General features: G+C 72.8%; 52 protein-coding genes and 1 tRNA gene (2 of these 53 only partly in view). 35 read left to right on the forward strand and 18 right to left on the reverse strand.

Features of this window, described 5'->3' with window-relative positions:
• Window positions 1-815, forward strand: partial view of an NAD(P)/FAD-dependent oxidoreductase gene (locus AB0A97_RS16935; RefSeq protein WP_030021613.1) — the 3' portion only. 589 nt of this gene lie to the left of the window's left edge; only the last 815 of its 1,404 coding nucleotides appear in the window; the start codon falls outside the window, past its left edge; it ends in the stop codon at window positions 813-815.
• A 225-nt stretch (window positions 816-1,040) separates the two neighbouring features.
• Window positions 1,041-2,351 carry a cyclopropane-fatty-acyl-phospholipid synthase family protein gene (locus AB0A97_RS16940; protein WP_361150217.1) on the forward strand — a complete coding sequence of 437 codons (1,311 nt, stop codon included), beginning with the start codon at window positions 1,041-1,043 and terminating at the stop codon, window positions 2,349-2,351.
• 130 nt (window positions 2,352-2,481) lie between these two features.
• Here the strand turns inward: AB0A97_RS16940 and AB0A97_RS16945 are convergent, their stop codons facing one another.
• A complete protein-coding gene (locus AB0A97_RS16945) occupies window positions 2,482-5,022 on the reverse strand; it encodes an FtsX-like permease family protein (RefSeq protein WP_361149929.1) in 2,541 nt (846 codons plus the stop codon).
• Between the two features lie 47 nt (window positions 5,023-5,069).
• Window positions 5,070-5,849 carry an ABC transporter ATP-binding protein gene (locus AB0A97_RS16950; RefSeq protein WP_361149932.1) on the reverse strand — a complete coding sequence of 260 codons (780 nt, stop codon included), beginning with the start codon at window positions 5,847-5,849 and terminating at the stop codon, window positions 5,070-5,072.
• A 427-nt stretch (window positions 5,850-6,276) separates the two neighbouring features.
• On the opposite strand from AB0A97_RS16950, the gene AB0A97_RS16955 reads away from it, so the two are divergent.
• Window positions 6,277-6,358, forward strand: a tRNA-Leu gene (locus AB0A97_RS16955).
• A gap of 90 nt (window positions 6,359-6,448) precedes the next feature.
• On the opposite strand, the gene AB0A97_RS16960 is transcribed toward AB0A97_RS16955, so the two are convergent.
• The gene (locus AB0A97_RS16960) at window positions 6,449-6,997 is read right to left on the reverse strand and encodes an STAS domain-containing protein (RefSeq protein WP_361149935.1); all 549 of its coding nucleotides are present in this window, start codon (window positions 6,995-6,997) and stop codon (window positions 6,449-6,451) included.
• A 344-nt stretch (window positions 6,998-7,341) separates the two neighbouring features.
• Between AB0A97_RS16960 and AB0A97_RS16965 the strand changes: the two genes are divergently transcribed.
• From AB0A97_RS16965 to AB0A97_RS16985, 5 genes are all read left to right on the forward strand, one after another.
• Window positions 7,342-7,632 (forward strand): hypothetical protein, encoded by a 291-nt coding sequence (locus AB0A97_RS16965; protein WP_030021621.1) that lies wholly within the window; start codon window positions 7,342-7,344, stop codon window positions 7,630-7,632.
• 348 nt (window positions 7,633-7,980) lie between these two features.
• On the forward strand, window positions 7,981-8,382 hold the full coding sequence (locus AB0A97_RS16970) for a rodlin (RefSeq protein WP_361149938.1): 402 nt from the start codon (window positions 7,981-7,983) through the stop codon (window positions 8,380-8,382).
• A gap of 284 nt (window positions 8,383-8,666) precedes the next feature.
• A complete protein-coding gene (locus AB0A97_RS16975; RefSeq protein WP_031009422.1) occupies window positions 8,667-8,900 on the forward strand; it encodes a chaplin in 234 nt (77 codons plus the stop codon).
• Window positions 8,901-9,135: 235 nt separating this feature from the next.
• Window positions 9,136-9,444 carry a hypothetical protein gene (locus tag AB0A97_RS16980; protein WP_361149941.1) on the forward strand — a complete coding sequence of 103 codons (309 nt, stop codon included), beginning with the start codon at window positions 9,136-9,138 and terminating at the stop codon, window positions 9,442-9,444.
• Window positions 9,445-9,580: 136 nt separating this feature from the next.
• Window positions 9,581-9,982: a rodlin gene (locus tag AB0A97_RS16985; protein WP_030021627.1), complete on the forward strand. Its 402-nt coding sequence runs from the start codon at window positions 9,581-9,583 to the stop codon at window positions 9,980-9,982.
• 121 nt (window positions 9,983-10,103) lie between these two features.
• On the opposite strand, the gene AB0A97_RS16990 is transcribed toward AB0A97_RS16985, so the two are convergent.
• On the reverse strand, window positions 10,104-10,265 hold the full coding sequence (locus AB0A97_RS16990; RefSeq protein ID WP_361149944.1) for a hypothetical protein: 162 nt from the start codon (window positions 10,263-10,265) through the stop codon (window positions 10,104-10,106).
• Window positions 10,266-10,490: 225 nt separating this feature from the next.
• Between AB0A97_RS16990 and AB0A97_RS16995 the strand changes: the two genes are divergently transcribed.
• Window positions 10,491-10,889 carry a rodlin gene (locus tag AB0A97_RS16995; RefSeq protein WP_361149946.1) on the forward strand — a complete coding sequence of 133 codons (399 nt, stop codon included), beginning with the start codon at window positions 10,491-10,493 and terminating at the stop codon, window positions 10,887-10,889.
• A 256-nt stretch (window positions 10,890-11,145) separates the two neighbouring features.
• Entirely contained in the window at window positions 11,146-12,003 is an 858-nt protein-coding gene (locus AB0A97_RS17000) for a Bax inhibitor-1/YccA family protein (RefSeq protein ID WP_361149949.1), read from the forward strand.
• Between the two features lie 105 nt (window positions 12,004-12,108).
• Here AB0A97_RS17000 and AB0A97_RS17005 read toward each other — a convergent pair whose 3' ends face one another.
• Entirely contained in the window at window positions 12,109-12,336 is a 228-nt protein-coding gene (locus tag AB0A97_RS17005; protein ID WP_361149951.1) for a DUF4287 domain-containing protein, read from the reverse strand.
• A 98-nt stretch (window positions 12,337-12,434) separates the two neighbouring features.
• On the opposite strand from AB0A97_RS17005, the gene AB0A97_RS17010 reads away from it, so the two are divergent.
• Window positions 12,435-12,749 carry a hypothetical protein gene (locus tag AB0A97_RS17010; protein ID WP_361149953.1) on the forward strand — a complete coding sequence of 105 codons (315 nt, stop codon included), beginning with the start codon at window positions 12,435-12,437 and terminating at the stop codon, window positions 12,747-12,749.
• Between the two features lie 49 nt (window positions 12,750-12,798).
• Here the strand turns inward: AB0A97_RS17010 and AB0A97_RS17015 are convergent, their stop codons facing one another.
• The 3 genes from AB0A97_RS17015 to AB0A97_RS17025 all read right to left on the reverse strand — a co-directional run bounded on the left by AB0A97_RS17015 (window position 12,799) and on the right by AB0A97_RS17025 (window position 16,764).
• A complete protein-coding gene (locus tag AB0A97_RS17015; RefSeq protein WP_361149955.1) occupies window positions 12,799-13,707 on the reverse strand; it encodes a hypothetical protein in 909 nt (302 codons plus the stop codon).
• Window positions 13,708-14,130: 423 nt separating this feature from the next.
• Complete coding sequence (locus tag AB0A97_RS17020) at window positions 14,131-15,351, reverse strand: acetyl-CoA C-acetyltransferase (RefSeq protein ID WP_361149958.1); 1,221 nt, start codon at window positions 15,349-15,351, stop codon at window positions 14,131-14,133.
• Between the two features lie 381 nt (window positions 15,352-15,732).
• Window positions 15,733-16,764 carry an SGNH/GDSL hydrolase family protein gene (locus AB0A97_RS17025; protein WP_361150219.1) on the reverse strand — a complete coding sequence of 344 codons (1,032 nt, stop codon included), beginning with the start codon at window positions 16,762-16,764 and terminating at the stop codon, window positions 15,733-15,735.
• Between the two features lie 308 nt (window positions 16,765-17,072).
• On the opposite strand from AB0A97_RS17025, the gene AB0A97_RS17030 reads away from it, so the two are divergent.
• Window positions 17,073-18,464: a cystathionine beta-synthase gene (locus AB0A97_RS17030; protein WP_361149960.1), complete on the forward strand. Its 1,392-nt coding sequence runs from the start codon at window positions 17,073-17,075 to the stop codon at window positions 18,462-18,464.
• Window positions 18,465-18,801: 337 nt separating this feature from the next.
• Here AB0A97_RS17030 and AB0A97_RS17035 read toward each other — a convergent pair whose 3' ends face one another.
• The 4 genes from AB0A97_RS17035 to AB0A97_RS17050 all read right to left on the reverse strand — a co-directional run bounded on the left by AB0A97_RS17035 (window position 18,802) and on the right by AB0A97_RS17050 (window position 22,242).
• Complete coding sequence (locus tag AB0A97_RS17035; protein ID WP_361149962.1) at window positions 18,802-19,218, reverse strand: hypothetical protein; 417 nt, start codon at window positions 19,216-19,218, stop codon at window positions 18,802-18,804.
• Window positions 19,219-19,228: 10 nt separating this feature from the next.
• Window positions 19,229-20,698, reverse strand: a complete 1,470-nt coding sequence (locus AB0A97_RS17040) for a cytosine permease (protein ID WP_361149965.1) — start codon at window positions 20,696-20,698, stop codon at window positions 19,229-19,231.
• A 66-nt stretch (window positions 20,699-20,764) separates the two neighbouring features.
• On the reverse strand, window positions 20,765-21,334 hold the full coding sequence (locus tag AB0A97_RS17045) for a cysteine dioxygenase family protein (RefSeq protein WP_361149968.1): 570 nt from the start codon (window positions 21,332-21,334) through the stop codon (window positions 20,765-20,767).
• An 11-nt stretch (window positions 21,335-21,345) separates the two neighbouring features.
• Complete coding sequence (locus AB0A97_RS17050; RefSeq protein ID WP_361149970.1) at window positions 21,346-22,242, reverse strand: amidohydrolase; 897 nt, start codon at window positions 22,240-22,242, stop codon at window positions 21,346-21,348.
• Between the two features lie 168 nt (window positions 22,243-22,410).
• On the opposite strand from AB0A97_RS17050, the gene AB0A97_RS17055 reads away from it, so the two are divergent.
• The 4 genes from AB0A97_RS17055 to AB0A97_RS17070 all read left to right on the forward strand — a co-directional run bounded on the left by AB0A97_RS17055 (window position 22,411) and on the right by AB0A97_RS17070 (window position 27,027).
• A complete protein-coding gene (locus AB0A97_RS17055; protein ID WP_361149973.1) occupies window positions 22,411-23,427 on the forward strand; it encodes a LacI family DNA-binding transcriptional regulator in 1,017 nt (338 codons plus the stop codon).
• Window positions 23,428-23,638: 211 nt separating this feature from the next.
• On the forward strand, window positions 23,639-25,171 hold the full coding sequence (locus AB0A97_RS17060) for an aromatic amino acid lyase (RefSeq protein WP_361149975.1): 1,533 nt from the start codon (window positions 23,639-23,641) through the stop codon (window positions 25,169-25,171).
• Between the two features lie 217 nt (window positions 25,172-25,388).
• The gene (locus tag AB0A97_RS17065) at window positions 25,389-26,312 is read left to right on the forward strand and encodes a MurR/RpiR family transcriptional regulator (protein ID WP_361149977.1); all 924 of its coding nucleotides are present in this window, start codon (window positions 25,389-25,391) and stop codon (window positions 26,310-26,312) included.
• Between the two features lie 115 nt (window positions 26,313-26,427).
• Window positions 26,428-27,027, forward strand: a complete 600-nt coding sequence (locus tag AB0A97_RS17070; protein WP_361149979.1) for a hypothetical protein — start codon at window positions 26,428-26,430, stop codon at window positions 27,025-27,027.
• Window positions 27,028-27,082: 55 nt separating this feature from the next.
• Here AB0A97_RS17070 and AB0A97_RS17075 read toward each other — a convergent pair whose 3' ends face one another.
• Together AB0A97_RS17075 and AB0A97_RS17080 are read right to left on the reverse strand one after the other, a co-directional pair.
• The gene (locus AB0A97_RS17075) at window positions 27,083-28,453 is read right to left on the reverse strand and encodes an APC family permease (protein WP_361149982.1); all 1,371 of its coding nucleotides are present in this window, start codon (window positions 28,451-28,453) and stop codon (window positions 27,083-27,085) included.
• Between the two features lie 29 nt (window positions 28,454-28,482).
• Window positions 28,483-29,841 carry a diaminopimelate decarboxylase gene (locus AB0A97_RS17080; protein WP_361149985.1) on the reverse strand — a complete coding sequence of 453 codons (1,359 nt, stop codon included), beginning with the start codon at window positions 29,839-29,841 and terminating at the stop codon, window positions 28,483-28,485.
• Window positions 29,842-29,993: 152 nt separating this feature from the next.
• On the opposite strand from AB0A97_RS17080, the gene AB0A97_RS17085 reads away from it, so the two are divergent.
• The 10 genes from AB0A97_RS17085 to AB0A97_RS17130 all read left to right on the forward strand — a co-directional run bounded on the left by AB0A97_RS17085 (window position 29,994) and on the right by AB0A97_RS17130 (window position 42,228).
• Window positions 29,994-31,253 (forward strand): FAD-dependent oxidoreductase, encoded by a 1,260-nt coding sequence (locus AB0A97_RS17085; RefSeq protein WP_361149987.1) that lies wholly within the window; start codon window positions 29,994-29,996, stop codon window positions 31,251-31,253.
• Entirely contained in the window at window positions 31,241-33,064 is a 1,824-nt protein-coding gene (locus tag AB0A97_RS17090; protein WP_361149990.1) for an FAD-dependent oxidoreductase, read from the forward strand. Before AB0A97_RS17085 ends, AB0A97_RS17090 begins: the two co-directional genes overlap by 13 nt.
• Window positions 33,061-34,035 carry a dihydrodipicolinate synthase family protein gene (locus AB0A97_RS17095; protein ID WP_361149992.1) on the forward strand — a complete coding sequence of 325 codons (975 nt, stop codon included), beginning with the start codon at window positions 33,061-33,063 and terminating at the stop codon, window positions 34,033-34,035. The genes AB0A97_RS17090 and AB0A97_RS17095 overlap by 4 nt, the downstream gene beginning before the upstream one ends.
• Window positions 34,035-35,081: a proline racemase family protein gene (locus AB0A97_RS17100; protein WP_361149995.1), complete on the forward strand. Its 1,047-nt coding sequence runs from the start codon at window positions 34,035-34,037 to the stop codon at window positions 35,079-35,081. The genes AB0A97_RS17095 and AB0A97_RS17100 overlap by 1 nt, the downstream gene beginning before the upstream one ends.
• Before the next feature lie 96 nt (window positions 35,082-35,177).
• Window positions 35,178-35,789: a hypothetical protein gene (locus AB0A97_RS17105; RefSeq protein WP_361149997.1), complete on the forward strand. Its 612-nt coding sequence runs from the start codon at window positions 35,178-35,180 to the stop codon at window positions 35,787-35,789.
• A gap of 121 nt (window positions 35,790-35,910) precedes the next feature.
• Window positions 35,911-37,569 carry a urocanate hydratase gene (gene hutU, locus AB0A97_RS17110; protein WP_361150000.1) on the forward strand — a complete coding sequence of 553 codons (1,659 nt, stop codon included), beginning with the start codon at window positions 35,911-35,913 and terminating at the stop codon, window positions 37,567-37,569.
• A gap of 164 nt (window positions 37,570-37,733) precedes the next feature.
• The gene (locus AB0A97_RS17115; RefSeq protein ID WP_361150221.1) at window positions 37,734-38,969 is read left to right on the forward strand and encodes an allantoate amidohydrolase; all 1,236 of its coding nucleotides are present in this window, start codon (window positions 37,734-37,736) and stop codon (window positions 38,967-38,969) included.
• A 74-nt stretch (window positions 38,970-39,043) separates the two neighbouring features.
• Complete coding sequence (locus tag AB0A97_RS17120; protein ID WP_361150223.1) at window positions 39,044-40,369, forward strand: formimidoylglutamate deiminase; 1,326 nt, start codon at window positions 39,044-39,046, stop codon at window positions 40,367-40,369.
• 29 nt (window positions 40,370-40,398) lie between these two features.
• Window positions 40,399-41,604, forward strand: coding sequence for an imidazolonepropionase (hutI, locus tag AB0A97_RS17125; protein WP_361150003.1), 1,206 nt, complete (start codon window positions 40,399-40,401; stop codon window positions 41,602-41,604).
• Window positions 41,605-41,781: 177 nt separating this feature from the next.
• Complete coding sequence (locus AB0A97_RS17130) at window positions 41,782-42,228, forward strand: hypothetical protein (RefSeq protein ID WP_361150004.1); 447 nt, start codon at window positions 41,782-41,784, stop codon at window positions 42,226-42,228.
• Window positions 42,229-42,376: 148 nt separating this feature from the next.
• Here the strand turns inward: AB0A97_RS17130 and AB0A97_RS17135 are convergent, their stop codons facing one another.
• A complete protein-coding gene (locus AB0A97_RS17135) occupies window positions 42,377-43,384 on the reverse strand; it encodes an RNA polymerase sigma factor SigF (RefSeq protein WP_361150226.1) in 1,008 nt (335 codons plus the stop codon).
• Between the two features lie 261 nt (window positions 43,385-43,645).
• Here AB0A97_RS17135 and AB0A97_RS17140 point away from each other — a divergent pair, with 261 nt between their 5' ends.
• From AB0A97_RS17140 to AB0A97_RS17165, 6 genes are all read left to right on the forward strand, one after another.
• Complete coding sequence (locus AB0A97_RS17140) at window positions 43,646-44,014, forward strand: STAS domain-containing protein (RefSeq protein ID WP_361150006.1); 369 nt, start codon at window positions 43,646-43,648, stop codon at window positions 44,012-44,014.
• A gap of 181 nt (window positions 44,015-44,195) precedes the next feature.
• Complete coding sequence (locus AB0A97_RS17145; protein WP_361150008.1) at window positions 44,196-44,693, forward strand: ATP-binding protein; 498 nt, start codon at window positions 44,196-44,198, stop codon at window positions 44,691-44,693.
• A gap of 382 nt (window positions 44,694-45,075) precedes the next feature.
• Window positions 45,076-45,873 carry an LPXTG cell wall anchor domain-containing protein gene (locus AB0A97_RS17150; protein WP_361150010.1) on the forward strand — a complete coding sequence of 266 codons (798 nt, stop codon included), beginning with the start codon at window positions 45,076-45,078 and terminating at the stop codon, window positions 45,871-45,873.
• A 75-nt stretch (window positions 45,874-45,948) separates the two neighbouring features.
• Window positions 45,949-46,983, forward strand: a complete 1,035-nt coding sequence (locus AB0A97_RS17155) for a hypothetical protein (protein ID WP_361150012.1) — start codon at window positions 45,949-45,951, stop codon at window positions 46,981-46,983.
• A 56-nt stretch (window positions 46,984-47,039) separates the two neighbouring features.
• On the forward strand, window positions 47,040-48,137 hold the full coding sequence (locus tag AB0A97_RS17160) for a hypothetical protein (protein WP_361150229.1): 1,098 nt from the start codon (window positions 47,040-47,042) through the stop codon (window positions 48,135-48,137).
• Window positions 48,137-49,582, forward strand: a complete 1,446-nt coding sequence (locus AB0A97_RS17165) for a hypothetical protein (protein ID WP_361150014.1) — start codon at window positions 48,137-48,139, stop codon at window positions 49,580-49,582. The genes AB0A97_RS17160 and AB0A97_RS17165 overlap by 1 nt, the downstream gene beginning before the upstream one ends.
• Before the next feature lie 189 nt (window positions 49,583-49,771).
• Here AB0A97_RS17165 and AB0A97_RS17170 read toward each other — a convergent pair whose 3' ends face one another.
• Entirely contained in the window at window positions 49,772-51,301 is a 1,530-nt protein-coding gene (locus AB0A97_RS17170; protein ID WP_361150017.1) for an oligopeptide:H+ symporter, read from the reverse strand.
• A gap of 521 nt (window positions 51,302-51,822) precedes the next feature.
• Here AB0A97_RS17170 and AB0A97_RS17175 point away from each other — a divergent pair.
• The gene (locus AB0A97_RS17175) at window positions 51,823-52,503 is read left to right on the forward strand and encodes a response regulator transcription factor (protein ID WP_030021664.1); all 681 of its coding nucleotides are present in this window, start codon (window positions 51,823-51,825) and stop codon (window positions 52,501-52,503) included.
• Window positions 52,504-52,561: 58 nt separating this feature from the next.
• Window positions 52,562-53,809: an ATP-binding protein gene (locus tag AB0A97_RS17180; protein WP_361150020.1), complete on the forward strand. Its 1,248-nt coding sequence runs from the start codon at window positions 52,562-52,564 to the stop codon at window positions 53,807-53,809.
• A gap of 82 nt (window positions 53,810-53,891) precedes the next feature.
• Here the strand turns inward: AB0A97_RS17180 and AB0A97_RS17185 are convergent, their stop codons facing one another.
• Entirely contained in the window at window positions 53,892-54,422 is a 531-nt protein-coding gene (locus tag AB0A97_RS17185) for a GtrA family protein (protein WP_361150022.1), read from the reverse strand.
• Between the two features lie 135 nt (window positions 54,423-54,557).
• Entirely contained in the window at window positions 54,558-54,995 is a 438-nt protein-coding gene (locus tag AB0A97_RS17190; RefSeq protein WP_361150024.1) for a protease inhibitor I42 family protein, read from the reverse strand.
• Window positions 54,996-55,139: 144 nt separating this feature from the next.
• On the opposite strand from AB0A97_RS17190, the gene AB0A97_RS17195 reads away from it, so the two are divergent.
• On the forward strand, window positions 55,140-55,564 hold the 5' portion of the coding sequence (locus AB0A97_RS17195) for a 5-(carboxyamino)imidazole ribonucleotide synthase (protein ID WP_361150027.1). 772 nt of this gene lie beyond the right edge of the window; the window shows 425 of its 1,197 coding nt (coding positions 1-425); the start codon lies at window positions 55,140-55,142; its stop codon lies off the right edge, out of view.

Consider the following 55,564-nt stretch of genomic DNA (forward strand, 5'->3'; position numbering starts at 1 on the left):
TCAAGCGCGAAGACATGCGCTTCCTGCTGGTCGACGTGGCCGACAAGATCCTCCCCGAGGTCGGCCCCAAGCTCGGCGCCTACGGCAAGGAGCACCTGGAGAGCCGCGGGGTCGAGGTCTACCTCGGCACCAGCACCAAGTCCTGCGTCGACGGCCACGTGGTGCTGAGCAACGACCTGGAGGTCGACTCCAACACCATCGTGTGGACCGCGGGCGTCAAGCCGAACCCGGCGCTCTCCCGCTTCGGTCTCCCGCTGGGCCCGCGCGGCCACGTGGACACCCAGGCCACCCTCCAGGTGCAGGGCACCGACTACATCTGGGCCGCGGGCGACAACGCCCAGGTCCCGGACCTGGTCGGCCGCAAGGCCGGCAACGAGAACGCCTGGTGCCCGCCGAACGCCCAGCACGCGCTCCGCCAGGCCAAGGTCCTCGGCGACAACGTGATCTCCGGCATGCGGGGCTTCCCGCAGAAGGAGTACAGCCACGCCAACAAGGGCGCGGTCGCGGGCCTGGGCCTGCACAAGGGCGTCGCGATGATCGTCCTCGGCAAGACCAAGATCAAGCTGAAGGGCCGGCTGGCCTGGTACATGCACCGCGCGTACCACGGCATGGCGATGCCGACCTTCAACCGCAAGATCCGCGTCTTCGCCGACTGGACCCTCGGCATGTTCCTCAAGCGCGAGATCACCTCGCTCGGCGCCATGGAGAACCCGCGCGAGGAGTTCTACGAGGCCGCCAAGCCGGCCCCGGCGCCCGCCGCCGCGGCCGACGACAAGGCGAAGAGCGGCGACAAGGCGGAGGCCAAGGCCTCCTGACCTTCCGTCGGGAGTGACGTCCGGCAGCGGACGTCACCCGTACACCACCGCCGAAGGGGCGGCCGCCATCCGTGGTGCGGCCGCCCCTTCGGCGTATTCGTTGTGGCGAAGCGCGGTCGTTTTGCTGTTCCCTTACGAACGAACGGGACTAGCGGGCGCCCGGACGGCGTTTACATGGTGGGTGAAACTGTCTTCGCCCTTCTCGTCAACACGGAGGTGTGCGACATGGCCGACGCCGCTGGACGGCTCTCCAAGCTCGCCGAGGAGGTGCTGGGAGCCCCGCTCCCGGTCCGTATCCGCGCCTGGGACCGCAGCGAGTACGGCCCGCCGGGCGCCCCCACCCTCGTCGTCCGCCACCGTCGCGCCCTGCGCCGCCTCATGTTCAAGCCGGGGGAGTTGGGCTTGGCGCGCGCTTGGGTGGCCGGTGAGATCGATGTGGACGGCGACCTGTACGAGGCGCTGGACCTGTTGTCGGGGATGGTGTGGGAGCGCGGTACGGCGGCGGACAAGCCGCAGCGTGCCGCCGCCCTGCGGGCCCTGGTCAGGCCGGAGATCCGTGCCGCCGCCCGTGACCTGGTGGCCCTGGCGGGCCTTCCCGTACCGCCCAAGCCGCCGGCCGAGGAGGCCCCCAAGAGCCACGGCCCGCTGCACACGCTGCGCCGTGACAAGGAGGCCATCAGCCACCACTACGACGTCGGCAACGACTTCTACGAGCTGGTGCTCGGCCCGTCCATGGTCTATTCGTGCGCGTACTGGGAGAGCCCGGACGCCACCCTGGAAGAGGCCCAGCGCGACAAGCTGGACCTGATCTGCCGCAAGCTGGGCCTCAAGGAGGGCGAGCGGCTGCTGGACGTCGGCTGCGGCTGGGGCTCGATGGCCCTGCACGCCGCCCGCGAGTACGGCGTACGGGTCGTCGGCATCACCCTCTCCGAGGAGCAGGCCACCTACGGCCGCAAGCGCGTCGCCGAGGCCGGCCTCGCGGACCGTGTCGAGATCCGCGTCCAGGACTACCGCGAGGTCCACGACGAGCCGTTCGACGCGATCTCCTCGATCGGCATGGCCGAGCACGTCGGCCGCGCCCGCTACGCCGAGTACGCCGCCGACCTGTACGCGCTCCTCAAGCCCGGCGGGCGGCTGCTCAACCACCAGATCGCCCGCCGCCCGCTGGCGGACGAGGACGCCTACCACGTCGACGAGTTCATCGACCGGTACGTCTTCCCGGACGGCGAGCTGGCCCCGGTCGGCCGCACCGTCGGGCAGTTGGAGGACGCCGGGTTCGAGGTGCGGGACGTGGAGGCGATCCGCGAGCACTACGCGCTGACGCTGCGCGCCTGGGTGGCCAACCTGGAGGCGCACTGGAAGGAGGCGGTGCGGCTGACGACGCCGGGCCGGGCCCGGGTGTGGCGGCTGTACATGGCCGCTTCCGCGCTCTCCTTCGAGCAGAACCGGATCGGGGTCAACCAGGTGCTCGCGGTCCGCACACCGGACTCCGGCGCCTCCGGGCTGCCGCTGCGCAGCCGCGACTGGCGCGGCTGACCCCGTACGGCACACGACGACCCCGGTGGCCGGCCCGCGCGGAGCGGACCGGCCACCGGGGTCGAGTCGTGCGGTGCCCGTACCGTTGCGGCGCGGTACGGGCACCGGCGCGCCGCCGTACGGGCGGCCGCTACTCGGCCTTGATCGCCTCCAGCATGTTCAGCTTCGCGGCCCGGCGGGCCGGCCACAGCGCGGCCAGCATGCCGACCACCGCGGCGAGCGCCAGGAAGACGCCCAGCCGGCCCCACGGGAGCACCAGCTCGTAGGCGGCCATCGAGCCGCCGATCAGCTCACCGGCGGCCCAGCCGAAGAAGACGCCCAGGCCGATGCCGAGGACCCCGCCGAACAGCGCGATCACCAGCGACTCCAGCCGCACCATCCGCTTGATGCCGACCCGGTCCAGGCCGATCGCCCGCAGCATGCCGATCTCCTGCGACCGTTCGAAGACCGACATGGCCAGGGTGTTGACCACCCCGAGCACCGCGACGACCACGGCCATGGCGAGCAGCCCGTAGAGCATGTTCAGCATCAGGTTGATCGTCTGGGCGATGCTCTCGGACACGTCCTTCTTGTCCTTGACGGTGATCGCCGGGTTCTTGCCGAGCGTCTCGGTCAGGGAGTCCTTGGCGGCCTGGCTCGCGCCGTCCGCCGTCTTGACCAGCACCTGCGCGTCGGTGGGGTGCTTCTGGTGCGGGGTGAGCACGGAGGTGTCGAGCAGGATGCCCCGCAGCAGATTGTTGCCCTCGAAGACACCGGAGACGGTGAGGCGGCCCTTCCTGCCGTCCTCGAAGGTCGTCTCGAAGGACGAGCCGACCTGCCAGCCGTGCTGCTCGGCGGTGTCGCTGTCGACGACCGCCCGGTTCGTCTTCGGGGCGCCGAGCCCGTCGAGGGAGCCAGCGGTGAACTTCAGGTTCGTCAGCTCGCCGATCGTCCTGCCGTCGACCCCGGTCAGGGACTCCGTCCCGCCGCCGACCCGGGCGTCGGCGCTGCGCACCGGGCTGGAAGCGGTGACCTTCGGGTCGGCCGCCAGCGTCTTCGCCACGTCGGGGGAGAGCGGGCCCATGGTGGCCATGCTGACGACGTAGTCGGCCTTCAGGGCGTCGGTCGCCATCTTGTCGATGGCCTTCTGGACACTGCCCGCGATCACGGTCAGGCCGGTGACCAGGGTGAGCCCGATCATCAGGGCGGAGGCCGTGGCGGCCGTACGGCGCGGGTTGCGCACCGCGTTCTGGCGGGCCAGCTTGCCCGAGATGCCGAACACGCGCAGGACGGGTGCGGCGGCCGCGATCAGCGGGCGGGACAGCAGCGGCGTCAGCACGAAGACACCGATCAGGAGCAGCCCGGCGCCGAGCCCCATCAGCCCCTTGCCGTCGGTGCCGATCGCGGTGGCGCCCAGCACGCAGGCGATGCCCGCGCCGGCCAGGACCGCGCCGATGGTGTTCCGCACCACCAGGGACTTCGTGGTCGCCGCCGCGTGGACGCTGTTCATCGCGGCGACCGGCGGGATCTTCGCGGCGCGGCGGCTCGGCAGCCAGGCGGCGAGCACCGTGACCACGGTGCCGACCAGCAGCGAGACGACGACGGTGGAGGGGGCGACGACCAGCGGGCCCTCCGGGACGGTGCCCAGGGCGCCGGTGAACGTCCGCAGCCCGGCGCCGATGCCGATACCGGCCAGCAGGCCGGTGACGGCGGCCACCGCGCCGACCACGAACGCCTCGATCAGCACCGAGCGGGTGACCTGGCGGCGGCTGGCGCCGACCGCCCGCATCAGGGCCAGGTCCTTGGTGCGCTGGGCGACCAGCATGGTGAAGGTGTTGGCGATGATGAAGATGCCGACGAAGAGCGCGATACCGGCGAAGACCAGCAGGACGGTCTTCATGCTGTCCATGCTCTTGGCGATCATCTCGGCCTGGTCGTCGGCCATCTTCTTGCCGGTGACCGACTCGGCGGTGTCCGGCAGCACCTTGTCGACCGCGGCCTTCAGCGCGTCCTGGGAGGTGCCGGGCGCGGCCTTGACGTCGATCTCGCTGAACTCGCCGGGCGCGGCGAACAGCTTCTGCGCCGTCGCGGTGTCGAACAGCGCGAGGCTGCCGCCCGTGGCGACCGCGCCGTCGTCGGTGGTGAAGATGCCGGAGATCTTCGCCTCGCGGACCGGGCCGTCGACGGACAGCCGTACGGTGTCGCCGACCTTGTAGCCGGTCTTCGCGGCGGTCCCGGAGTCCAGTGCGATCTCGTGTGCGCCCTTGGGGGCGGTGCCGGACGTCATCGGGAAGCGGGCGTCCTTGCCGTCCGCGCCGGGGTAGTAGTTGCGGCCGCGGGCGCTGGTGCCGTTGCCGGCCTGCCGGCCCTTCTTGTCGGCGATGGCGGTGAACCCCTCGACGGTGCCGGTGGCACCGGCCGCGCCGGGGACCTTCCCGGCCTGGTCGAGCAGCGCCTGGCTCAGCCCGGGGGCCTCGCCGGGCGCGGCGTCGGCGGCGTCCGAGCGGTGCGGCTGGACGGCCACGTCGACGCCGTCGAGGCCCTTCTGCGAGCTCTTCTGCGTGGCGTTGGAGAGGGTGGAGGTGAAGACCAGGGTGCCGGAGACGAAGGCGACGCCGAGCATGACGGCGAGGACGGTCATCAGCAGCCGGGCCTTGTGCGCGAGCACGTTGCGCAAGGCGGTACGGAACATGGTGGGTCCTGGGGGGAGTGGGGCGGTCGGCGGGCTTCCGGTGCGGGTCAGCTGACCCGGCCCCTGGCGTCGAAGCCCTTCATGCGCTCCAGCACCCGGTCGGCGGTCGGGTCGGCCATGTCGTCGACGATGCGGCCGTCGGCGAGGAAGATCACCCGGTCCGCGTAGGCCGCCGCCACCGGGTCGTGGGTCACCATCACCACGGTCTGCCCCAGTTCCCGTACGGAATTGCGCAGGAAGCCGAGCACCTCGGCGCCGGAGCGGGAGTCGAGGTTGCCGGTCGGCTCGTCGGCGAAGATGATCTCGGGCCGGGAGGCGAGCGCGCGGGCCACCGCGACGCGCTGCTGCTGGCCGCCGGAGAGCTGCGCGGGCCGGTGCTTGAGCCGCCCGGACAGGCCGACGGTCTGCACGATGCGGTCCAGCCACTGCCGGTCGGGCTTGCGGCCCGCGATGTCCATCGGCAGCGTGATGTTCTCCAGCGCGGTCAGCGTCGGCAGCAGGTTGAACGCCTGGAAGATGAAGCCGATCTTGTCGCGGCGGAGCTGGGTGAGCTTCTTGTCCTTCAGGCCGTTCAGCTCCGTGCCGCCGATCAGGGCCGAGCCGCGGGATATGGCGTCCAGTCCGGCCATGCAGTGCATGAGGGTGGACTTGCCGGACCCCGAGGGGCCCATGATCGCGGTGAACTCGGCCTGCCGGAACTCCACGGACACCTGGTCCAACGCGACCACCTGGGTCTCGTCCTGTCCGTAGACCTTGGTGAGATCCGTGGCGCGTGCGGCCACAGTGGCGCGGGTGGCGGTGGAAACGCCGGTGTGGGGGGTGGTCACGGGAAGGGACTCCTGTCGAACGTCGGGACCGTGGCAGGCCGGGTGAAAGCGGCCTTGTCCATCGTGGGGGAGACGTGAGCACGCCAACGTCACCCCCCGAGCCGGTCCTGGGGGAGCCCTGGGGCGTAGCGCGGACCCGGCCGGTCATCCCTGGGTATGAGGGGGACCCCGAGGGGCCAGGGGGCGGAAGGGCGCTCGAGGGGGCGCACGCAAGGCATCGAGTTTCCGTCAATCCGGACACGGCTCGCGGCAGGCGCCGGAGCGGCGGGGGTGGGCCGCAGGCATGTGCCGAAGGCCCGTACCAGCCGCTGATGACCCCTCAGTTGCCAATAAAATAAGACAACCTCGGGAAGACGGGCCCCTGTTCGGACGGCACTGCGGGCTAGGCTCGTGCTGCCCCCTTCGAGGTGGCATTGGGGGGTCCCAGGCCCGGATGGTGGAATGCAGACACGGCGAGCTTAAACCTCGCTGGCCTTCGGGCCGTGCCGGTTCAAGTCCGGCTCCGGGCACAGTACTTGACCACCGGTCCGGCGTTCTGCCCGGCTCGGCACGCCGACGACTCGTGGGGCCGGTGAGGCCCGTGGGGGCCGCCCGGACGCTTACGGGGCGGACCGGCCCCGGCTGTCCTGCTGCGGTCGCTCCCGGTCGGCGGGCCGGTACGCGTCCGGGTCGCTGCTCTTGACGCCGTCGCCGTCCCTGCCGTCACTTCCATCAGTGTCGTTACGGCCGTCACCGCCGTCACCGTCGTTGATCACCGCTCCGCCCGGCGGCCAGGACGGGCGGATCTCCTCGGGGACGGCGGCCAGGGCGTGGCCGACGGTCGGGAAGCATGCCAGGGCGTCCACGGCACGGGTGACCAGGAGGACGTGCAGGACGCGGACGCCCAGGGAGGCGAGCAGCAGGCGGCCGTTCATACGCCGGCACAGCCACTCCAGGGCGAGGAGGCAGTTCAGGCCGCGGGAGTCGCAGAACCGCAGCGCGGTCAGGTCCAGCACCAGGAACCGGTGCCCGGCCGCGATCACGGCCCCCGACTCGTCCAGGAACTGCCGCTCCGCGTGCACGTCCAGTTCTCCGGCCACCCGGAGGACCGCGCACTCCTCGGCGTCGACGACCGTGGTGATCGTCAGGTGCCGCCTTCCTTGAGCCATCGCTCCTCCACGTGTACGCCCGGACCCGGCCGGACTCCCGGGGCGTGTCCCCGTTTCCGTCCAGTGTGCCGGGCGGCGCTCCGTTCCCCGGCGTCGGCACGGGGCGTGCCCGCCGCGCGGGGCCGCCGGCGGGCGCCGGGCCCCGCGGGCCGGTCCCGCATTCGGCGCACCGCGCGAATGCGTCCCGCCGTGGATAGCGCAAGCATTTCCACGGGGGAAACGCTGGTGCTGCAAATGGTCGCACTTCGGACCCGAACAGATATATCACATGGCAGCGCGTGTTCGATCGGATACGGCCGCGGTAGACATCCCGTGTCACATTTCTGCGCACGAGGAGAGAAAGCATGCGCAAGTTCATCGGTCGTACCGCGGGCTCGTTCGCCATCGCCGCCCTTGCCGTCGTCCCGCTCTCGGGCCTGGCCTCCGCCGCGTCGTGGGACGACGCGCCGCGCCTCAGTGCCGGCAACAACTGCGGTGCCAAGTACGGCAAGTTCCACTGTGACCGGGTGCACAAGGAGCACAACGAGTACAACGACAACAAGGCGTACACGTACAACGACAACGACACGTACAAGTTCAAGTACAAGAAGAACGTGACCAAGGTCGGCCTGGCGATCGGCAACGTCGAGCAGTGAGCCGGCTTCCGCGGGACGGGCGGCTCCCGAGCCTGCCCACCCGCTGAGACCAGGAAAGGCCCCGCGTGTCGCGGGGCCTTTCTCTGTGTGGCGGGATTATGGCAGTCGGGACGGGGAATGGCACGGTGGGCGGAGCCGATGGCGGTTTCGCTCATTTTCGCGATTTTGGCGCGGGGGGCCCGAAGTTCGGGACTTTTGCTCGGGGCGTGCGCTCCCGGGCGGACGGTAGCGCGGTGATATGTGTCTACGGTTTCGTGGCATTCGGGTGAACCGGCGAAACTGAACTGGCGGACGCGAGTTGTCCAGGACGCTCCGGAAACGGGCACTCCGCTTCGAGAAGGGTGAATCGTGATCAAGAAGTTCCTGGCCACGACGGCCGTAGCTGCGTCCATCGTCGGCGTCTCGGCCATGGCGGCTCCGCAGGCCATGGCGGTCGGTGACGGTCGTGGCACGTCGACAGCCAACGGTAACGGCGCGGGGCAGGCCTTCGGCAACTCCAACACCGAGGGCGACATGTCGCCGCAGCTCAGCCTGATCGAAGGCACGCTCAACAAGCCCTGCATCGGCATCCCGATCACGAACGTGCAGAACATCGTGGCCCTGGTCAATGTCGGCGTGCAGGACATCCTGTCCTCGGACCAGAACCAGCAGTGTGTCGAGAACTCGACCGAGGCGCAGGGCGACCAGCCGCTGTCGCACATCATCGACAAGCTCCCGCTGCTGTCCGAGAACGGCGTCAACAACAGCTGAGCCGGTCTGCCGTAAAAGGCCCGGGGCGTCGGTTCTCTCCTCCTGAACGGCTCGGGCCTTTGCGCTTCACAAAAGCGCGAGCAGGCCCTGCATTACCCCACTCTTCTATCCGGGCCGCGCTGAACCATTCGGGCGATTCCTCGTGAAAATCGACTTCGCAGGAGTTTCGTCGGCGCGGACGAATCGTTAGACATATTGGTAGCGGTGTTACGGGCGAACTAGAGGGCGCCCGTGCGGCACGAAGGACGTGACCGTTTCAGACTCCGCTGCGGAAAGGGCTGAAAGTGAAGTACGCGAAGGTTGCCGCAGTCGCTGCTGGAACGCTCATGGCGGCTGGAGCCGCCACTCCGGCGTTCGCCGACGCGGGTACCTCGGGCGCCGCCCAGAACTCCCCCGGCGTCCTCTCCGGCAACGTTCTCCAGATCCCGATCCACATCCCGGTCAACCTCTGTGGGAACTCGATCGACATCATCGGTCTGCTGAACCCGGCGTTCGGCAACACCTGCGTCAACGACTGACGCACCGCGTCGAACGGGTAGCAGTGGATGGAGCGAAAGGCCCCGGCGCGCCAGCCAAGCGTGCCGGGGCCCTTCGCGTCGGAGGGGGCCGGGAAGTGGTGAAACGGATGGGTTTCTCTTTCGGTCCGACATCGTTGAACACCGAAAAAGCGGTGGTCCGGAGAGAGCCGGGGAGGCCGCGCGGCGATTTCCGCCGCGGCGTCCGCCAACACCGCTCAGGAAAGGACAGCGGAAAGTGAAGTACGCGAAGACGGCCGCGTTTCTGGCCGGTTCCGTCATGGCTCTGGGAGCGGCGTCCCCCGTTTTCGCCGGTGCACCGGGGCAGGTGCCGAGTTTCAGTCTGAACGGTGGCCTTGCGGACGCGCTGAAGAACAAGCAGCTGGACGGCCGGCAGCTCGATCCGGTGGTCCGGACCGTCGAGAACGCCTCCGGTGATCTACAGAGTTCCCCCGCCACCAAGAAGCTGCTGAACACCGTCGGGGATGTCACGCAGAAGACGCCGGGGCTCAGGGGCGTCGAGGTGGCCAAGCCGGCCAGGAAGTAAGGCCCGGCCCGCTGTACGACTGTGCCGCTCAGTTGTACGCGAAATCATTTGAGTGATGGAGCACAACCAAGCTCGTCACACCGAGTTGTGCAAACTGCCCCGGGTAAAGAGCATCCCGAAACGCGAAGGATCACATATGATCAACAAGGCGCTGGCAACAGTGGCCACGGCCGCTTCCATTGTCGGTATCGCGGCCGCCACCGCCCCAGAAGCATCGGCCGTCGGAGACCACCGCAAGGTCACCACGGTCAACGGAAACGGCGCGGCCCAGACGTACGGCAACTTCTCCACGATGGGGAACATGAGCCCGCAGTTCGCGCTCATCCAGGGCTCCTTCAACAAGCCCTGCATCGCGGTGCCCATCGACAACGTGCAGAACGTCGTGGGCCTGGTCAACGTCGGTGTGCAGGACCTGCTGTCCTCGGACCAGAAGCAGCAGTGCGTCGAGAACTCGACCCAGGTCCAGGGCGACGGGCCGCTGTCGCACCTCATCGACAAGCTGCCGGTCCTCTCCGTCAACGGCACCAACAACCAGTGACGGGTGCCGTCGCCGGGTGACCGGAACGAGGGTCCGCGATGCCGCCGCCCGGCAGCGCGGACCCTTTTCCGTACAGCCGGTTCCCGGCGGCCGGGAACCGGCGCCGATGAAAAGACCGGTGTCAGCCGGTCTCGTCCGGCCGTTCCAGCAGCGCTCTGCGCAGACTCATCAGCGCTTCCAGATCGGCGACCCGTGCGAAGCGACCGAGCAGGGTGTCGACGCCGGCGTCGTCGCCGCGGCGCACCGCTGCGACGATTTCTTCTTTCACGCGCATCGCGTCCACGGGGGCGACCATGCGGTAAGTCTTGTCCTTTCACTGTTCGGTGGGGCCGGGAGAATCGTCCCCGGAACGTGCTGCCGAAAGCCCACACGGAAGAGTGGGATTTCGGGCAGGGAGCTGGAATGTCGATCTGTTCGGGTGATGATGCGCAACTTTCCGGGCTGTGCCGGGTTGTTTCTTACAGGGCTCCCTTCGTCATGGGAGTTCATTTCCTGAAGGGGTTTCGAGATGAACAAGATGATGGCGAGCGTGGCGGTTGCTGCGTCTCTGGTCGGTATCTCCGCGGCGGCCGCTCCGCAGGCCATGGCGGTGGGCGACGGCCGCAACACCGGAACGGCGAACGGCAACCACTCGGCGCAGGCATTCGGCAACGGCGGCACCGAGGGCGACATGAGCCCGGACGCCACGCTCATCGGTGACTCGCTGAACAAGCTGTGCATCGGCATCCCGGTCACGAACGTGCAGAACATCGTGGCCCTGGTCAACGTCGGTGTCCAGGACATCCTGTCCTCGGACCAGCACCAGCAGTGTGTCGAGAACTCGACCGAGTCCCAGCAGGACCAGGCGCTGTCGCACCTCATCGACAAGCTGCCGATCCTCTCCCAGAACGGCGTCAACAACCAGTGACCCGTCCGGCGGCCGTCACCGGCCGCCGAAACCCGTTGAGGGACCGCACGCCGCCCGCGTACGGTCCCTCAACGGCGTCCGGGCACCTTCTCGGCCTCCCATACGTCCTACGGACGTGATCCACCGGGGGAATCGTCCCCGGGCGGGATTGATCACCCGAAGTTGCGGTGAAGATCCTGCTCAAGAACTAGAACGCGCTTTTGCCAAGCCATTACCCTTGTGGGAAGGCCGCGCACGGCGGCCATGGAGGAGTGAGATGAGGAGCAGCAACCCGGTCTTCTCGCGACGGGGGTTCAGCCGCGACAACAACGGCTACGCGGGCTTCGACGCGCCGCCGCAGGCCGGGGCCGCAGCGAACCCTTACGCCGGGACCAACCCGTACGCCCAGGGCGGCAACCCGTACGCCCAGGATGCCGCGCCGGGCACCCAGACGCCGCAGTACGCGCCGCAGACCCGTCGGATGACGATGGACGACGTCGTGCTGCGTACCGGCATGACGCTCGGCACCGTGATCGCCGGTGCGGCCGTCGGCTGGATCTTCCTGACCAAGAGCCTCGGCTTCGCCGTCGGCGCCGGGCTGATCGCGATGGTGCTGGCGTTCGTCCAGTCCTTCAAGCGCAAGCCCTCGCCGGCCCTGATCCTGACCTATGCCGCGTTCGAGGGCCTGTTCCTCGGCGCGCTCAGCGGCGCGATCAACGACGTGCCGAAGCTGGCCGGCGCGCCCATGCAGGCCGTGATGGGCACCATGGCGGTCTTCGTCGCGATGCTCGTCGCCTACAAGACCCGCATCGTGCGGGTCACCGCCCGCTTCACGCGCTACCTGATGATCGCGCTGCTCGGCTTCGTGCTGCTGTCGTTCGTCAACGTGCTGTTCATGGCCTTCGGCGGCGGTGACGGCCTCGGCTTCCGCAGCGGTGGCCTGGGCATCCTCTTCGGTGTCGTCGGCGTGGTGCTCGGCGCGCTGTGCCTGGCGATGGACTTCAAGCAGGTCGAGGACGGCATCGCCTACGGCGCTCCGCGCGAGGAGTCCTGGCTGGCCGCGTTCGGCCTGACCGTGACGCTGGCGTGGATCTACATGGAGCTGCTGCGGCTGATCTCGATCCTCCGGGACTGAGGTCCGCCACCGCGACGGGCGACGCCCGCCGCGGTGACCCGGTGACATGACGAAGGGCCCGTGGGTGTTCCCACGGGCCCTTCGCCTGTCTTCCGGCGGACACGGCTAAAGCTTGCGCGCGGCGCGCCTGAGGTCGTACTCGTGGACGATTGCCTTGGCGTGCCCGTAGGCGAGATCGTGCTCGCCCCGGAGCCAGCTGACCTTCTCCTCGAAGCGGAAGAGAGCGGGGCCTTCATCTACCGTGCGAAGCCAGTCGGAAACTTCGCGGCCGGTGCAGTGGGGGATGCGGGAGAGCAGGTTCCGGTGGGTCTCTTCGGAGAAGAGTTGAGACATCGGCGCCTCCGGACGCGTTCGATGCTGGTCCTTCAGCCCACCGTGCCTGACCGTTGGGGTGTTGGCAACCACCCGGGAGTGGCGCATAAGCTCGGCCTGTGCTTGACGTGACGCCTTTGCAGACTGCCGTGGAAGCCCTCGCCGACCGCCTGCGGGCGCTGCCGCAGAGCGCCCTGGCGCGCGGTGCGGCAGCGGAAGCGCTCGCCGTGGCCCGCGAGTTGGCGGTACGGGCGCAGCGCGTCGAGGAGCCGGGGCGGGAGCCGCGGGAGCTGCCGGACGCCGGGATGTTCGCGGTCGGCGACCAAGTGGCGGTGGCCGGGCACGATTTGGTGGAGGCGGTACGCGCGGCCGGCGACGAGCGCGCGCTGGCGGCGGCGGTGGAGCTGGTGCGGGGGGCCGCGGCGCGCTGCTGAGCCCCCCGGGGAACGGCTGCTTCCGGCCGGATCGTCCGGCGAGCGGCTTTCAGAGGGACGCGATGACGCGGTCCGCGAGGATGTAGACGCTGTCGGTGGCGGCGGGGCCCCAGGAGAAGGTCAGGGCGTAGGCGCCGGAGATGCCGGAGCCGCCCAGCAGGACGGGGGAGCTGCCCGCGCGCAGGGCCGCGGCGACGCGCTCGGCGGTCTCGCGGTGGCCGGGCGTCATGCAGATCGTGGTGCCGTCGGTGAAGACGTAGACGTCCAGGGTGCCGAGCGGGCCGGGGCGGACGTCCGCGAGCGGGGTGCGGTCGCGGGCCAGTTCCTCCAGACGGCCGACGGTGCGCTCGTGGTCCCCGACGGCGGGGGCCGGGGTGAAGTCCGGGTGCGAGGGGTGGCGCCGGCGCGCGGCGGCCAGCTCGGCGGCCTCCGCCTCCTCGGCGGCCTCGCTCTCCAGCGCCTCCACCGGCTCCAGGGCGCCCGCCCCGTCGGCGTGCGGCGCGTCCGGACCGAGCAGCGGCTCCAGCCCGGCGAGGTCCGCCTGCCGGGGCAGGAAGTACACGTCGTCGAGGCGCTCGTGCGGGTCGAAGTGGTCGGTGCCGCCGTCCAGCGGGCCCATCAGGGACGGGGCGTCGGCGGCGTCCCTGGCCTCCTGGGCGGCCCAGAAAGCGCGGGCCTCGGCGAGTTCGCGCTCCCGCTCCTCGGCCAGCGCGTCGGCGACGGCGGCCCGTATGTCGGCGAGCGCGTGCCCCGCGTCCGGGGTGGTGCGGGCGGCTGGGATGCTCGCGGCGGCGGTCTGCGCGCGCGCCTCGGCGCGGGCCTCCGCGTACGCGGCCAGGAGCTCGGCGCGCAGCCCGGCGACCTGGCGGCGCAGCGCGTGGGCGGTGTACAGGGCGGCCGCTCCCAGGGTCACGGCGACCGCCGCGGCCAGCAGCAGGGCAAGAGTGATGGCGCTCACTGACGTACTCCCATTAGCAGAATGTCCCCCGACTTCCTACATCAGGCTGCCGCCCGTCGGCGACCGGGCCCAGTGCCGCAGGTCCTCGACCGGGTGGGGATTCGGTCCTCTTACGTTCGGGTGACGCCGCTCTGACCTGCGGTGACGCGGCCTCGTGAGGGGTTTGGTCACAATCCTGGGGGTGATTTGATCGCGATCTTGTCAACCGGTGACCCAGCTCACCGACGGTCGCTCTGCGTACGTCAGTTGGGACGCAGGGTGCGGGTGGGGCGCCGATGGGGGGTACGGACACCGGCGGTCACGGACGGTCGCGGGAGCGCGCGCGTCCGCGCGGCGGCGGGCCGTCCGCGACCGGCGGGCGGGCACCAACCGTAGCCGCGGGGCGGGCACCGTCCGCCGTGGACGGCGCCCGCCCGGCCGGGGTCAGCTCAGGCGCTCGATGACCATGGCCATGCCCTGGCCGCCGCCCACGCACATCGTCTCCAGGCCGAACTGCTTGTCGTGCCACTGGAGGGAGTTGATCAGGGTGGTGGTGATGCGGGCGCCGGTCATCCCGAAGGGGTGGCCCACGGCGATCGCGCCGCCGTTGACGTTCAGCCGGTCCAGGTCGATGCCGAGGTCCCGGTACGAGGGGATCACCTGGGCGGCGAACGCCTCGTTGATCTCCACCAGGTCGATGTCGGAGATCCCCAGGCCCGCGCGGCGCAGGGCCTGCCGGGACGCCTCGACCGGGCCGAGGCCCATGATCTCCGGCGACAGGCCGCTGACGCCGGTCGAGACGATCCGGGCGAGCGGCGTCAGGCCCAGCTCGCGGGCCTTGGTGTCGGACATGATCACGAGGGCCGCGGCGCCGTCGTTGAGCGGGCAGCAGTTGCCGGCCGTCACCAGGCCGTCGGGGCGGAAGACCGGCTTGAGGCCCTGCACGCCTTCGAGGGTGACGCCCGCGCGGGGGCCGTCGTCCTTGCTGACGACCGTGCCGTCCGGCGTGGTCACCGGGGTGATCTCGCGCTCCCAGAAGCCGTTCTTGATCGCCTCTTCGGCGAGGTTCTGGGACCGTACGCCGAACTCGTCCATGTCCTGGCGGGTGACGCCCTTGGCGCGGGCCAGGTTCTCCGCGGTCTGCCCCATCGCGATGTACGGGTCGGGCAGCAGGCCGTCCGCGCGCGGGTCGTGCCAGTCGGCGCCCTCCTGCTCGGCCCGGGCGGCGGTGCGCGCCTCGGCGTCCGCGAACAGCGGGTTGTGGGTCTCCGGCATCCCGTCCGAGGTGCCCTTCACGGAGCGCGAGACGGTCTCGACACCGGCCGAGACGAAGACGTCGCCCTCGCCCGCCTTGATGGCGTGCAGCGCCATCCGGGTCGTCTGGAGGGAGGACGAGCAGTAGCGGGTGACCGTACAGCCGGGCAGGTGGTCCATGCCCATCTGCACGGCGACGATCCGGCCCAGGTTGTGCCCCTGCTCGCCGCCGGGCAGGCCGCAGCCGAGCATCAGGTCGTCGATGTCCGTCGGGTCCAGGGCGGGGACCTTGGCGAGGGCGGCCTGAATGATTCCGGCGGTCAGGTCGTCCGGCCGTACGTCCTTCAGGGAGCCCTTGAAGGCGCGGCCGATCGGGGTGCGGGCAGCGGAAACGATCACGGCTTCGGGCATGACGGCTCCAGAGGAAGGACGGGCAGGGCTGTGGGGGAAGTTACCCGGCCGTAGGGCGGAGGTCACGCGGTAGCGCTTGTGATGCGGGACTCTTTTCTAAGCGGGTGCTTATCGCTGCGCTCGGCTGGTGTTTGGTGGGGTGGTGCGCCGCGTGTGCGTCTGCGGGTGCGGTGCGCCTGCGGCGGGCGTCCTCAAGCGCCGGACGGGCTTGATATTCGCTTCGCTCGTCCTCAAGCGCCGGACGGGCTGGCCCGGGTGCTGGGTGGGCGGGTTTCGCTTGGCTTGGCCTCAAGCGCCGGACGGGCTGATTCTGGTGCTGGGCGGGGCGGCCCCCGTGCTGGGTGGGCCGTTTTCGGTTCGCTCGGTCTCGGGCTCCGCGGGTCAATGCTGGGGGGTGCCCCGGGACGGGGTGGTCTCCTCTGTGGCTTCCGTCGGCTCCGGTGTCGGGATCTGCCGCCGCCTGCGGTGTTTGAGCAGGGCCCACGGGGCGCGGGTGGCGGTGACTTCGGTGCCGCCCTCGTCCGCGGCCTGCGCGGCGGCCTCGGCGACCGGGAGGATGCCCTCGCGGCGGTACGGCTCGGGGTGCTCCTCTTCCGGCCACAGGCCGAGTGCGGCGCAGAGGGTGGGCAGTACGGCCATCGCGGCGGTGGCGTACCCCTCGGCGGACGGGTGGTAGTTGTCGGGGCCGAACAGTTCGCGGGGGTGCGCCTCGAACTCGGGGCCCAGCAGGTCGCCGAGCGAGACCGTACGGGCGCCGTGCGCCACCACGCCGATGGTCTGCGCGGCGGCCAGTTGCCGGGACAGGCGGCGCGCGACCCAGCGCAGCGGCTGGTAGACCGGCTCGATGGTGCCCAGGTCGGGGCAGGTGCCGACGACCACGGCGCAGCCCGCCTCGCGCAGCCGGCGGACCGCGTCGGACAGCAGGCGCACCGAGCGGGCCGGCGGCATCCGGTGCGTGACGTCGTTGGCGCCGATCATGATGACGGCGACGTCGGGCGCGGGCCCCGGCGCCGCCAGGACGAGCGTGACCTGCCGGTCGAGGTCGTCGGACTGGGCGCCGGGCAGCGCCACGTTGTGCAGGTCGACCGGCAGTTCCGCGACGGCGGCGAGGCCGGAGGCGAGCAGTGCGCCCGGAGTCTGCCGGGGGCGGTGGACGCCCTGTCCGGCGGCCGTGGAGTCGCCGAGGAAGCCCAGGCGCAGCGGCGGCCGGTCGGTGCGGTGGGCGAAGGCGGAGCCGTAGCGGCCGTCCGCGCGGGGCGGCTGGGCGCTGGAGCCGCCGACCGTACGGCGGGCGAGGCGGACCTCGGTCAGCAGCAGGCCGACACCGGCCACGCCGAGCAGACCGATCCCACCGCCGCCCACCGCGGCGGCGGTGGCGATCCGCCGTGCCACCCTCGCCCTGGACATCGTCATCGGCATAGGCCGGGCACCTCCCCGTGCAGTGCGTGCGAAATGTGGTTTCGAAAGGGTGCGGAACGTGGTGCGGAATGTGGAGTGGCGTGTGGAGTGACGGGCGGACGGGATCGGAGCGGCGGCGGAGTCGGCGGCAGGGCGGGTCGCGGGGCGTGGGGCGGGACGTCGTGGCGGCGGCGGTGCGGAGCGCCGTACCAAGGTGGTGCCCCGTCGGGCGGGCCGTGCAACGCGCGGCGACTCCATGAGGGGCGGGCAATAGGCTGGTCGGATGGGCGCAGGACAGCGCGCCCCCGACAGCGGAGACCACCGTGCAGTTTTACGAATCCATGATCGAGCTCGTCGGCAACACCCCGCTGGTGAAGCTCAGGAACGTCACCCGAGGGATCCGGGCGACCGTCCTGGTGAAGGTCGAGTACTTCAACCCGGGCGGCTCCGTGAAGGACCGGATCGCCGTACGGATGATCGAGGCCGCCGAGAAGTCCGGTGAGCTGAAGCCGGGCGGCACCATCGTGGAGCCGACCTCGGGAAACACCGGGGTGGGCCTGGCGATCGTGGCCCAGCAGAAGGGCTACAAGTGCATCTTCGTCTGCCCGGACAAGGTGTCCACCGACAAGATCAACGTGCTGCGGGCGTACGGCGCCGAGGTCGTGGTCTGCCCGACGGCGGTGGACCCGGAGCACCCGGACTCGTACTACAACGTCTCGGACCGGCTGGTCCGTGAGACGCCGGGCGCCTGGAAGCCCGACCAGTACAGCAACCCGAACAACCCGCGTTCGCACTACGAGACGACCGGTCCCGAGCTGTGGGAACAGACCGAGGGAAAGATCACTCATTTCGTCGCGGGCGTCGGCACCGGCGGCACCATCAGCGGCACCGGCCGCTACCTGAAGGAGGCCAGCGAGGGCCGGGTGAAGGTCGTCGGCGCCGACCCGGAGGGCTCGGTCTACAGCGGCGGCTCCGGCCGTCCGTACCTGATCGAGGGCGTCGGTGAGGACTTCTGGCCGAGCGCCTACGACCGTACGGTCGCCGACGAGATCGTGCCGGTCTCGGACAAGGACGCCTTCCAGATGACCCGGCGCCTGGCCAAGGAGGAGGGCCTGCTGGTCGGCGGCTCCTGCGGCATGGCGGTCGTGGCGGGCCTGGAGGTCGCCGAGCGGCTCGGTGAGGACGACGTGGTGGTCGTCCTGCTGCCGGACAGCGGCCGCGGCTACCTCAGCAAGATCTTCAACGACGAGTGGATGGCGGACTACGGCTTCCTGGAGGACGCCGGTACCGCGGCGCGCGTCGGCGACGTGCTGCGGCACAAGGAGGGCGCACTGCCCTCGCTGGTCCACATGCACCCGGAGGAGACGGTCGGCGAGGCCATCGAGGTGCTGCGCGAGTACGGCGTCTCGCAGATGCCGATCGTCAAGCCGGGCGCCGGGCACCCCGACGTGATGGCGGCGGAGGTCGTCGGCTCGGTCGTGGAGCGGGAGCTGCTGGACGCGCTGTTCGCACAGCGCGCGTCGCTCGCCGACCCGCTGGAGAAGCACCTGTGCCCGCCGCTGCCGCAGGTCGGCTCGGGCGAGCCGGTCGGCGACCTGATGGCGGTCCTGGAGAAGGCGGACGCGGCGATCGTGCTCGTCGAGGGCAAGCCGACGGGCGTGGTGAGCCGGCAGGACCTGCTCGCCTTCCTGGCACGGGAGGCCAAGCAGGCGTAGCGCGGGACGCACGGGACGGGCGGTGCGCGGCGCCGAGGACAGCCGGCGTCAAGCGACCGTCAGGAAACGGGCGGACACCGCTAGATGTACGTATGCGTCACGTGCCCGCAGCACGGGCTTAACACTGGCCCGGCACAGTGGTGACGGTGGCGATACGGACTTCCGGAGCGGCTCCCGGACCTTCCGCAGATCGCCCGGACGCGACGGCCGGCCCTGACCCGGTCCGCGTCCCCCGCGGGGACCGCCGTCGTCCCGCCCCCGGCCCCGGCCGGGGTGCGGCGGTCCCCGCGCACCGGCCCCCGCACCGCCCCGCGGGCGGGCCCCCGCGCCGGCCGGCTCAGTCCCACCCGTCCGCCTCCCGCTTGCGCTTCCCGGGCGCCCACCCGAAGAGGCCGGAGGTGTGCAGCACATTGACGCCGACGATCCCGGCCCAGCTGACCAGCATCCCGATCAGGTCCGCATGGGCCGCGCCGATCGCGGACAGCGGTATCGCCAGGACCAGGGAGACGGTGGCGAAGCCGAAGCGCTCGCCGTAGCCGCTGCCCGGCGCGGACTGCGGGCGGGACGGTGTGGCGCCGCGCGCGACCTGCATCTGCTGCTCGGCGAACTGCCGGCGCACCCGCTGGTCGACCGACGTGTCGAGCTTCTCCAGGAAGCGCTCGACCAACTCCGACTCGTACTCCGGCCCCAGCTCCTTGCGGGTCTGCAGGGTCGCGTCGAGTTCCTTGCGCAACTCCGGGTCATGGGTAGCCATGCTGCCGAGATTACGGACGGGAGGCGGGCCGCGCGGTAGGGCTTTCCCCCGTATTCGTGGGGGTGGAGCCCGGTTCTCCCGGGGCGGCGGGCGGGACGCGGCCGGTGTCGTTGCGGGTGACGGCCCAGTGCAGGGCGGCGGGTAAGGCCAGGCCGACGAGCCAGGAGATGTCGGCGCCGCCGAGCGGGGACACCAGCGGGCCGGTGCAGAAGTGGGTCGCCAGGAAGGGGAACTGGGTCAGCACCCCGGCCGCGTACACCGCCAGCGCCCGGCCGTTCCAGGCGCCGTAGCGGCCCGCCGGGTCGCTGAGCGCCGGGATGTCGTAACGCTCCTTGGAGATCAGGTAGTAGTCCACCAGGTTGATCGCCGACCAGGGGGTGAAGAAGGTCAGCAGGAACAGCAGGAAGTCCTTGAACGAGGTGAGGAAGGAGTCCTTGCCGAGCAGGGCGACGGCGGTGCCGGCCAGCATGATGCCGGCGATGTAGGCGGCCCGGCCGCGTGGCGTGAGGGCGCTCCCCTTGCCGCCGGCGCCGGGCGGCCCCGGCGTGCGGAAGCCGCTGACGCCGGTGACCAGCGACATGAAACCGCCGTAGGTGTTCAGGACGTTGATGGTCAGCTTGCCGAGGGCGATGACGAAGTACAGCGCCGAGGCGATCAGACCGGTGCCGCCCAGGGAGACGACGTAGGAGACCTCGTGGCCGACGAAGGCGGCGGGGGCCGCGGCGGCGGCCAGTGCGCCGAAGGTCATCGACCACTGCGAGCCGAGGACCGAGCCGGACAGCGTCCACCAGAAGGTGGCGCGGGTGGAGGTGTGCCGGGGGAGGTAGCGGGAGTAGTCGGCGACGTACGGGCCGAAGGCCAGCTGCCAGGAGGCGGACAGCGAGACGGCGAGGAGGAAGAGCGGGAAGGAGAAGGACCGGTCGTGCAGGAGCACGGCCAGGTCGGCCCGCTCCAGCAGGCGCGCGCCGAGGTAGAGGAAGGCCAGCGCGCAGACGGCGCTGGCGACGCGGCCCAGGATGTGGACGAGCCGGTAGCCGACCGCGGCGGCGACGGCGGTGAGCACGGCGAAGACGACGATGCCCGGGGTGTCGCCCAGGTGCGTCAGCGCGCCGACCGCCTGCCCGGCCAGCACCGTGCCGCTGGCGAAGAAGCCGACGTACATCACGATGACCAGGGCCAGCGGCACCACCGCGCCGCGCACCCCGAACTGGGCCCGGGAGGTGATCATCTGCGGCAGGCCGAGGCGCGGCCCCTGGGCGGAGTGCAGCGCCATGACCGCGCCGCCGAGGAGGTTGCCGAGCAGCAGGCCGATCAGGGACCAGAAGGCGTTGGCGCCGAACACGACGGCCAGGGCGCCCGTGACGACGGCGGTGATCTGGAGATTGGCACCGAGCCACAGGGTGAACTGGCTGACCGGCGTGCCGTGGCGTTCGTCGTCCGGGACGACGTCGATCGAGCGCTGTTCCACCACTGCCGCCATCGGCTGCTCTCTTCCGCGCATCGGCTGTATGAGCTCATGCAGGATCGATGCGGGTGAATGGAAAAATCAATACCCCGGGCCGGAAAAGCTGCCGGGGGAGGCCGCGGGCTCCAAGGGACGCAACTCGTCCGCGTACGAGACGGAGAGACGGCGCATCAGCCCGTCCTCGGTGATGGCGTACTGCCCCAGACGCCACAGCGGCGGCGAGTACGCGTGCAGGGACACCGCGTCGTCGGTGGCGCCGGTGAGGCGGTGGATGTGGTCCGGGCCGAAGCAGAAGGAGGCACCGGCCCGGACAGGGGTGGCCAGGTGCGTGCCGCCGATGCGCGGGTTGGTCTCGGTCAGTACGCCCTGGACGACCCGGACCGCGCCGGACGAGAGGTCGTGGTCGTGCCAGCCGGTGTCGTTCTGCCGGGTCCAGCACAGCAGCCAGATGTCGACATAGCTGTCCCGGTGCAGGGAGGCGTAGTGCCGCTCGGCGTCGGAGAAGGCGACCTCGCCGCGCCAGAGGCCGGGCGCCCCGGCCAGCCGGTCGACGAGGGTGCGCAGTTCGCGCTTGCCGAGGGTGCGGGCGGGGAGGGCGGCGAAGAGTGCGGGGACGTCGTGCGGGGGTGCCGCGGGGACCTCGGAGGACATGTGCGGGCTCCTTACGCCGGGCCGAGGAGGCGGGCGGGGTTGGCGGTGCGCAGGGCGTGCACGGCGGTGGTGCCGAGGCCGGGCACGTCCGGCAGGGCGTACGGGCGGTCGCTGGCGTGCACCACGGCGTCGATGCCGACGGCGCGGACGACCGCGTCCACGGCGCGCGTGCCGTAGGAGGAGGTGTCGTAGAAGACGCCGGGGTCGACGCGCCCGCGGTCCCGGCCGCCCCGCGCGACGAGGCGTTCGCCGTGCAGCGGAGCGAGGCCCGCGAGGGCGGCGAAGCAGACGCGCAGGCGCGGGTGGCGGGGACGGCCGAAGGCACGGAAGGCGAACCAGGCGGCGTGCAGTTGCTGGAGGTACGGGACCAGGGCGGGCCACCACGGAGGGCTTCCCGGCGGGGCCGGGGGAGCGGGCCCGGGGTGGATGAACAGAGGTTTTCCCAGGTCTTCCGCGGCATCGAGAAGAGGCGCGCAGCGCATCCACCCAGCGGCGTCGGGCAGGGCGGTGGCGGGGAGTTGCAGCCCGACGCAGCCGCTGCGCAGCAGACGCACGACGGAGGCGGGGTCGGGAGTCCCGGCGGACAGGCAGGGCGCGGCCCAGACGCCGAAGGGCGCGGGCAGCGCGAGCGCGCCCTCGTGGAAGGCGTCGAGCAGCGGTACGGCCTCGGCAGGCGGCAGGAATTCGACGCCGAGCGGGCTGGAGAGGCAGATCAGGGCCCGGTCGAGCCCGTCGGCGCGGGCCAGCTCCGTCCGGGCGGTGAGGTCGTGGTCGGCGGGATCGACGGCGTACGGGGGTTCGCCGGGCAGGTGCAGCGTCCAGCCGTCCAGGCGGGGCGGGACGCGGCGGGTGCGCAGCAGGTCGGTGAACTGCGGTGGCCACAGATGCTGGTGGACGTCGGAAGACACGGGCTTCCTCCGGTGGGGGGAGGAGGTCAACCGCTTCAGTGATGCGATTCAGTGAAGCGATTAACCGAAACGGCTGTCAAGGGAACGGCGGGGGCGCCCACGCGCACCCGGCGGCGGACGGACGGAGCAACACGCCGGACGCACCGATGCCTTGGGTAGGCTTCCGGCATGGCCAGGCCCCGTAAGCGCACCACTCTCCGCGAGGTGGCCGAGGCCACCGGGCTCTCCACCGCCGCCGTCTCCTACGCCCTGCGCGGTACGCACGTCTCCAAGGAGACCGAGGAACGGGTGCGCAAGGCCGCCGCCGAACTCGGCTACGAGGCGGACCCCATCGCCCGCGCCCTGGCCAGCGGCCGGACGAGCATGGTCGGCGTGCTGGCCGGCGACCTCCAGGACCTGTGGCAGCAGCAACTGATGGCGGCGATAGGGCGGGAACTGCTCGCGGGCGACCGCTACGCCCTGATCCTTGACGCGGGCGGCGACCCGCAGCGCGAACTCGCCCTGGCCAAACAGCTCCGCGACCAGCGCGTGGACGGCCTGCTGGTGTCGCCGGTCGACCCCTCGGCGGCGGGCTGGGCGCAGATCGCCGAGGCGGTGCCGGTGGTCTCCATCGGGGACTCGCTGCGCCGCGCCCGTACGGCGGGCGAGGTGCTGTTCGACAACCGCGCCGGGATCGACGCCGTACTGGAGTACCTGGTGGGGCTGGGGCACCGGCGGGTCACCGTCCTGACGCCGACCGGCCCGTCCACCCCCGACCGGCCTGCCGACGTGTACGTACGGGAAGCGGCCGGACGCCTCGGCATCACCGCCGAAGTCCTGCCGTGCGCCCAGGAACTGGGCGAGGCGACGGCGGTCGCGCGGCGTGTGCTGGGCGGCGGCGGACCGGGCGGGGCGACGCCGACGGCGGTGTTCTGCTTCTCCGACTCGATCGCGTACGGGGTCTACGCGGCGGCGGCCGAGGCGTCGCTGGCCGTCGGCCGGAACGTCTCGGTGGTCGGCTTCGACGACCACCCCGTCTCCCGGGTGCTCACCCCGCCCCTGACGACACTGGACTGGGGACTCGCCGGCATCGCCGAGGAGGCGGCGCGGCTGGCCGTCGCGGCCATCGAGGGGCGGCGCGTCCGGCGCAAGCGGATGCTGTGCGCGCCGCGGCTGAGCGAGCGGGGGTCGGCGGTACGAGTCTGAGGGCGCCCGGGACGCCGACGACTCTCCGCGACACCGATGACTCCCCGGGACACCGATGACTCCCCGGGACACCGGCGACTCTCCGGGGCCCGTGGCGCCTCGGACCCCCGTGGCGCGGGCTCCGCGTCCCCGCGGTCTTGCCCGACTGTATATCGTCATGCAGAGTCATCAGTGAGTGAATAAGGGCTGTCGGGGAAGGGAGCCGCGCACCATGCCGTCCCGGACTCTGGACCAGGGCAGACGGCCCGGCCGTACGCCTGCCGCGGCGCGTTCCGCCGGGGCCGTGCCCACGGTCGCCCTCGAAGGGCGCGGTCTCGGCGTGGCCGGGATCGCCGCGCTCGCGGACGGTACGGCCCGGCCCGCCGCCCTGCGCGCCGAAGACCTCGCCTGCGCCGAGGCGTCCTGGACGACCGCCCGCCGCCTCGCCGCCACCGGCCGGGTCTACGGCCGCAGTACCGGCGTCGGCGCCAACCGCACCGAGGACGTGGCCGTCGCCGACGACGGGCACGGTCTGCGTCTGCTGCGCAGCCACGCCGGGGCGATCGGCGACCCGTTGCCCGCCCGTGAGGTGCGCGCCATGCTCGCCGTACGCGCCAACCAGTTGCTGGCGGGCGGCGCGGGACTGCGCCCCGCGGTGATCACCGCGCTGGTCCGGGCGCTGGAGACCGGCGCGTACCCGGTCGTCAACGAGTACGGGGCGGTCGGCACCGGAGACCTGGCCGCGCTCGCGCAGACCGGGCTGGCGCTCGCCGGTGAGCACCCCTGGGTGACGCCGGGCGGCGGCCCGGCCCCCGCCCCTCTCGCCCTGGACGGCAACGACGCGCTCGCCTTCATCAGCAGCAACGCACTCACCCTCGGCCAGGCCGCACTCGCCCTGGACGGACTGCGCCGCCTGCTGGCCGCCGCGCTGCCGGTCGCCGCGCTCTCCCTGCTCGCGGTCGGCGGCTCCCACGAGCCGTTCGCCGCGCCGGTCGTACAGGCCCGCCCGCACCCCGGATCGGCCGCCGTCGCCGCCCGGATGCGGGAACTGACCGGTGCCCCCGCCCGGCCCGCGCCGCCGCTGGGCCGCATCCAGGACCCGTACGGCTTCCGCTGCATCCCGCAGATCCACGGCCCCGCGCTGGAGGCCGCCGACGCCCTCGACCGGGTCCTGGCCGTCGAGGTGAACGCCGCGGCCGAGAATCCGCTCATCAGCGTGGCGGACCAGGCGGCCTACCACCACGGCAACTTCTACGCCGCCCACCCGGTCCTCGCGCTCGACGGCTTCCGGCTCGCCGTGCTCCAGACCGCGCTGCTGTCCGCCGCCCGCCTCGCCGCGCTCTCCGAGCCGGACCTCACCCGGCTGCGGCCGTTCCTCGGCGACCAGGCGCCGGCCAGCTCCGGCGTGATGATCCTCGAATACGCGGCCGGGGCCGCCCTCGGCGAGCTGCGGGCCGCCTCGCAGCCCGCGTCCCTCGGGCACGCGGTCCTCTCCCGCGGCGTCGAGGAGCAGGCCAGCTTCGCGTCGCTCGGCGCCCGCCAGACGCTGCGCGCCTGCGTCACGTACCGGCGGGTGCTCGCCTGCGAACTCGTCGCGGCCGTACGGGCGTTGCGGATGCGGTCGCTGGAGCCCGAGCCGGACGTGCCGGCGGCCCGCGCCTTCTCCCTGGCCGCCGGGGCGCTGGACGCGCGGATGGCGGACCGGCCGCTGACGGAGGACGTGGCGGTGGCGGAGGGGCTGTTGGACGGGCTGGCCGCGCTGTGAGCCGGGGCGGAAGGGCCGGAGAAGGCGGCGGAACGGGCAACGGGGACGGCGGCCGGGACAGCGGCGGGGACGGCGGCGGGCAATGGAACGGGGAACGCGCCCCGATTACGTACAGTCGGGCGGCGGGACGGGACCCGCGCGGTACAGCGCCGCCCCGCACGACCAGGAACGACACGAAGGCCGGCAGCACGGCCGCGAACACGGCCGGGAGGCAGCGATGAACGGGGACGGCGGCGAGGACCGTGGCGGTACGGCGGCGGAAGCGGAAGAGGGCCTGCGGGGGACGCCGGAGTCCGGTCCCGGAGCGGACACCGGCGCGGCGGCGCGCCTGCAGAAGCTCTTCGAAGGGCACCGCCTCACCCCGACCCAGCGGCGCATCGCGCACTGCATGGTGCGCCGGGCCGCCGACGCGCCCTTCCTCTCCAGCGTCGAACTGGCCGAACTGGCCGGGGTCAGCCAGCCCTCGGTGACCCGCTTCGCGGTCGCCCTCGGCTTCGACGGCTACCCGGCGCTGCGCAAACACCTGCGCGAGGTCGCGCCCGCCGCGGCGGCGCGCGGCACCGGGACGTACAACGAGTACCAGCAAGCCGTACAGGCCGAGATCGACAACCTGCGGCACCTCGCGGCGGTGCTGGCCGACCCGGGCCCGGTGGTCCGGGCGGGCCGGCTCTTCGCGGCCTCCCGGCCCCTGCCGGTCCTCGGCCTGCGGGCGGCGACCGCGCAGGCCGCCGGTTTCGCGTACTTCGCGCGCAAGGTGCACCCGGACGTCCGGCTGCTCGACGAGGGCGGCACGATGCTCACCGACCGCATCGACGCGGCGGTGCAGGCGGGCGCGGGCACCCTGCTGTGCTTCGCGCTGCCGCGCCACCCGCGCGAGGTGGTGGACGCCCTGGAGTACGCGCGCGCCGCCGGTCTGACCGTCGTGACGGTCGCGGACAGCGCCTTCGCGCCGGTCGCCCGCCACACCGACCTGCTGCTGCCCGCCGCGGTCGGCACCGGCCTCGCCTTCGACACGGCCTGCGCGCCGATGCTGCTCGGCCGGGTGCTGCTGGAGGCGATGTGCGACGCGCTGCCGGACGCGCAGGCGCGACTGGAGGAGTTCGACGCGAAGGCCGCCGAGCGGGGGCTGTTCGTGGAGTGAGCCGCCGGCGCAGCTCCGGCACCCCCTTCGGCCTCACGGAATTCTCAGACGGGCTGGCTACCATCCGCCGCCGTGACGGGGATCCGTAGCCGGATCGTGGAGCGAGGAGGTTGTCGTGGGTCGCGGGGCTGTTGCGCTGGCGCGGGTGGCGGTGCTGGTACGGGCGCCGGCCGGGTGGCTGTGGTGGCCGGGTGTGCTGGCCGCGGGGGCGGGCGTGCTGGTGCCCGGACTGACCGGGCGGCGGATCGGGGTCTACGCCGGGGCGGCGCTGTTCGTCGTCGCGGCATACGTGGTCTTCGCGGTGCGCCGCAAGCGGTACGCGCACCTGGCGAAGGCGGCGTCCCGGGCCGGCAAGACGGCGATCCTCCAGGACCGTGCCGTGACGCTGCGGGTCTGGCGGCGGGCCCACCGCTGGTGGCTGCTGCTTGCCTTCCTGGCGGCGGCCGGCTCGTCGTTCGCGCTGCCCGCGGCGGGCGGGATGCTGCTGGCCGGGGCGGGGCTCGGGCTGTGGGCCAAGGCGCTGTGGCTGGGCCGCTGGGAGCGGGACCACGACGCGCTGCTGTGGGTCCGTACGGAGGCGGCCGTACGCGGCGGGCCCGCCGGGCGGGACGTCCGCGGCCATCTGACGACGGGCGTGGCGGCCAAGGACGCGCGTCCGGGCGGGGCGAGGGCGGCCCGGCCGAAGGCGGCCGGGCGGAAGGCCGCAAAGGTCTGACGGCTGCGCCGGCTGGTCCTGGGGCCGTCCGACGGCTGGTCCGGCGGCTGGGGATTCACTCCCCCCGCACGCGCAGGACGAGCTGGTTCACGCCCCACAGGGCGATGCCGATCACCACCAGCACGGCGGCCCGTACGTACACCTCCAGCGGCCGGTCGGCGAGCGGACCGGCCAGCGCGAGGGCCCCGGCGGCGCCGAGCACCGGCAGGACGGTGGGCGTACGGAAGTGGTGGTGCGGCACCCGGTCGCGGCGCAGCACCAGCACCGCCACGTTGACGACCGCGAAGACGCACAGCAGCAGGAAGGCCGTCGTGTCGCCGAGCCCCTCGATCTCGCCGGTGAGGACCAGGCCCAGGGCCAGCACCGTGGTCAGGGCGATGCCGACGACGGGCGTGCGGCGGCCCGGCAGGACGCGGGCCACGGCGCGCGGCAGGATGCGCTCGTTGGCCATGCCGTAGCACAGCCGGGAGGCCATCATCAGGTTGATCAGCGCGGAGTTGGTGACCGCGCACAGCGCCATCAGCGCGAACACCGTCGGCGGGAACGTCGCGCCGCCCGCGTGCACCACCTCCAGCAGCGGCGCCGACGACTCCTGGAGCCGCCGGTGGTCGACGAGCAGCGACGAGACCAGGGCCACCAGGATGTAGACGGTGCCGGTGATCCCCACCCCGAGGAAGATCGCGCGGGGGAAGCTGCGGCCGGGGTGCGCGGTCTCCTCCGCCATGTTCACCGAGTCCTCGAAGCCGACGAAGGCGAAGAAGGCGAGCCCGGTGGCGCCCAGCACGCCGGTCAGCACCGCGAAGCCGGTGCCGCCGGTGTCCAGCTCGGCCAGCCGCGCCGGCTCCCCGCCGCCCGTCCAGACCGCGTACACCCCCAGCCCGATGATGACCAGCAGGCCGGACACCTCGACCAGGGTCAGCACCACGTTCGTCTTCACCGACTCCGCCACACCGCGCAGGTTCAGCGCGGCCAGCGCCAGGACGAACACCACCGCCACCAGGGTCGGCGGCAGGTCGGCGAAGGCGCGCAGGTAGTCGCCGCTGAAGGCGCGGGCCGCGGCGCTCGCCGAGGACAGGCCCGAGCACATCACCATGAAGGCGACGAGGAACGTCAGGAACGGCACCCGGAACGCCTTCTGGGTGTAGAGCGCGGCCCCCGCCGCCTTCGGGTACTTGCCGACCAGCTCCACGTACGAGGCGGCGGTCAGCGCGGCGATCCCGAAGCCGATCACGAAGGGCAGCCACAGGGCGCCGCCGACCTTGCCCGCGACCTTGCCGGTGACGGCGTACACGCCGGTGCCGAGGATGTCCCCGACCACCAGCAGGACCAGCAGTTTGGGACCGATGGCGCGGCGCAGGGGGGTGTCGGAAGCGCTCGGGCCGCTCGGGTCGGCCGGTCCCGGGGAGTCCGTGGAGGGGGTCTGCATGAGCCCGGGATGCCCGCTCCAGGAGATCTTTAGAGCTGGGTGAGCGCGTCCGCGTGGGCGCCGCCGCTCTCCGCGACCAGTTCGGCCATCCGCTGCGCGGCCCGTACGGTCGCCCAGCGCGGGGCGCCGTCCGGCCCCGGCGCGTACCCGTACACCCCGGGCCGGGGGAGCGAGTTGTACGCGAAGTGGGTGGAGAAGTAGTACGCGCCGGTGTCCAGGAGGGCGACGTGGTCGCCCGGCTCCAGGGGCGGCAGCGGCCGGTTCCGGGCGACCAGGTCGCCCGCGAAGCAGCAGGGCCCGGCGACGTCCTGGGCGACCGGATCGCCGGTCTTGGGGCGCCCCTGAGCGTCGTACGCGGCCACCCGTACCGGCCAGGCGTCCGGCGCGAAGACCGTACGGGTGGCGATCTGCGCCCCCGCGTGGGTGACCGCGATGCGCCGCCCGCCGGCCGACTTGGCGTACTCGACACGGGCCAGGACCAGGCCGTGCTTGGCGAGCAGCGCGCGGCCGAACTCGGTCACCAGGCCGTACCGGCCGTCGAAGAGCCCCGGCACGGTGCGGTGCAGCAGCCGGGCGTGGTCGCGGTACGTCGGCGCCACCGCGTCGGACGCGAAGTTCACCGGCAGGCCGCCACCGATGTCCAGCGTGGTGACCCGGGCCCGCGCGGCCCTCTCGTTGATCTCCTCGGCCAGCTCGTACAGGACCCGCACCCCTTCCGCCATCAACTCCAGCGGCATGCCCTGGGACCCGACGTGGGCGTGCAGGCGGGTCAGCCACGGCCGGTCCAGGAAGGCCCGTACGACACGTTCGCGGGCGTCCTCGTCGCGCAGCGCCACGCCGAACTTCGACGTGCCGGTGGCGGTGCTCATCGCGTCGATGCTGCCGCCGCCGAGCTGCGGGTTGACGCGCAGACCCAGCGGTGAGGCGGTCGGCGCGGAAGCGGTCAGGGCGTCCAGGCGGTCCAGTTCACCGAAGCTGTCGGCGTTGACGGCGATGCCGAGGGCGAGTGCCTCGCGCAGCTCGGCGTGGGTCTTGGCGGGCGAGTCCAGCACGGTACGGGCCGGCGGCACACCGGCCGCGCGGGCCAGCGCCAGTTCGCCGGGACTGGCCACCTCGCAGCCCAGCCCCTCCCGCGCGAGCAGGCGCAGTACGGGGACGAGCGAGGCGGCCTTGACGGCGAAGGCGTGCAGGACCGGCGTGCCGTCCGCGGTGAACTCCTCGAACGCGGCGCGCAGTTCGGCGGCGGACCGGCGGATGCCGGTGACGTCCAGGAGCCCCGCGACGGGATCGGCCGTGCTCACCAGCCCCTGGGCGACGGCTGCCGCGACGGCGCGGTCCCGCAGGGCGGCGTCGGAGGAAGGCGGGGGCGGGGGTGTCGCGGTGCTCATGGCACCACTCCACCACCTGCCCGCCGTGGCCGCCATCGACCGGCACACGCGCAGGCGGTGTTGACCTGTCCGGCCCGCGGCAATAACGTCACGGCGCTCTCACGAGGGGGCCCTTCACGCGGACGCGCGACGCGGAACGGTGGTGCGGGTTCATGCGATACCGGCACGTCCAGGCGAAACCGGCGGTGCGGCACGGCTCCCCGTGTCCGCCGCCCCGGCCCCCGTACCCCGACGTGGCCGTGGTCGGCAGCGGCATCGTCGGCGCGGCCTGCGCCGAAGCGCTCACCCGGCGCGGCGTACGGGTCACCGTCGTGGACCGCGCGCCGCTCGCCTCCGGCACGACCGCCCACGGCGAGGGCAACGTCCTGGTCTCCGACAAACCGCCAGGACCCGAACTGGACCTGGCGCTGGCCTCGGCGGCCCGCTGGCCACGGCTGCTCGCGGAGCTGGGGGACGAACTGGGCGCGGGGCTCGCGGAGCGGTGCGAGTACGAGACGAAGGGCGGCCTGGTCGTGGCCCTCGGGGAGGCGGGCGCACGGGCGCTGGCCGGGTTCGCCGCCGCCCAGCGGGCCGCCGGTGTCACGGCCCACGAGGTCGCACCGGACGCCGTGCACGCCCGCGAACCGCACCTCGCGCCGGGCGTCCGCGCCGCCGTCCACTACCCGCAGGACGCCCAGATCCAGCCGGTCGCGGCGGCCGTCGCGCTGCTCGGTGCCGTACGGCGACGCGGCGGCACACTGCGGGCCGGGGTGCGGGCGCTCGGCGTGGAGCGCGGCACGGGCGGGCGGGTGACGGCGCTGCGCACGTCGGCCGGGACGCTGCCGTGCGGGGCGGTCGTCAACGCCTGCGGGCCGTGGGCGGGCCGGTTCGCGGCGGAGGCGGGCGTGCCGCTGCCCGTCCAGCCGCGCCGGGGCCTGGTGCTGGTCACCGCGCCGCTGCCGCCGGGCACGGTCCGGCACAAGGTGTACGACGCCGACTACGTGGGCGCCGTCGGCAGCGGCGACGCCGACCTGCGGACCTCGACGGTGGTCGAGGCCACCCGGGGCGGGACCGTGCTCATCGGGTCCAGCCGGGAGCGGGCCGGCTTCGAGGAACGTTTCCGCGTCGACGTCCTGCGCGAACTGGCCCGCAAGGCGACGGCGCTGTTCCCGGTGCTGGGCCGGGTCCCGGCGATCCGCGCGTACGGCGGCTTCCGCCCGTACACCCCCGACCACCTCCCGGTCATCGGCCCGGACCCGCGCCTGCCGGGCCTGTGGCACGCCACCGGACACGAAGGCGCGGGCATCGGACTGGCCCCCGCGACCGGCGAACTCCTCGCCCGGCTGTACGCGGGCGAACCGCCGTGCCTCGCCCCGGAGCCCTACCGGGTGGCCCGGCCGGGACTGGCGGAGGAGGCGCGGTGTTCCGCGTGACGGTGGACGGCGCCGAGCGATGGGCCCGTACCGGCCAGACGGCCGCCGCGGTCCTGCTGGCCGCGGGGCGCGCCTCCTGGCGGACCACCCGCGGCGGCCGCCCGCGCGGGGTCTTCTGCGGGATCGGCGTCTGCCACGACTGCCTCGTGGTCGTCAACGGCGTACCGGACGTACGGGCCTGCCGGCGCGTGGTCGAGGCGGGCGACCGCATCGAGACCCAGGAGGGCACGCCGTTGCCGTGCCTGCCCCCGGAGGCGGGCACGGGCGCGCCCGCGGGGACGGTGCGCGACGTGCCGGTGGTCGTCGTGGGCGCCGGTCCGGCGGGCCTGGCGGCGGCGCTGGCGGCGGCCGGGGCCGGGGCGTGGGTGGCGCTGGTGGACGACGGGCAGCGGCCGGGCGGGCAGTTCCTCCGGCAGGCGGCGGACGGCCCGGCGCGGGGCGCGGCGGTCCGCGCCGTACAGGAGCACCCGCGCGTCGAGTGGCTTCCGGGGTGCACGGTCTGGGCGCTGGAGCCGGACGGTGGGCCGCCGGGCACGCCGGGCCGTACGGACGCGGGCTGGACCGTACACGTCCTCCAAGGGCCCGCCGACGCCCCCGGCCGCACGGCGCACACACTGCGCGCCGCCGCGCTCGTGCTGTGCACCGGCGCGTACGACCGGGCCCTGCCGTTCCCCGGCTGGGACCTGCCGGGCGTCGTCACGGCGGGCGCGGCCCAGGCCCTCGCCAAGGGCCAGCGCACGGCGATCGGCCGCCGGGTGGTGGTCTGCGGCACCGGACCGTTCCTGCTGCCGGTCGCGTCGTCGCTGCTCACCGTGGGCGCACGCGTCCTCGGGGTGTACGAGGCGGGCTCGCCGGCCGCCTGGCTGCGCGCCCCCGTGGCCGCGCTCCGCGACGGTCGCGCCAAACTGCCCGAACTGCTCGGGTACGCCGCCGGTCTGGCGCGGCACCGCGTTCCCTACCGGGCCCGCCGGGCCGTCGTGGCGGCGCACGGACGGGAGCGCGTCGAGGCGGTGACGGTGGCCCGCCTCACCCCCGACTGGCGGATCAGACCCGGCACCGAACGCCGCATCGAGGGCGTGGACGCGGTCTGCGTCGGCTACGGCTTCACCCCGCAACTGGAACTCGCCCTCGCCGCGGGCTGCGCGCTGCGCGACAACTCCTGGGTCGCGGTGGACGCCTGGCAGCGGACCTCCGTCCCCGGCGTGTACGCGGCGGGTGAACCCACCGGCGTCGGCGGCGCGGCACTCGCCGCCGCGGAAGGCGAACTGGCGGGGCTGGCGGCCGCCCGCCGGGCGGTGCCCGCCGCGGCGGCCCACGTGGTGGCGCGCGCCCCGGCCGCCCGACGGCAGGTCGTCGCGGGCCGCCGCTTCGCCCGGCTGCTCGCCGCGGCCCATCCCGTACGCGACGGGTGGCACGGCTGGCTCGGCGAGGACACGCTCGTCTGCCGCTGCGAGGAGGTCCCGTACGGCGCCCTGCGTACGGCGGCGGGGGAGCCGGGCGTGGACGGCGTGGGTGCTGTGGACGGTGGGGCGGAGGGGGCCGGTGGGGACGACGGGGGCAGCCTCGCGGCCGACGGCATGTGCACGTTCAAGCTCACCACGCGCATCGGCCTGGGCCCCTGCCAGGGCCGGATCTGCGCCCGTAACGCGGCCGGACTCCACGGCCCGGACGCTCTCCCCGACCCCCAGACCGCCGACCGCCGCCCGATCGCCCAGCCGGTCCGCCTCGCGGACCTGGCCGCGCCCGGCCCCGTACCCCGTGACCCCGGCGCCCCCGACCCCGCCGCACCGTACCGAGAGGACCCGACATGACGGACCACGCGACGCCGCAGTCCCGTACGTCCCGCACCGCCGCCGCCTCCCGTGCGCCGCTGACCGGTGTCATCGTCGCCACCACCCTGCCGTACGCCGAGGACCGGAGCGCGCCCGCCGGGCTCCGGCCGGACCTCGACCGGTACGCCGAGCACTGCCGCTGGCTCGTCGACAGCGGCTGTCACGGCGTCGGGCCGAACGGTTCGCTCGGTGAGTACTCCTCCCTCACCGACGACGAGCGGCGCGCGGTGGCCCGTACGGCCGTCGCGGCGGTGGGACGGGACGCGCGGGTCGTCGTGGGCGTGCACGGGGTCGGCTCGCACCAGGCGCGGCACTGGGCGGAGCTGGCGGCCGAGGACGGCGCGGACGGCGTGCTGTGCCTGCCGCCCACCCTCTACCGGGCCAACACCGCCGAGGTGGTGCGGCACTTCGAGGAGGTCGCGGCCGTCGGCCTGCCGGTGATGGTCTACAACAATCCGCTCGACACGAAGGTCGACCTGACGCCGGAGACGCTGCGCGAGGTCGCCGCGATCGACGGGGTCGTGGCGGTCAAGGAGTTCTCGGGGGACATCCGCCGGGTGCTGCACATCAAGGAGCAGGCCCCCGGCCTGGACGTGGTGGCGGGCGCCGACGACCTGGTGCTGGAGGCGCTGCTGATGGGCGCCACCGGCTGGTTCGCCGGCTTCCCCAACGTCTTCCCCGCCGCCTGCGTCCGCCTCTACGACCTCGCCCGGGCCGGGCGGGTGGCCGAGGCGCGGGAGCTGTACGAACCGCTGGTCGCCGCGTTCCGGTGGGACTCGCGTACCGAGTTCGTGCAGGCGATCAAGCGCGGGATGGACCTCGTCGGCCGGTACGGCGGGCCCTGCCGGCCGCCACGCGGCCCGCTGCTGCCCGAGCGCCGGCGGCAACTGGACGCGGACCTGCGCGGCGCCGTGCAGGCGCTGGAGATCTGGGCGAAAGCGGCCGGGTGATGGCGGCCGACGGCTCCCGGGCCACCCGGCTCGCCGCCCGCAGCGTGCACACCTTCAGCGCCGTGGACTCGCACACCGAGGGAATGCCGACCCGCGTCGTCACCGACGGCGTCGGCACCATCCCCGGCGCGACCATGGCCGAACGCCGCGGCTACTTCGTCGAACATCTCGACCACATCCGCCAGTTGCTGGTCAACGAACCGCGCGGACACCCCGCCATGAGCGGGGCGATCCTCCAGCCGCCGACCCGGCCCGACGCCGACTGGGGCGTCGTCTACATCGAGGTCTCCGGCTGCCTGCCGATGTGCGGGCACGGCACGATCGGCGTCGCGACGGTCCTCGTCGAGACGGGCATGGTGGCGGTCACCGAGCCCGTCACGACCGTACGGCTGGACACCCCGGCGGGGCTGGTGGCGGCCCGGGTCGCGGTCCGCGACGGCCGCGCCGAGCACGTCACCCTGCACAACGTCCCCTCGTACGCACACGAACTGGACGCCGTGGTGAAGGTGCCCGGCTACGGCGAGGTCCGCTACGACCTGGCGTACGGCGGCAACTTCTACGCGATCACCCCGCTCGCCGCGCTGGGCATCCCGTTCGCCGCCGCCCACCTGGACGAGATCATCGCCGCCGGGCTCGCGGTGATGGCCGCGGTCGACGAGCGCGACCGGCCCGTCCACCCGGCCGACCCGGGCATCTCCGGCTGTCACCACGTACAGTTCACGGCCCCCGGAACACCGGGACAGGACGGGTCGGACTCCCGTAACGCCATGGTCGTCCACCCCGGCTGGCTCGACCGCTCGCCCTGCGGCACCGGCACCAGCGCCCGGATGGCCCAGCTCCACGCGCGCGGCACGCTCCCGCTGCACCGGCCCTTCGTCAACGAGTCCCTGATCGGCACCCGCTTCACGGGCCGGCTGGTGGACACCGGGCGGGTCGGCGGCCGGGCGGCGGTCGTGCCGACGGTCACCGGGCGGGCCTGGATCACCGGCACGGCCACGTACGTCCTGGACCCGGCCGACCCGTTCCCCCGGGGGTTCGTGCTGTAGCGGAGGCGGCGGCGGGTTCCCGGTTTCGGGTGTGCGGCTGCGAAGGTGAACAGTCGTGCGCGGCCGTCGCGCACGAGCGGAGAGAAAGCGGAGTACATGTTCACCAAGGGGATATCGGGCCGGCAGTACGCGCGGCGAGGAGCCGGCGCGCTGGCCGCCGCGGCCGTGGCACTGGCGTTGCAGACCGGAACGGCGACGGCTTCTGACGCGGGTACGGGCGAGGCGCCGGCTTCGGCTGCGCACACGGCCCAGGCTCCCGCCCCGGCCCCGGCTCCCGCCCCGGCCTCCGCCGTACGGATCACCGAGGGCCAGGTCGGGGAGGCCGCTCCCGGCGGCACGCTGCTCTACCCGAGTGTGACCAGTTGTCTGACCGTGACGGTCCGCCTCGCGGACGGCGGCCTGGTGGGCGCGCACGCCAGCCTGTTCCAGGTACCGGGGGAGTACCGCTCCGACCGCGTCCTCGGCGCCCTGCGGGACCGGGTGGGCGGCCGGGACGTGACCGCGGTGGAGGTCAGGGGCGCGGTCGGTGCCTGGCTCCCCGGCTACTTCACCAAGGCGATCGAGAGCTACGGGGAGGGCGAGAGCGTGCCGTTCCCGGCCGAGCCCGACCCCGACGGCCTGGCGGCGGCGGTGGCGGACGGCCTGGGACAGCCGCGCGCGAAGGTCACGGTGACGGACGTGCCGGACGGCGACCAGACGGTGCGCTGAGGGAGCGGCCCGCGGGCCGGGGCGGCGGACGGGCCGCCCCGACCTGTTGACTAGGCCTATTCAGCACTCCAAGATGTGAATAGCTCGATCCATTCGCATCGACGTCAGGGAGGCACGGCCCATGTCAGGACCGCGACCCGTGCGGGCACCGCGCGGTACGGAACTGAGCGCCCGGGGATGGCAGCAGGAAGCCGCGCTGCGCATGCTGCAGAACAATCTCGACCCGGAGGTCGCCGAGCACCCGGACCAGCTCGTCGTCTACGGCGGCACCGGCAAGGCCGCCCGGGACTGGCGCTCCTTCGACGCGATGGTGCGCACCCTGACCACGCTCAAGCAGGACGAGACGATGCTCGTCCAGTCCGGGCGGCCGGTCGGCGTCATGCAGACGCACGAGTGGGCGCCGCGGGTCCTGATCGCCAACTCCAACCTGGTGGGCGACTGGGCCAACTGGGAGGAGTTCCGCCGCCTGGAGGCCCTGGGCCTGACCATGTACGGGCAGATGACCGCCGGTTCGTGGATCTACATCGGCACCCAGGGCATCCTCCAGGGCACGTACGAGACGTTCGCCGCCGTCGCCGCGAAGAAGTTCGACGGCTCGCTGGCCGGCACGATCACCCTCACCGCCGGACTCGGCGGCATGGGCGGCGCCCAGCCGCTCGCCGTCACGATGAACGACGGCGTCGCGATCTGTATCGACTGCGACCCGCGGGCCATCGAGCGGCGCATCGAACACCGCTACCTGGACGTGCGGGCCGACAGCCTCCAGCACGCCCTCCAGCTCGCGGTCGAAGCCCGTGACCAGCGCAAACCGCTCTCCATCGGCCTGCTCGGCAACGCGGCGGAACTGCTGCCGCGGATGCTCGCCGACGGCGCGCCGATCGACATCGTCACCGACCAGACCTCCGCCCACGACCCCCTCGCCTACCTCCCGGTCGGCGTGGACTTCGCGGACATGGCCACCTACGCGGCCGAGCAGCCCGCCGACTTCACCCGCCGGGCCCGCGAGTCGATGGCCCGTCACGTGGAGGCCATGGTCGGCTTCATGGACGCCGGCGCCGAGGTCTTCGACTACGGCAACTCCATCCGCGGCGAGGCCGAACTCGCCGGGTACAAGCGCGCCTTCGCCTTCCCCGGCTTCGTGCCCGCCTACATCAGGCCGCTGTTCGCCGAGGGCAAGGGGCCGTTCCGCTGGGCCGCGCTGTCCGGCGACCCCAGGGACATCGCCGCCACCGACCGGGCCATCCTGGACCTCTTCCCGGAGAACGAGTCCCTCGCCCGGTGGATCAAGCTGGCGGGCGAACGGGTGCACTTCCAGGGCCTGCCGGCCCGGATCTGCTGGCTCGGCTACGGCGAACGCGACAAGGCGGGCGAGCGCTTCAACGACATGGTCGCCGACGGCACCCTCCGGGCGCCGCTGGCCATCGGCCGCGACCACCTGGACTGCGGCTCGGTGGCGTCCCCGTACCGGGAGACCGAGGCGATGCTCGACGGCTCCGACGCCATCGCCGACTGGCCGCTGCTCAACGCCATGGTCAACGTCGCCTCCGGCGCCTCCTGGGTCTCCCTGCACCACGGCGGCGGCGTCGGCATGGGCCGTTCGATCCACGCCGGACAGGTCACGGTCGCCGACGGCACACCGCTGGCCGGCGAGAAGATCCGCCGGGTGCTGACCAACGACCCGGGCATGGGCGTCATCCGCCACGTCGACGCCGGGTACGACCGCGCCGACGAGGTCGCGGCCGAGCGCGGCGTACGCATCCCGATGCGGGAGGGCGAGTGACCCCGCCGTACGACGGTCCGGCGGACGAGGGCCGGGCGGACGGCGGCCGGGCGTCCGGCGCCGCGGTGGCCGCCGCCGGAGAGCCGGGGGCGCCGGGGGGCGCCTCCGGGCGCTCCGGGAGCCCGGCGGGCGGCGCCGGTACGGCCGCGCCGTCCTTCCACGAGATGTGGCGCGACCTCGCGCCCATCGGCCGCCACTCCGGCACCGGCGGCTACCGCCGCTTCGCCTGGACCGGCGCCGACGCCGACTGCCGGGCCTGGTTCGAGGCCCAGGCCCGCGCCCGCGGACTCGCCTGCGAACAGGACCGCAACGGCAACCAGTGGGCCTGGCTGGGCGCCGCGTCCGCCGCGGACGTGGCCCCCGGCGAAGCCGTCGTCACCGGCTCCCACCTCGACTCCGTCCCGGACGGCGGCGCCTTCGACGGCCCGCTCGGCGTGGTGTCCTCCTTCGCCGCGCTCGACGAACTCCGCCGCCGGGGCGCCGAGCCCGCCAAGCCGCTGGCGATCGTCAACTTCGGCGACGAGGAAGGCGCCCGCTTCGGCCTGGCCTGCGTCGGCTCCCGGCTCAGCGCCGGACAGCTCACCGTCGAGGCGGCCCACCAACTGCGGGACGGCGACGGGGTGACGCTGCCGCAGGCCATGGAGCGGGCCGGGCACGACCCGGACGCCATCGGCCCGGACCCCGACCGCCTCTCCCGCATCGGCGCGTTCGTCGAACTCCACGTCGAACAGGGCCGCGCCCTCGACCTGACCGGCGACCCCGTGGGCATCGCCTCCGCCATCTGGCCGCACGGCCGCTGGCGGTTCGACTTCCACGGCGAGGCCAACCACGCGGGCACCACCCGTCTGGCGGACCGGCGCGACCCGATGCTCACCTACGCCGCGACCGTGCTCGCCGCCCGCAAGAGCGCCGAGCTGGCCGGTGCGCTGGCCACCTTCGGCAAGATCAGCGTCGAGCCGAACGGCGTCAACGCCATCCCGTCGCTGGTCCGCGGCTGGCTGGACTCCCGCGCCGCCGACCAGGAGACGCTGGACACCGTCGTCGCCGCCGTCGAGCGGGAGGCCGCCGAGCGCGGCGCGCGCGACGGCGTCGACGTCCGGGTCACCCGCGAGTCCTTCACCCCCGTCATCGAGTTCGGGCACGCCCTGCGGGACGAGCTGGCCAAGATCCTCACCCACTCGGCGGACCACCGCCCGGGCGGCGCCCGCGAGGTGCCCGTGCTGGGCACCGGCGCCGGACACGACGCGGGTATCCTGTCCGCCACCGTGCCCACCGCCATGCTGTTCGTACGCAACCCCACCGGCGTCTCGCACTCACCCGCCGAACGCGCGGCCGAGGACGACTGCATCGCCGGGGTGACCGCACTCGCCGACGTACTGGAGGGCCTGGCGTGCAGGTGACGCCGCAGGAATCCGAGACGGCCCCGCGCCCCGGAGGCGACCGGCCGGGACCGGCCGCCCCGAAGACGTACTGGCTGGAACACGCCTGGCTCGGCACGCACGTCGAGCCGGGCGTGGCCGTGGACGTGGACCCGGCCGACGGCCGCATCAGCGCCGTACGGACCGAGGTCCCGGCACCGCCGCCCGGCGCCGTCCCGCTGCGCGGCCTGACCCTGCCCGGCCTCGCCAACGCCCACTCGCACGCCTTCCACCGGGCCCTGCGCGCCACCGTCCAGGTCGGCTCCGGCACCTTCTGGACCTGGCGCGAGGTGATGTACCAGGTCGCCTCCCGGCTCACCCCCGACTCCTACTACGCCCTCGCGCGGGGCGTGTACGCGGAGATGGCGCTGGCGGGCATCACCTGCGTCGGCGAGTTCCACTACCTCCACCACGGACCGGGCGGCTCCCGCTACGCCGACCCCAACGCGATGGGCGAAGCCCTGATCGCCGCCGCCGACGAGGCGGGCATCCGCATCACCCTGCTGGACACCGCCTATCTCTCGTCCGGCTTCGGCGCCCCGCCCGACCACCACCAACTGCGTTTCTCCGACGGCACGGCCGACGCCTGGGCCGAGCGCGCCGCCGCCCTGAAGGACGGCCGCCCGCACGCCCGCATCGGGGCGGCCGTGCACTCCGTACGCGCCGTGCCCGCCGACCAGCTGAGCACCGTCGCGCAGTGGGCCGGGCACCGGGACGCGCCGCTGCACGTCCACCTCTCCGAGCAGACCGCCGAGAACGACGCCTGCCGCGCGGCCCACGGCCGCACCCCCACCGAACTCCTCGCCGCGCACGGTGTCCTGGGCCGCCGCACCACCGCCGTGCACGCCACCCACCTCACCGACGAGGACGTCCGGCTGCTGGGCGACACCACCACCGGCGTGTGCATGTGCCCCACCACCGAACGCGACCTCGCCGACGGCATCGGTCCCGCCGTCCAGCTCCAGGCCGCCGGCAGTCCCCTGTCGCTCGGCAGCGACAGCCACGCCGTCATCGACCTCTTCGAAGAGGCCCGCGCGATGGAGCTGGACGAACGGCTGCGCACCCGCACCCGCGGCCACTGGACCGCCAACGCCCTGCTGCGCGCCGCGACCGCCGACGGCCACGCGGCACTGGGCTGGGACGAGGCGGGCACCATCGAACGCGGTGCGCTCGCCGACCTCACCACGGTCGCCCTGGACTCCGTACGCACCGCGGGGCCGCTGCCCCGGCTGGGCGCCGAGACGGCCGTATTCGCCGCCTCCGGGGCGGACGTGCGCCACACGGTGGTCGGCGGCCGCCAGGTCGTACGCGACGGAGTCCACACGCTCGTGCCCGACGTCCCCACCGCACTGGCCGAGGCCATCGCGGCCGTACACGGCTGACTCCGCGGCCGAAGGAGAGCACCCCCACGATGAACCCCAGCACCACGGCCGCGGAGCGCGCCGCCACCGGCCGCACCACCGCCGTCACCAACATCGCCACGCTCGTCACCAACGACCCCTCCCTCGGTGAAGGCCCCCTCGGTCTGATCCAGGACGCGGCCGTCGTCTTCGACGGCGACCGCGTCGCCTGGGTCGGTACGACAAGCAAAGCACCCGCCACTGACAGTCACCACGACGCGGGTGGCCGCGCCGCGATCCCGGGCTTCGTCGACTCCCACTCCCATCTGGTCTTCGGCGGCGACCGCACCGCCGAGTTCAACGCCCGGATGTCCGGCCGCGCCTACTCGGCCGGCGGCATCCGCACCACCGTCGCCGCCACCCGCGCCGCCACCGACGAGCACCTGCACGCCAACGTCGCCAAGTACCTCGCCGAGGCGCTCCGCCAGGGCACCACGACCCTGGAGACCAAGTCCGGCTACGGCCTGAACGTCGAGGACGAGGCCCGCGCCCTGCGCATCGCCGCCGCCCACACCGACGAGGTCACCTTCCTCGGCGCGCACATCGTCTCCCCCGACTACGCCGACGACCCCGCCGGCTACGTCGACCTGGTCACCGGCCCGATGCTGGACGCCTGCGCCCCGCACGCCCGCTGGATCGACGTCTTCTGCGAACAGGGCGCCTTCGACGGCGACCAGGCCCGCGCGATCCTGACCGCGGGCAAGGCCAAGGGCCTGCTCCCGCGCGTGCACGCCAACCAACTGCACCACGGCCCCGGCGTGCAGATCGCCGTCGAACTCGACGCCGCCTCCGCCGACCACTGCACCCACCTGGACGCCGCCGACATCGACGCGCTCGCCAACAGCGCGACCGTCGCGACGCTGCTGCCCGGCGCCGAGTTCTCCACCCGCGCCCAGTGGCCCGACGCGCGCCCCCTGCTCGACGCGGGCGCCACCGTCGCCCTGTCCACCGACTGCAACCCCGGCTCGTCCTTCACCAGCTCGATGCCGTTCTGCATCGCCCTGGCCGTACGGGACATGAAGATGACGCCCGACGAGGCCGTCTGGGCCGCCACCGCCGGCGGCGCGGCGGCCCTGCGCCGTACCGACGTCGGCCGCCTGACCCCCGGCGCCCGCGCCGACCTCGCCCTCCTCGACGCGCCCTCGCACGTCCACCTCGCCTACCGCCCGGGCGTCCCTCTCGTCTCCGACGTCTGGCACCGGGGCGTACGCGTCTGAACCGCGCCCTGCGGCAGTAACCGGTACCGGGCACAGCGAAGATCACGTAAGGTCCGGGACCGACACGAACAACTGTCGCAGTCACCCGCACAGCCGGGGAAACTTCACCGGGCGGACCTCCGGAGGAGGCAACCACGGCGCAGGGCCAGGGTGACCGCGCGGGGGGAAAGGAACCTCATGAAGTCGACCCGCCTCAAGGCCCGCCTCGCCGGCACCGCGGCCACCGTCGCCGTCCTCGGCGGCGCCGCCCTGGCCACGGCACCGGCCGCCGCGGCGAAGGCGAACGTCATCTCCATCGACAAGGTGACGCTCGACGGGCAGCAGCTCTCGGTGCACCTCGGCTACTCCTGCGACACCGGCTACACCTGGGGGCTGTCCGGCAAGGCGGTCAAGACGGACGGACAGGCCGGTCCGGCGTCCGCCACCGGCACCGTCGCGACCGGTACCCTCACGTGCGACTACCGCAGCCGCGCCCTGAAGCTGAGCCTGACGCAGGCCGCCGGCGCGCACTTCGCCGCGGGCGACGAGGTGAAGGTCACCGTCGACTTCACGGAGGAGAACGGCCCGGGCCTGGAGGGCGAGGAGATCATCACCACGCTCCAGGCGCCCGCGCCGACGCGGTAGACACGCGTCAGGCACCCGTACGGCGCCGATACGGCAGAGACCCGTACAGCAGAGGAGGGCCCGTCCCGGACAGCCGGGGCAGGCCCTCTTCCACGCGGGCGGAGGCCGGCCCGTCAGGCCGGCAGCGACCGCGAAGTGTCCGCCGGACTCACTCCTCGACCATCAGCCCCTTGCGGAGCTTGACGAGCGTGCGCGACAGCAGCCGCGACACGTGCATCTGGGAGATGTTCAGCTCCTCGCCGATCTCCGACTGCGTCATGTTGGCGACGAAGCGGAGCGAGAGGATCTTGCGGTCACGCGGGGGCAGCTCGGCGATCAGCGGCTTGAGCGACTCCACGTACTCGATGCCTTCGAGGCCGTGGTCCTCGTAGCCGATGCGGTCGGCCAGCGCACCCTCGTTGTCGTCCTCCTCCGGCTGGGCGTCCAGCGAGCTGGCCGTGTAGGCGTTGCTCGCGGCCATGCCCTCGACGACCTCGTCGTTGGTGATGCCGAGGCGTTCGGCGAGCTCGCTCACCGTCGGGGAGCGGTCCAGCTTCTGCGCCAGCTCGTCGCCGGCCTTGGCCAGGTCCAGACGCAGCTCCTGCAGGCGCCGGGGCACCCGCACGGACCAACTGGTGTCACGGAAGAAACGCTTGATCTCGCCGACGATGGTCGGCATGGCGAACGTCGGGAACTCCACGCCGCGGCTGAGCTCGAAGCGGTCGATCGCCTTGATCAGGCCGATGGTGCCGACCTGGACGATGTCCTCCATGGGCTCGCTGCGGGAACGGAACCGGGAGGCCGCGAACTTCACCAGCGCGAGGTTGAGTTCGACCAGGGTGTTGCGGACGTACGCGAATTCGTGCGTGCCTTCTTCCAGCGACTCCAGGCGCTCGAAGAGGGTCTTGGACAGGGCCCGCGCGTCCACCGGCCCCACCTCGGCGTACGGGGGGATCTCGGGCAGTCCGTCGAGCTCGGGGATTCCCGCCGTGTCCGGTGCGGACGATTCAGATGGGATCTGCGGGGAATGAGACGTCTGGGACTGTTCGGGCAGGGCGGCCTCGGACAGGACGGCCTCGGTGAGAGCGGCCTCTGCGAGGGTGGTCTCTGACAAGGGAGTCGACGACGCGGTCTCCGTGGTGTCTTCGGTGCGCAATTCGTCGAGCCGGGGTGACATGTTGTCCTCCATCGTTCTCGGCATATGGCTGCCGATGCCTCTACGCGAAGCTGCGGTGTGCGGCGCCTCCAAAGCCGGCCGTTTCGAATGTGTCCTTACTACGCCTACCTGGGTTTGCCGGAAGATGGCAAGTGCGTGTTGTCCAGGTTTGCTGGGTATTACGTATTGTTCGGCTACCAGTCGTGTGGATCGAAGGCGTAGTGTTCGGTCAGCGCAGTCGTAAGCAATCGGACGCCGAGACAGCAAGAGGGGTGCACGCGCATGGACCGCGGGACGGTCGGCAGTGCCAGTCGGGGACGGCTCAGTGTCGCGATCCGGCATCAGGGTGCCAGCGCGATCGTGACCGTCGCGGGTGAGCTGGATCACCACACCGCGGACCTGTTGCGGGAATCACTTGAGAGGTGCGTCGCGGACGGCTTCGCGCGACTGGTCGTCGACTGCTCGCAACTGGAGTTCATGGACTCCACCGGCTTGAACGTGCTGCTCGGCGCCCGCCTGAAGGCGGAGGCCGGGGGAGGCGGAGTGCATCTGGCCGGAATGCAACCGGTGGTGGCGCGGGTCTTCGAGATCACTGGCGCGGACGCGGTGTTCACCGTGCACGACTCCCTCGACAAGGCTCTCGCCGACTGACGGTGGCGGCGTGGGCGGAGCACTACGGGGGGTTCCTCCCGTACGGGTTGCCCGCGTCACAACTTCCGTACCCAAGAAGTGGGTGTTCTCACGGTCCCGTCGGGCAGGAGACATCTGAATCTGTTGAATCTGTCAGGTAACCGCTATCCGTGAAATGGCGAATCGGTGAGGTGAAGCGCTGATGAGCACCACCCGGCCGTACCCGCCGGGCGACCTCGGCCCGGAGCCGGGCAACGCCGGCGCTCCCTCCGCCTCCCCGGCCGTGCCGGCCGGCCAGATCCGCAGGCTGCGCCTGGCGGGTGTGCAGGGAGCCGTCGCGCGGGGCCGTGACTTCGCACGGCAGGCCCTCCACGACTGGGGCTGGCTCCCGGCCGTCGGCGCCGACCAGCGGGCGGCCGCCGAGGACGTCCTGCTCGTGGTCTCCGAGCTGGTGACCAATGCCTGTCTGCACGCGGAGGGGCCCGAGGAACTCCGGCTGCGCAGCAACGCCAAGGTGCTGCGCATCGAAGTGACCGACCTCGGCGCGGGCTCTCCCGCGCCCCGCACGCCCCACCGGGCGGGGCGGCCCGGCGGACACGGCATGTTCATCGTGCAGCGGCTGTGTCTGGACTGGGGAGTCGTACGCAACCCCGACGGCACGGGCAAGACCGTGTGGGCGGAGCTGGCGGCTCCCTCTTAGGGCCCCTGGGCGGGGCCCTCCTTCGCGCCCCGGGCCGGCAGAGGGGCGCGGTGTACGGCGGTGGGCGCCGCGACCGGGCCACGCGGCCGGAGTGACGTGGCCGGTGCGACGTGAACGGTACGACGTGGCCGTGGCGGCGCGCTTCCGCGGCCGCGCGGTCTGTGACGCGTACGCGCCCTGTGCCTCGTACGCACTCCGTGCCCCCTGCGCCCCTCCCGCCCCGTTTTCCGCTCTCCCCGCCTTCCCCTGGCGTCCCGCGCCGTACGGATCCGGCCTGTTCTGTGACTTCCCTCGACAAGGTCCCCGGCGTACCTTGAGCCACCGATCTGATGTGCCGTCAGTAACATCGGGCGGCGCTCAACCGCGAGAAGGGGAACTCAAGGTGGCCCGCTTCTACGAACAGCACGCCGCGCGCCCCCGCCGCCGCGCGGCCGGCCTGGCCGCGGCCGTGGCGCTGACGGCGGGGTCCGCGGTCCTGCTCACCGCGCCGGCCGCGCAGGCCGACGTCGTGGACGTCAACTACCAGTGCAAGACGCCGATCGGGAACAAGGGCGCGGTCTCGCCCATCGACATCAGGAGCACGCGGAGCGGCAGCGCGTACAAGCTCGTGATGTCCTTCCAGAAGGGCGTCTCCTCCAGTCCCGTCGAACTGGGCGCGGGCGCCATGAAGCCGAGCGCGCTCATCGAGCTGGGCGGCGCGGAGAGCGGCACCGTACCCGTGTCCGGGCCGCCCAACGACAAGGCGATCCCCGCCAACACGCCCATCAAGATCAGTGACCTGAGCGGGACCTACACGCCCCAGAAGAGCGGCAAGGTCACCTTCACCGCCGCCACGCTCACCATCAAGGCCCTCGGGACGACCACCACCTGTACGCCCGTCAACAACCCGAAGCCGTCGCTCACGCTGGACGTCAAGAGCGCGGGCGGAGCGGGGAGTTCCGGCGGAACGGGCGGTTCCGGCAGTACGGGCGGCAGCGACACCGCAGGGACCACCGGCGGGACCACGGGCGGTTCCGGGAGCGGCACCGGGGGATCGGCGGGCACCTCCGGCGGCGGCGAACTGCCGCAGACCGGCCCGGCCGACTCCGCCGTCGCCCTCGGCACGCTCGGCGGCACGGTGCTCCTCGCCGGCGCGGCAGGCGTCCTCTGGCTCACCCGGCGCAACCAGAAGCGCGCCTGAGGCCGGCACCTCGGCCCGAGAGCCCCACCCCGCACGCGTACGAGCACAGCACCTGCACCAGCCCAGGAGCCGCCGATGCCGTCCCGTACCCGCTCGGTGGTCCCGGGCGCAGCGCTCGCGACCGCCGTCGCGCTGCTGAGCCCGGCCGGTGCGTACGCCGCGCCCGCCCCCGGCCCGTCCGTCCCCGGTCCGTCCGCCTCCGGTCCGTCCGCCTCCGGCCCGTCCGCCTCCGGCCCGTCCGTCCCGGGCCCGGGCGGCGGGCGGTGGACCGCCGCCCCCGCCCCCGGAGGCGCGGCGCGGCCGAGCGCCCAGGACCGCCCGTACTTCTACCTGGAAGGCGCCCCGGGCGCGGTCCTGAAGGACCGGCTGGCGCTCACCAACCCCGGCGGCAGCGCGGTGACGCTCCGGCTGCGCGGCGGGCCGACCGGGTCCGGCGGCTGGATCTCCACGGCGGGCAAGGAGGTACGGGTGCCGCCGCGTACCCGGGCGGCCGTGCCCTTCACCGTGACCGTCCCCGCGGACGCGCCTCCGGGCGACCACCCGGCCGCGCTCGTCGCCGAAGGGGGCGGCCGGACGGCCACGGTCCCGGTGCACCTGCGGGTGACCGGGCCCGCGCTCGCCGCGCTGAGCGTCGAGGACGTGGCGGTGGAGCGCCGGGGAAGCGCCGCCGTCATCCGGTACGTACTGGTCAACCGCGGCAACACCACGCTCACGCCACGGCTCGCGGTCGACGCCGACGGGCTCTTCGGACCGGCCCTGCGCCGCGCGGCGCGCACCCTACCCGTCACGCTGCCGCCCGGCCGCCGGGCCCCGCTGACCGAGCCGTGGCCCGATCCGCCCGTGCTGGACTCGGTGGACGTACGGCTGACGGCCACGGCGGCAGGCGGTGCGCGCGGGACGGCTGAGACCTCCTGCACGGCCGTGCCGTGGGGAGCTGCCGCGCTGCCGCCGGCGGGTCTGCTGGCGGGCGCGGCTCTGTGGCGCGTACGGCGCCGGAGGCGGACGGCGAAGCTTCGGCAGGGCCCTCCGGCGGCGGAAGCGCCACAGGGGCCGTCGCAGGAGCCGTATGCGGCCTCTGGGACGGCCTCCCGGGCGGGGGCGGACGCATGAGTGGCCGGACGAGCGGCCGGATACGGGGGCGGATGCGCGGCCGGATGTGGGGCCGGATGAGCCCCTTCATCGTCCTTCTCTGCCTCGTCCTGCTGCCCGTACCGGCCGCGGCCTCAGCCGCCCCCCGGACCGCCCTCGCCCCCCGGACCGCCCCCGCCCCCCGCATCCAGCTCTCCGCCCAGGAAGCGGGCAAGGGCGGCACCCTCACCGTGACCGGCAGCGGCTGGCGCCCCGGGACGCTGCTCACCCTGCTGATCTGCGGACAGAACATGATCGGCGGCACCAACGCGTGCGCCAACGGCGACGGCCGGGCCGTGACCACCGGCCCGGACGGCTCCTTCCGCAAGGCCCTCCCGGTCGCCGAGCCGCCGAAGCCCTGCCCGTGCGTCGTGCACGCCGCCACCGTGACCGGCGCGCCCGCCACCGCCGACGCCCCGTTCACGGTCGCCGGGCACCCGGTCGCGCCGCTGCCGCGGGAGGACCGGGGCGGGCGGCTGAGTGTCCTGGCGCCGCCGCGGCTGGAAGGCTCCAGCGGCCTGCTGACCTGGTTCGGCGCACCGGCGCGGCGACGGCTGGTGGTCACCGTGGGCAACGTCGGCTCCACCCCGGCGCGGGACCCGGTCTTCGAGGTCGGTACCTCGCACGGCGTCTTCGCCCCGCAGTGGGAGGAGCGGCAGTGGCAGGGGACCGTGCCCGCCGGGCGGAAGCAGCGGATCGAACTGCCGGTGGAACTGCCCGCCGGGGCGCACGGTGACTACCTCGTGTCGCTGAAGTACGGCGGCAAGGTGCTCGCCGAGCAGCCGTGGGGCGTCGGGCGGCCCTGGGGCGTGACGCTGTTCTGGATTCTGCTGTGCGTCGTCGTGCCGGCCGCCGTCTTCCGTATCGGCATGGCCGTCGTCGACCGCGTCCGCCCGCGCCCCGGAGCCGCCCGTACGAAGAGCCGGCCGTGGGGGAGGGCCGTAGCGCGGACCCCCCGGCGTGCGGCGGCCGCCGGGCGCCATCGTGGCGCCCGTGCCCCCGCACCCCGCACGGCGGAGCCCGCCCCCGCGGACGGCGACGCCGCCGCCCCCTTGCCGTGGTTCACCCCGGACACCGCACCGTCCGCCACCACAGCACCACCCACCGACCCGCCGACATCGAAAGGTTCCACGTGATGTTCCACGTGCTGAGGCAACGCAGAAGAGCGAGCGCGGGCGGCTTCGCCCTGATGCTCGCCGGTGCGGGCGTTCTGGCGACCGCCGGACCGGCCGGGGCCGCTGAGACGGCGTACCGGACCGAGTGCGTACCGCCGCCGATCTCGGGGCTGCCCGCGATCCAGGGCACCACCAAGGTGGAGGTGACCGCACCGGCGACGGCGAAGGTCGGCGACGAGGTCGAGGTGGTGTGGCGGACGGTCGAGGCCGCGTCCAAGAACCCCGACATCCTCGACCTGGACAAGGACACCGTGCAGCCCAGCGGAAAGATCAAGGTGGGCGGCGCGCAGAGCGGCGAGCTGAGCGTCCAGGGGCCGCGGCAGAACCCGCCGATTCCCAAGAACAGCCCGATGAAGCTCTCCGACATGAAGGGCACCCTGAAGCTGGAGAAGCCTGGCGAGGTCACCCTGGCGCCCGGCTTCTACAACATCAACGTCAACAAGCCGATCTCCACCGACACGAAGTGCACCCCGAAGGAGGACGTGAAGCCCGCCGCCACGATCAAGGTGACGGACGGCGGCAGCTCGGGCGGCACCACCGGGGGCGGTACGGGAGGCGGTGACACCGGCGGCAGCGGTACGGGCGGCACCGCCGGCGGTTCCACGGCGAGCGGCGGCACGAGCACGGGCAGTACCGGCGGCGGTGCCGCGGGCGGGTCGGACACCGGGGGCTCGACGGGCGGTACGGGCGGCTCCTCCGGCTCCTCCGGCGGCGGTGGCGACCCCGACGGCACCTCCTACGAGGGCAAGCAGGTCCAGGTCCCGTACGCCTGCAAGACGCCCATCGGCGACAAGAAGGCGACCTCCCCGGTGCAGATCAACGCCACCAAGAAGGGCGGCGCCTACGACCTGACCGTGAAGTTCGCGAAGTCGGTGATGGACAGCCCGGCGGACATCCCGGCCGGCGCGGTCAAGCCGTCCATGCAGGTACGGGTCGGCGGCGCCGACAAGGGCACGGTCACGGCCGAGGGCCCGGCGAACAAGGAACCGATCAAGTCCGGGCAGCCGATCGCCATTCCCGACCTGAAGGGCACCTACACGCCGGGCGCCACCGGGAAGACGACCCTGACGCCGGGTGTGCTGACCGTCAACGCCCTGGGGACGACCACGACCTGCACCCCGGAGAAGGACCCGGGTGTCTCCCTCGCCCTGGACACGACGGCCCAGCAGGGCGGCACCAGCGGCGGCGCGTCCGGCGGCTCGTCGTCCGGCGGCTCCGGCGGCGGTTCGGCGTCCGGCGGCTCGGTGGGCCCGGCGAGCGCGGGCGGCACCTCGGGCGGCCTGGCGGAGACCGGAGCGAGCGACCACGGAGGTCTGCGCGCCCTCGCCCTGGTCGCGGGCACGGTGATCCTGCTGGGCGGCGCGGTCTTCACCTTCGCACCCGGCCGGACACCGCGGCGCCGCTGAGCGCCGTACGACGGGGTCCCGTACGACCGGGCCCGTACCACTGGTCCCGTACGACGGAGCCCCGTACGCGACCGCCGGGCCCGGCACGGAACCGCCGGGTCCGGCACCCGCGCCCCGCACACCGCAGGAGGGGCCCGGTGCCCCATGGCACCGAGCCCCTCCGCGTATCGGGGACGCGCTACGTCAGCGTCAGTGGACGTCGCCCATGGACGCCTCGATCTTCTTGCGGGACATCCAGATCGCCACACCGGCCAGGACGGCCAGGGCCGCTTCGGACGCCACCACCCCCACACCGCTGAGGTCGGCACCGGCCAGGGAGATCAGGCTGACCACGCAGTCACCGGTGGTGACGGCGAGGAACCACACGCCCATCATCTGGCTGGCGTACTTCTGCGGGGCCATCTTGGTGGTCACCGACAGGCCGACCGGGGAGAGGCACAGCTCGCCCATGGTCTGGATCATGTAGACGGTGATCAGCCACATCGGGCTGACCTTGTCGCCGCCGGACGACATCTGCATCGGGACGATGAACACGAAGTACGAGGCGCCGACCAGCAGCATCGACATCGCGAACTTCACGACCGTGCTGGGCTCCTTCGAGCGCCGGGCCAGGGCCGTCCACGCCGCGGCGAAGAGCGGCGCGAGCGCCAGGACCCAGGCCGAGTTGACCGACTGGAACCAGGTCGACGGGAAGTGCAGGCCGAAGACGGTGTCCGTGGTGTTCTTGTCGGCGAAGACGTTCAGCGTCGAACCGGCCTGGTCGAAGATCATGAAGAAGATCGCGGCCGCGACGAAGAACCAGATGTAACCGCTGACCTTGGTCTGCTCGGTCTGCGTCAGTTCCTTGTCGCGCTTGATGCGCACCAGGACCGAGATCGGGATGATCATGCCGAGCAGGCTGATCGGGATCAGCGCCCAGTTCAGCGTGAAGGTCCCGGTGGCCACGACGATGCCGTAGAAGACGGCCGCGATGACGGTCCAGATCAGGCCCTTGCGCAGCCAGCCCATGCGCTCTTCACGGGTGAGCGGGGTCGGCACCTCGTTGCTGCGCGGGTTCAGGTTGCGGGTGCCGAACAGGAAGCCGACCAGACCCAGCGCCATACCGAGACCGGCGGTCGCGAAGCCCACGTGCCAGTTGATGCTCTGGCCGATGGTGCCGACCACCAGCGGGGCGGAGACGCCACCGAGGTTGATGCCGATGTAGAAGATCGTGAAGCCGGAGTCGCGGCGCGGGTCCTGCGGGCCGTCGTAGAGCTGGCCGACCATCGTGGAGATGTTGGCCTTGAGCAGACCCGAGCCCAGCGCCACCATGGCCAGACCGGCGAAGAACGTGCCCTGGCCGGGCAGGGCCAGCGTCAGGTGACCGACGATCACCACGCCCGCGCCGATGATCACGGTCTTGCGCGGGCCCCAGACCCGGTCGCCGAACCAGCCGCCGGGCATGGCGAGCAGGTAGACCATCGCCATGTAGACCGCGTAGATCGCCGAGGCGGTCGCGGCGGTCATGGCCAGGCCACCGCCCTGCTCGCCCACCTTGGCGTCGGCGCCGCCCGAGATGAGGTAGAGGACGAGGAGTGCCCTCATGCCGTAGAAGCTGAACCGCTCCCACATCTCGGTCATGAAGAGAGTGGCCAGTCCGCGGGGGTGGCCGAAGAAGGTTTTGCCGTCGCTGGCAGGGTTCCCCTGCGCGCCGGCGTCCTTCGTCAGGCTGGACGCCATGGTGCTTCCTAGGTGTGCTCGGGACGCGTGAGGAGACCGCAGCGCGCCCGGGTCGGCTGACCGGCACCGGCGTCACGTTGCCCGCCCCCACGTCCTCGGGGGCCGACGCCACTCTGGAAGAGGAATCGGCAGGACTCGCGACACCGGGATCCACGCCCCCGTGCTGTGTGCGCGGTGGACCCGGTCGACAGGTCATTCACTGTGTATCAAGACTGGTGGTTCCAGCCCCGCACACAACAGGGACCGATGACGGCTCTTGAGCGTCATGGGTCCCGAGGCTGTGCTACGGACGTTGGGACACCATACGTCCAGCAGCCGCACCGATGGGACCACTGAGACAACGGTCACATGATCAACCGGGAACCGTACGGAGGTCGGCGGCCGCGGAGCGCGCCCCGTCCCTTGATCACCCGCCGGCCGCGGGCACGTCGCCGGCGCGCCGTCCGCGGGACGTTCTCCGGCCGCCTGCGGGCGTACCGGGTCCCGCCCGTGGAGGGGAGACCGGGGACTACCATCGGCCCATGACCCGTGTACTGCTCGCCGAGGATGACGCGTCCATCTCGGAGCCGCTCGCCCGCGCCCTGCGCCGCGAGGGTTACGAAGTCGAGGTGCGCGAGGACGGCCCCACGGCGCTCGACGCCGGTCTGCAGGGCAGCATCGACCTGGTCGTCCTCGACCTGGGTCTGCCCGGCATGGACGGCCTGGAGGTGGCCCGCCGGCTGCGCAACGAAGGCCACTCCTTCCCCATCCTCGTGCTCACCGCCCGCGCCGACGAGGTCGACACCGTCGTCGGCCTGGACGCCGGTGCCGACGACTACGTCACCAAGCCCTTCCGGCTAGCCGAACTGCTCGCCCGCGTCCGCGCCCTGCTGCGCCGCGGTTCGTCCGTCGAGCCGCAGCAGCCGCCCGCGACGCACGGCGTGCGGATCGACGTCGAGTCGCACCGCGCCTGGATGGGGGACGACGAACTCCAGCTCACCGCCAAGGAGTTCGACCTGCTGCGGGTGCTGGTGCGGGACGCCGGCCGGGTCGTCACCCGTGACCAGTTGATGCGCGAGGTCTGGGACACCACGTGGTGGTCGTCCACGAAGACGCTGGACATGCACATCTCCTGGCTCCGCAAGAAGCTGGGCGACGACGCGGCCAACCCGCGCTACATCGCCACCGTGCGGGGTGTCGGCTTCCGCTTCGAAAAGAGCTGAGGCCCGCCGCCGGGCGGGAAGAAGCAGAAGAACCAACGCATCCCGCCCGGAGGACACCGTGCGCCGCCGTCTGATCAATTCCACCCTCGCCGTGGTGCTCGTGGTGATCGCCGTCTTCGGCGTCTCGCTCGTCATCGTCGAGACCCGCACCATCCAGTCGGGGGCACAGGACAGCGTCGCCGCCGAAGCCGTACGGCTCGTCGGCATCGTGGAGAGCCGGCTGGGCAGCGGCGAGAAACTGACGCCCGAGATCCTCTCGGAACAGATCACCGCCAAGCGGTACGCCGAGATCAAGGTGCCGGGCCGGGCCCGCATCGAGATCGGCTCCCGGCCGGCCGGCGACGTCATCGCCTCGACCCAGCACGGTGACCGCGGTGAGACCGTCACCGTCGAGGAACCGCGTTCCGCGGTGAGCGCCGAGATCGGCCGGACGCTGCTGGTCATCCTGGCCGTCGCGATCCTGGCGATCCTGGCCGCGGTGGTGCTCGCCGTCCAGCAGGCCCGCCGGCTGACCGCGCCGCTGACCGACCTCGCGGAGACCGCCGAGCGCCTCGGCTCCGGCGACCCGCGGCCGCGCCACCGCCGGTACGGGGTCCAGGAGCTGGACCGGGTCGCGGACGTGCTGGACGCCAGCGCCGAGCGCATCGCGCGGATGCTCACCGCCGAACGCCGGCTCGCCGCCGACGCCTCCCACCAGTTGCGGACGCCGCTGACCGCGCTGTCCATGCGGCTGGAGGAGATCACCCTCACCGACGACCCGGACACGGTGAAGGAGGAGGCCAGCATCGCGCTGGGTCAGGTCGAGCGGCTCACCGACGTCGTCCAGCGGCTGCTGACCAACTCCCGCGACCCGCGCTCCGGCTCCGCCGTCGCCTTCGACCTCGACGAGGTCGTCAAGCAGCAGGTCGAGGAGTGGCGCCCGGCCTACCGCAGCGCGGGCCGGGCCATCGTCCGCTCCGGGAAGAAGGGGCTGCGGGCGGTCGGTACCCCCGGGGCGGTGGCCCAGGTCCTCGCCACCCTGATCGAGAACTCGCTGATGCACGGGGACGGGACGGTGGCGCTGCGCACCCGGGTCACCGGCAACCAGGCGGTCGTCGAGGTCACGGACGCCGGCCGGGGCGTACCGCCGGACCTCGGCTCGCGGGTCTTCGAGCGGACGGTCAGCGGCCGGAATTCGACGGGGCTGGGGCTGGCCGTGGCCCGGGACCTGGCGGAGGCGGACGGCGGGCGGCTGGAGCTCCTCCAGCAGTACCCGCCGGTGTTCGCGCTCTTCCTCGCCCGGGAGGCCGAGCCGTCGCCGGAGTGAGCCCGGGCGGGCCCGCGGGGCGCCGGCCGCCCCGGGCGTGTGGCCGTCGGTCGCGCGGCCGTCTTCAGCCGCGAGACCGGTCCTAGTCGCGCGCCCGCTCGGCGGCGGCCGCGCTCGCCGCCCGCTGCGGCTGCGCGCCCTCGGCCAGGAAGGACTCCGCGGTCTCCACGGCCTCGCGCGCGGGCAGCGCGCGGAACACCCAGGTGCGGTAGGACCAGAAGCGGAACAGCGTGGCCAGGCCGATGCCGAGGAACTTGAAGACGTTGCTCTGCAGCGAGGTGTCCCACCCGAACCCGTACGTCGCCACGTACAGGACGCCGTTCTCGATGACCAGGCCGACGACGCTGAACAGCAGGAAGAGCGTCAGCTCCTTGGTCCGCCCGTTCTTGTCGCGGTCCCGGTAGGTGAAGTAGCGGTAGCCGAGGTAGTTCGTGCCGGTGGCCACGACGGTCGCCACGACACTGGCCCGGACGACGGGCAGCTCGGTCAGGTGGCGTACCAGGTTGAAGACGACGAAGTTGACGAGGACCCCCGCACCCCCGACGGCGCCGAACTTCATGAGTTCGCGGGCCAGCGCGTCCAGTCGGGCCCGCAGTGCGCTCCGTTCACTCATCGTGATCGTTCAGCTCCTGTGGTGGGCGGTCGTGGGCGTTCCTGCACGGTCGCCCCCGTGCAACCGCACGCTCATGCTAACCAGGGGACCTGTGTGCTGCCTGCCACCCGTGACGGCAGGGGCGGACGGGATATGTCAGTCCACGGTCACGCGGAACCGCCGGGTCCGGCTGTTCTCGTCCTGCTCGTCGGCCTGCGGGGTGCCGCAGCGGAAGCAGTATCTGAGAGTCACCTCGGTACGTCCGGCGCCCCGCGCCATGAAATCGACGTAGCGCAGACCGCCCGATCCCGGGCGGACCGGCTCGTCGGCGTCGTAGTGCCCGCCGGTCCTCCGCAGTACGGCCGGATCCGGCTCCGGTGTGGCGAGGACCCACCGGAAGCCGGTGGCGGGGTTGTCCTTGAGGCGGATCGAGAAGTGGGTGCCGGAGGAGACCGTGATCTCCCGGTCGTCCTCGTCGAAGACGACGGGGCCGGTCAGCTGGGTGACCACCGCGTAGACCGCGGCGGCCAGTGCCGCCACCGCGACGACGATGCCCACGGTCCTGGTACGCCCGGGTGTCCGGCCCTCGCTCATGCGTTCCTTCCCCTCGGCGCGGGCGGCGAGCCTACCGCCCGCGCCGATCCCCGGGGGCCGGAACGGTGAGAGTGGCGTACTTGTGTTCGTACGTTCCTCCAAGGTGGCGACGGGGCTCCGTGGGCGGGCGGATACCCTGGGGGCGTGACGTTCCCGGTAGTCGGCATGGTCGGCGGCGGTCAGCTCGCCCGTATGACCCACGAGGCGGGCATCCCCCTCGGCATCAAGTTCAAGCTCCTCAGCGACACTCCGCAGGAGTCGGCGGCCCAGGTGGTCAGCGAGGTCGTCCTCGGCGACCACCGCGACCTGGAGACGCTGCGCGCCTTCGCCCGTGGCTGTGATGTGATCACTTTCGATCACGAGCATGTCCCCACCGAGCACTTGAGGGCTCTGGAGGCCGACGGCATCCCCGTCCGGCCCGGCCCCGACGCGCTCGTGCACGCCCAGGACAAGGGGGTGATGCGAGCGAAGCTCGACGCGATCGGGGCGCCCTGCCCCCGGCACCGCATCGTCGCCGACCCGGCGGACGTGGCGGTCTTCGCCGCAGAGATCAGCGGGGGCGGCGCGCA

It is taken from the genome of Streptomyces sp. NPDC045470 (genome assembly GCF_040646595.1).
GTDB lineage: Bacteria > Actinomycetota > Actinomycetes > Streptomycetales > Streptomycetaceae > Streptomyces.

Excerpts from the sequence above, each read along its gene's own strand:
- AB0A97_RS17080 (WP_361149985.1), bottom strand. The coding sequence starts at position 29,841 with ATGAGCACCGCGACACCCCCGCCCCCGCCTTCCTCCGACGCCGCCCTG.
- AB0A97_RS17060 (WP_361149975.1), top strand. The coding sequence starts at position 23,639 with ATGCCGTCCCGGACTCTGGACCAGGGCAGACGGCCCGGCCGTACGCCT.
- AB0A97_RS17115 (WP_361150221.1), top strand. The coding sequence starts at position 37,734 with ATGTGGCGCGACCTCGCGCCCATCGGCCGCCACTCCGGCACCGGCGGC.
- AB0A97_RS16995 (WP_361149946.1), top strand. The coding sequence starts at position 10,491 with ATGAACAAGATGATGGCGAGCGTGGCGGTTGCTGCGTCTCTGGTCGGT.
- AB0A97_RS17170 (WP_361150017.1), bottom strand. The coding sequence starts at position 51,301 with ATGGCGTCCAGCCTGACGAAGGACGCCGGCGCGCAGGGGAACCCTGCC.
- AB0A97_RS17160 (WP_361150229.1), top strand. The coding sequence starts at position 47,040 with ATGAGCCCCTTCATCGTCCTTCTCTGCCTCGTCCTGCTGCCCGTACCG.
- AB0A97_RS17100 (WP_361149995.1), top strand. The coding sequence starts at position 34,035 with ATGGCGGCCGACGGCTCCCGGGCCACCCGGCTCGCCGCCCGCAGCGTG.
- AB0A97_RS16960 (WP_361149935.1), bottom strand. The coding sequence starts at position 6,997 with ATGGCTCAAGGAAGGCGGCACCTGACGATCACCACGGTCGTCGACGCC.
- AB0A97_RS17130 (WP_361150004.1), top strand. The coding sequence starts at position 41,782 with ATGAAGTCGACCCGCCTCAAGGCCCGCCTCGCCGGCACCGCGGCCACC.
- AB0A97_RS17025 (WP_361150219.1), bottom strand. The coding sequence starts at position 16,764 with ATGACGATGTCCAGGGCGAGGGTGGCACGGCGGATCGCCACCGCCGCC.
- AB0A97_RS17190 (WP_361150024.1), bottom strand. The coding sequence starts at position 54,995 with ATGAGCGAGGGCCGGACACCCGGGCGTACCAGGACCGTGGGCATCGTC.
- hutI (WP_361150003.1), top strand. The coding sequence starts at position 40,399 with ATGAACCCCAGCACCACGGCCGCGGAGCGCGCCGCCACCGGCCGCACC.
- AB0A97_RS17085 (WP_361149987.1), top strand. The coding sequence starts at position 29,994 with ATGCGATACCGGCACGTCCAGGCGAAACCGGCGGTGCGGCACGGCTCC.
- AB0A97_RS17095 (WP_361149992.1), top strand. The coding sequence starts at position 33,061 with ATGACGGACCACGCGACGCCGCAGTCCCGTACGTCCCGCACCGCCGCC.
- AB0A97_RS17045 (WP_361149968.1), bottom strand. The coding sequence starts at position 21,334 with ATGTCCTCCGAGGTCCCCGCGGCACCCCCGCACGACGTCCCCGCACTC.
- AB0A97_RS17035 (WP_361149962.1), bottom strand. The coding sequence starts at position 19,218 with ATGGCTACCCATGACCCGGAGTTGCGCAAGGAACTCGACGCGACCCTG.
- AB0A97_RS17000 (WP_361149949.1), top strand. The coding sequence starts at position 11,146 with ATGAGGAGCAGCAACCCGGTCTTCTCGCGACGGGGGTTCAGCCGCGAC.
- AB0A97_RS16940 (WP_361150217.1), top strand. The coding sequence starts at position 1,041 with ATGGCCGACGCCGCTGGACGGCTCTCCAAGCTCGCCGAGGAGGTGCTG.
- AB0A97_RS17155 (WP_361150012.1), top strand. The coding sequence starts at position 45,949 with ATGCCGTCCCGTACCCGCTCGGTGGTCCCGGGCGCAGCGCTCGCGACC.
- AB0A97_RS17105 (WP_361149997.1), top strand. The coding sequence starts at position 35,178 with ATGTTCACCAAGGGGATATCGGGCCGGCAGTACGCGCGGCGAGGAGCC.
- AB0A97_RS17135 (WP_361150226.1), bottom strand. The coding sequence starts at position 43,384 with ATGTCACCCCGGCTCGACGAATTGCGCACCGAAGACACCACGGAGACC.
- AB0A97_RS16945 (WP_361149929.1), bottom strand. The coding sequence starts at position 5,022 with ATGTTCCGTACCGCCTTGCGCAACGTGCTCGCGCACAAGGCCCGGCTG.
- AB0A97_RS17065 (WP_361149977.1), top strand. The coding sequence starts at position 25,389 with ATGAACGGGGACGGCGGCGAGGACCGTGGCGGTACGGCGGCGGAAGCG.
- AB0A97_RS17185 (WP_361150022.1), bottom strand. The coding sequence starts at position 54,422 with ATGAGTGAACGGAGCGCACTGCGGGCCCGACTGGACGCGCTGGCCCGC.
- AB0A97_RS17055 (WP_361149973.1), top strand. The coding sequence starts at position 22,411 with ATGGCCAGGCCCCGTAAGCGCACCACTCTCCGCGAGGTGGCCGAGGCC.
- AB0A97_RS17075 (WP_361149982.1), bottom strand. The coding sequence starts at position 28,453 with ATGCAGACCCCCTCCACGGACTCCCCGGGACCGGCCGACCCGAGCGGC.
- hutU (WP_361150000.1), top strand. The coding sequence starts at position 35,911 with ATGTCAGGACCGCGACCCGTGCGGGCACCGCGCGGTACGGAACTGAGC.
- AB0A97_RS17005 (WP_361149951.1), bottom strand. The coding sequence starts at position 12,336 with ATGTCTCAACTCTTCTCCGAAGAGACCCACCGGAACCTGCTCTCCCGC.
- AB0A97_RS16985 (WP_030021627.1), top strand. The coding sequence starts at position 9,581 with ATGATCAACAAGGCGCTGGCAACAGTGGCCACGGCCGCTTCCATTGTC.
- AB0A97_RS17140 (WP_361150006.1), top strand. The coding sequence starts at position 43,646 with ATGGACCGCGGGACGGTCGGCAGTGCCAGTCGGGGACGGCTCAGTGTC.
- AB0A97_RS17020 (WP_361149958.1), bottom strand. The coding sequence starts at position 15,351 with ATGCCCGAAGCCGTGATCGTTTCCGCTGCCCGCACCCCGATCGGCCGC.
- AB0A97_RS17040 (WP_361149965.1), bottom strand. The coding sequence starts at position 20,698 with ATGGCGGCAGTGGTGGAACAGCGCTCGATCGACGTCGTCCCGGACGAC.
- AB0A97_RS17145 (WP_361150008.1), top strand. The coding sequence starts at position 44,196 with ATGAGCACCACCCGGCCGTACCCGCCGGGCGACCTCGGCCCGGAGCCG.
- AB0A97_RS16965 (WP_030021621.1), top strand. The coding sequence starts at position 7,342 with ATGCGCAAGTTCATCGGTCGTACCGCGGGCTCGTTCGCCATCGCCGCC.
- AB0A97_RS17165 (WP_361150014.1), top strand. The coding sequence starts at position 48,137 with ATGTTCCACGTGCTGAGGCAACGCAGAAGAGCGAGCGCGGGCGGCTTC.
- AB0A97_RS17175 (WP_030021664.1), top strand. The coding sequence starts at position 51,823 with ATGACCCGTGTACTGCTCGCCGAGGATGACGCGTCCATCTCGGAGCCG.